Annotated in this window: 54 protein-coding genes and 2 pseudogenes (1 of these 56 cut by a window edge); 29 read left to right on the top strand and 27 right to left on the bottom strand. The window is 67.6% G+C overall.

Annotated elements, in window-relative coordinates; all coding sequences use genetic code 11:
• From tgt to HS104_16590, 4 genes and pseudogenes are all read left to right on the top strand, one after another.
• Positions 1-11 (top strand): annotated as a pseudogene (gene tgt / locus HS104_16605) (tRNA guanosine(34) transglycosylase Tgt) (it extends 1,965 nt beyond the left edge of the window).
• A 196-nt stretch (positions 12-207) separates the two neighbouring features.
• A complete protein-coding gene (locus tag HS104_16600) occupies positions 208-525 on the top strand; it encodes a J domain-containing protein (protein MBE7481587.1) in 318 nt (105 codons plus the stop codon).
• Between the two features lie 9 nt (positions 526-534).
• On the top strand, positions 535-1,125 hold the full coding sequence (locus HS104_16595) for a serine/threonine protein kinase (protein ID MBE7481586.1): 591 nt from the start codon (positions 535-537) through the stop codon (positions 1,123-1,125).
• A 134-nt stretch (positions 1,126-1,259) separates the two neighbouring features.
• Positions 1,260-2,741 carry a transposase gene (locus tag HS104_16590; GenBank protein ID MBE7481585.1) on the top strand — a complete coding sequence of 494 codons (1,482 nt, stop codon included), beginning with the start codon at positions 1,260-1,262 and terminating at the stop codon, positions 2,739-2,741.
• A gap of 322 nt (positions 2,742-3,063) precedes the next feature.
• Here the strand turns inward: HS104_16590 and HS104_16585 are convergent, their stop codons facing one another.
• The 3 genes from HS104_16585 to HS104_16575 all read right to left on the bottom strand — a co-directional run bounded on the left by HS104_16585 (position 3,064) and on the right by HS104_16575 (position 10,036).
• Complete coding sequence (locus HS104_16585) at positions 3,064-4,188, bottom strand: SUMF1/EgtB/PvdO family nonheme iron enzyme (protein MBE7481584.1); 1,125 nt, start codon at positions 4,186-4,188, stop codon at positions 3,064-3,066.
• Positions 4,172-9,064, bottom strand: a complete 4,893-nt coding sequence (locus HS104_16580; GenBank protein ID MBE7481583.1) for a hypothetical protein — start codon at positions 9,062-9,064, stop codon at positions 4,172-4,174. The genes HS104_16585 and HS104_16580 overlap by 17 nt, the downstream gene beginning before the upstream one ends.
• A 276-nt stretch (positions 9,065-9,340) precedes the next feature.
• Entirely contained in the window at positions 9,341-10,036 is a 696-nt protein-coding gene (locus tag HS104_16575; GenBank protein ID MBE7481582.1) for a hypothetical protein, read from the bottom strand.
• A gap of 47 nt (positions 10,037-10,083) precedes the next feature.
• On the opposite strand from HS104_16575, the gene HS104_16570 reads away from it, so the two are divergent.
• Together HS104_16570 and HS104_16565 are read left to right on the top strand one after the other, a co-directional pair.
• Positions 10,084-10,770, top strand: coding sequence for a DUF4336 domain-containing protein (locus HS104_16570; GenBank protein MBE7481581.1), 687 nt, complete (start codon positions 10,084-10,086; stop codon positions 10,768-10,770).
• Positions 10,752-11,183: a hypothetical protein gene (locus HS104_16565; protein ID MBE7481580.1), complete on the top strand. Its 432-nt coding sequence runs from the start codon at positions 10,752-10,754 to the stop codon at positions 11,181-11,183. Before HS104_16570 ends, HS104_16565 begins: the two co-directional genes overlap by 19 nt.
• Positions 11,184-11,191: 8 nt before the next feature.
• Here HS104_16565 and HS104_16560 read toward each other — a convergent pair whose 3' ends face one another.
• Entirely contained in the window at positions 11,192-12,385 is a 1,194-nt protein-coding gene (locus tag HS104_16560; GenBank protein MBE7481579.1) for a hypothetical protein, read from the bottom strand.
• A gap of 123 nt (positions 12,386-12,508) precedes the next feature.
• Between HS104_16560 and HS104_16555 the strand changes: the two genes are divergently transcribed.
• From HS104_16555 to HS104_16540, 4 genes are all read left to right on the top strand, one after another.
• Positions 12,509-13,225, top strand: coding sequence for an IgGFc-binding protein (locus HS104_16555; protein ID MBE7481578.1), 717 nt, complete (start codon positions 12,509-12,511; stop codon positions 13,223-13,225).
• Between the two features lie 524 nt (positions 13,226-13,749).
• On the top strand, positions 13,750-14,310 hold the full coding sequence (locus HS104_16550; GenBank protein MBE7481577.1) for a DUF559 domain-containing protein: 561 nt from the start codon (positions 13,750-13,752) through the stop codon (positions 14,308-14,310).
• 363 nt (positions 14,311-14,673) lie between these two features.
• A complete protein-coding gene (locus tag HS104_16545) occupies positions 14,674-15,282 on the top strand; it encodes a transposase (GenBank protein ID MBE7481576.1) in 609 nt (202 codons plus the stop codon).
• Between the two features lie 25 nt (positions 15,283-15,307).
• Positions 15,308-15,697, top strand: a complete 390-nt coding sequence (locus HS104_16540) for a hypothetical protein (protein ID MBE7481575.1) — start codon at positions 15,308-15,310, stop codon at positions 15,695-15,697.
• Positions 15,698-16,156: 459 nt separating this feature from the next.
• On the opposite strand, the gene HS104_16535 is transcribed toward HS104_16540, so the two are convergent.
• Complete coding sequence (locus HS104_16535; protein ID MBE7481574.1) at positions 16,157-16,348, bottom strand: hypothetical protein; 192 nt, start codon at positions 16,346-16,348, stop codon at positions 16,157-16,159.
• Positions 16,349-17,246: 898 nt separating this feature from the next.
• Between HS104_16535 and HS104_16530 the strand changes: the two genes are divergently transcribed.
• From HS104_16530 to HS104_16505, 6 genes are all read left to right on the top strand, one after another.
• Positions 17,247-18,083 carry a hypothetical protein gene (locus tag HS104_16530; GenBank protein ID MBE7481573.1) on the top strand — a complete coding sequence of 279 codons (837 nt, stop codon included), beginning with the start codon at positions 17,247-17,249 and terminating at the stop codon, positions 18,081-18,083.
• A 323-nt stretch (positions 18,084-18,406) separates the two neighbouring features.
• Complete coding sequence (locus HS104_16525) at positions 18,407-19,051, top strand: hypothetical protein (GenBank protein ID MBE7481572.1); 645 nt, start codon at positions 18,407-18,409, stop codon at positions 19,049-19,051.
• Between the two features lie 557 nt (positions 19,052-19,608).
• Positions 19,609-19,965: a DUF559 domain-containing protein gene (locus HS104_16520; protein ID MBE7481571.1), complete on the top strand. Its 357-nt coding sequence runs from the start codon at positions 19,609-19,611 to the stop codon at positions 19,963-19,965.
• A 158-nt stretch (positions 19,966-20,123) separates the two neighbouring features.
• Positions 20,124-20,480 (top strand): transposase zinc-binding domain-containing protein, encoded by a 357-nt coding sequence (locus HS104_16515; protein ID MBE7481570.1) that lies wholly within the window; start codon positions 20,124-20,126, stop codon positions 20,478-20,480.
• A complete protein-coding gene (locus HS104_16510; GenBank protein MBE7481569.1) occupies positions 20,441-21,127 on the top strand; it encodes a transposase in 687 nt (228 codons plus the stop codon). The genes HS104_16515 and HS104_16510 overlap by 40 nt, the downstream gene beginning before the upstream one ends.
• A gap of 11 nt (positions 21,128-21,138) precedes the next feature.
• Entirely contained in the window at positions 21,139-21,354 is a 216-nt protein-coding gene (locus HS104_16505; GenBank protein MBE7481568.1) for a transposase, read from the top strand.
• Between the two features lie 204 nt (positions 21,355-21,558).
• Here HS104_16505 and HS104_16500 read toward each other — a convergent pair whose 3' ends face one another.
• The 3 genes from HS104_16500 to HS104_16490 are packed head-to-tail and all read right to left on the bottom strand — an operon-like array spanning position 21,559 to position 26,659.
• The gene (locus tag HS104_16500) at positions 21,559-24,285 is read right to left on the bottom strand and encodes an efflux RND transporter permease subunit (GenBank protein ID MBE7481567.1); all 2,727 of its coding nucleotides are present in this window, start codon (positions 24,283-24,285) and stop codon (positions 21,559-21,561) included.
• Positions 24,285-25,457, bottom strand: a complete 1,173-nt coding sequence (locus tag HS104_16495; protein ID MBE7481566.1) for an efflux RND transporter periplasmic adaptor subunit — start codon at positions 25,455-25,457, stop codon at positions 24,285-24,287. Before HS104_16495 ends, HS104_16500 begins: the two co-directional genes overlap by 1 nt.
• On the bottom strand, positions 25,454-26,659 hold the full coding sequence (locus HS104_16490; GenBank protein MBE7481565.1) for a TolC family protein: 1,206 nt from the start codon (positions 26,657-26,659) through the stop codon (positions 25,454-25,456). Before HS104_16490 ends, HS104_16495 begins: the two co-directional genes overlap by 4 nt.
• Before the next feature lie 519 nt (positions 26,660-27,178).
• Between HS104_16490 and HS104_16485 the strand changes: the two genes are divergently transcribed.
• Positions 27,179-27,406: a hypothetical protein gene (locus HS104_16485; protein ID MBE7481564.1), complete on the top strand. Its 228-nt coding sequence runs from the start codon at positions 27,179-27,181 to the stop codon at positions 27,404-27,406.
• 451 nt (positions 27,407-27,857) lie between these two features.
• On the opposite strand, the gene HS104_16480 is transcribed toward HS104_16485, so the two are convergent.
• The 6 genes from HS104_16480 to HS104_16455 are packed head-to-tail and all read right to left on the bottom strand — an operon-like array spanning position 27,858 to position 33,305.
• Entirely contained in the window at positions 27,858-28,790 is a 933-nt protein-coding gene (locus HS104_16480; GenBank protein MBE7481563.1) for a cysteine synthase family protein, read from the bottom strand.
• Between the two features lie 29 nt (positions 28,791-28,819).
• Complete coding sequence (locus HS104_16475) at positions 28,820-29,977, bottom strand: NAD(P)/FAD-dependent oxidoreductase (protein MBE7481562.1); 1,158 nt, start codon at positions 29,975-29,977, stop codon at positions 28,820-28,822.
• A complete protein-coding gene (locus HS104_16470) occupies positions 29,977-30,330 on the bottom strand; it encodes a DsrE family protein (GenBank protein MBE7481561.1) in 354 nt (117 codons plus the stop codon). The genes HS104_16475 and HS104_16470 overlap by 1 nt, the downstream gene beginning before the upstream one ends.
• Positions 30,302-31,882: an MFS transporter gene (locus tag HS104_16465; GenBank protein MBE7481560.1), complete on the bottom strand. Its 1,581-nt coding sequence runs from the start codon at positions 31,880-31,882 to the stop codon at positions 30,302-30,304. The genes HS104_16470 and HS104_16465 overlap by 29 nt, the downstream gene beginning before the upstream one ends.
• Positions 31,879-32,619, bottom strand: coding sequence for an MBL fold metallo-hydrolase (locus HS104_16460; protein MBE7481559.1), 741 nt, complete (start codon positions 32,617-32,619; stop codon positions 31,879-31,881). Before HS104_16460 ends, HS104_16465 begins: the two co-directional genes overlap by 4 nt.
• A complete protein-coding gene (locus HS104_16455) occupies positions 32,616-33,305 on the bottom strand; it encodes a metalloregulator ArsR/SmtB family transcription factor (GenBank protein MBE7481558.1) in 690 nt (229 codons plus the stop codon). Before HS104_16455 ends, HS104_16460 begins: the two co-directional genes overlap by 4 nt.
• A gap of 788 nt (positions 33,306-34,093) precedes the next feature.
• On the opposite strand from HS104_16455, the gene HS104_16450 reads away from it, so the two are divergent.
• The 3 genes from HS104_16450 (at position 34,094) to HS104_16440 (ending at position 36,287) form a co-directional block, all read left to right on the top strand.
• Positions 34,094-34,585 carry a hypothetical protein gene (locus HS104_16450; GenBank protein ID MBE7481557.1) on the top strand — a complete coding sequence of 164 codons (492 nt, stop codon included), beginning with the start codon at positions 34,094-34,096 and terminating at the stop codon, positions 34,583-34,585.
• Positions 34,582-35,649 carry a hypothetical protein gene (locus HS104_16445; protein MBE7481556.1) on the top strand — a complete coding sequence of 356 codons (1,068 nt, stop codon included), beginning with the start codon at positions 34,582-34,584 and terminating at the stop codon, positions 35,647-35,649. Before HS104_16450 ends, HS104_16445 begins: the two co-directional genes overlap by 4 nt.
• Before the next feature lie 110 nt (positions 35,650-35,759).
• The gene (locus tag HS104_16440) at positions 35,760-36,287 is read left to right on the top strand and encodes a hypothetical protein (GenBank protein ID MBE7481555.1); all 528 of its coding nucleotides are present in this window, start codon (positions 35,760-35,762) and stop codon (positions 36,285-36,287) included.
• Positions 36,288-36,760: 473 nt separating this feature from the next.
• On the opposite strand, the gene HS104_16435 is transcribed toward HS104_16440, so the two are convergent.
• The 3 genes from HS104_16435 to HS104_16425 form a co-directional block, all read right to left on the bottom strand.
• Entirely contained in the window at positions 36,761-37,177 is a 417-nt protein-coding gene (locus HS104_16435; GenBank protein ID MBE7481554.1) for a TRASH domain-containing protein, read from the bottom strand.
• 208 nt (positions 37,178-37,385) lie between these two features.
• Positions 37,386-37,628, bottom strand: a complete 243-nt coding sequence (locus tag HS104_16430) for a hypothetical protein (GenBank protein MBE7481553.1) — start codon at positions 37,626-37,628, stop codon at positions 37,386-37,388.
• 30 nt (positions 37,629-37,658) lie between these two features.
• Positions 37,659-38,360, bottom strand: coding sequence for a PepSY domain-containing protein (locus tag HS104_16425; protein ID MBE7481552.1), 702 nt, complete (start codon positions 38,358-38,360; stop codon positions 37,659-37,661).
• Positions 38,361-38,451: 91 nt separating this feature from the next.
• On the opposite strand from HS104_16425, the gene HS104_16420 reads away from it, so the two are divergent.
• Positions 38,452-39,513 carry a hypothetical protein gene (locus tag HS104_16420; protein ID MBE7481551.1) on the top strand — a complete coding sequence of 354 codons (1,062 nt, stop codon included), beginning with the start codon at positions 38,452-38,454 and terminating at the stop codon, positions 39,511-39,513.
• 73 nt (positions 39,514-39,586) lie between these two features.
• On the opposite strand, the gene HS104_16415 is transcribed toward HS104_16420, so the two are convergent.
• Positions 39,587-40,339, bottom strand: a complete 753-nt coding sequence (locus HS104_16415) for a hypothetical protein (protein ID MBE7481550.1) — start codon at positions 40,337-40,339, stop codon at positions 39,587-39,589.
• A 68-nt stretch (positions 40,340-40,407) separates the two neighbouring features.
• Between HS104_16415 and HS104_16410 the strand changes: the two genes are divergently transcribed.
• From HS104_16410 to HS104_16395, 4 genes are all read left to right on the top strand, one after another.
• A complete protein-coding gene (locus HS104_16410) occupies positions 40,408-40,716 on the top strand; it encodes a DUF559 domain-containing protein (GenBank protein MBE7481549.1) in 309 nt (102 codons plus the stop codon).
• Positions 40,717-40,921: 205 nt separating this feature from the next.
• Positions 40,922-42,403: a transposase gene (locus tag HS104_16405; GenBank protein MBE7481548.1), complete on the top strand. Its 1,482-nt coding sequence runs from the start codon at positions 40,922-40,924 to the stop codon at positions 42,401-42,403.
• 253 nt (positions 42,404-42,656) lie between these two features.
• On the top strand, positions 42,657-42,815 hold the full coding sequence (locus tag HS104_16400; GenBank protein ID MBE7481547.1) for a hypothetical protein: 159 nt from the start codon (positions 42,657-42,659) through the stop codon (positions 42,813-42,815).
• Positions 42,812-43,690, top strand: coding sequence for an IS3 family transposase (locus HS104_16395; protein ID MBE7481546.1), 879 nt, complete (start codon positions 42,812-42,814; stop codon positions 43,688-43,690). Before HS104_16400 ends, HS104_16395 begins: the two co-directional genes overlap by 4 nt.
• Here HS104_16395 and HS104_16390 read toward each other — a convergent pair.
• Entirely contained in the window at positions 43,657-44,091 is a 435-nt protein-coding gene (locus HS104_16390; protein ID MBE7481545.1) for a transposase, read from the bottom strand. The genes HS104_16395 and HS104_16390 overlap by 34 nt on opposite strands.
• A 267-nt stretch (positions 44,092-44,358) precedes the next feature.
• Between HS104_16390 and tnpB the strand changes: the two genes are divergently transcribed.
• Together tnpB and HS104_16380 are read left to right on the top strand one after the other, a co-directional pair.
• The gene (gene tnpB, locus HS104_16385) at positions 44,359-44,727 is read left to right on the top strand and encodes an IS66 family insertion sequence element accessory protein TnpB (protein MBE7481544.1); all 369 of its coding nucleotides are present in this window, start codon (positions 44,359-44,361) and stop codon (positions 44,725-44,727) included.
• Positions 44,728-44,740: 13 nt separating this feature from the next.
• The gene (locus tag HS104_16380) at positions 44,741-46,246 is read left to right on the top strand and encodes an IS66 family transposase (GenBank protein ID MBE7481543.1); all 1,506 of its coding nucleotides are present in this window, start codon (positions 44,741-44,743) and stop codon (positions 46,244-46,246) included.
• Between the two features lie 232 nt (positions 46,247-46,478).
• On the opposite strand, the gene HS104_16375 is transcribed toward HS104_16380, so the two are convergent.
• From HS104_16375 to HS104_16360, 4 genes and pseudogenes are all read right to left on the bottom strand, one after another.
• Positions 46,479-47,960, bottom strand: a complete 1,482-nt coding sequence (locus tag HS104_16375; GenBank protein MBE7481542.1) for a hypothetical protein — start codon at positions 47,958-47,960, stop codon at positions 46,479-46,481.
• A 330-nt stretch (positions 47,961-48,290) separates the two neighbouring features.
• Positions 48,291-49,396 (bottom strand): annotated as a pseudogene (locus tag HS104_16370) (IS3 family transposase).
• A 19-nt stretch (positions 49,397-49,415) separates the two neighbouring features.
• Entirely contained in the window at positions 49,416-49,562 is a 147-nt protein-coding gene (locus tag HS104_16365) for a hypothetical protein (protein ID MBE7481541.1), read from the bottom strand.
• A complete protein-coding gene (locus HS104_16360; protein MBE7481540.1) occupies positions 49,526-50,962 on the bottom strand; it encodes a hypothetical protein in 1,437 nt (478 codons plus the stop codon). The genes HS104_16365 and HS104_16360 overlap by 37 nt, the downstream gene beginning before the upstream one ends.
• Positions 50,963-51,058: 96 nt before the next feature.
• Between HS104_16360 and HS104_16355 the strand changes: the two genes are divergently transcribed.
• On the top strand, positions 51,059-51,364 hold the full coding sequence (locus HS104_16355; protein ID MBE7481539.1) for a hypothetical protein: 306 nt from the start codon (positions 51,059-51,061) through the stop codon (positions 51,362-51,364).
• A 1,036-nt stretch (positions 51,365-52,400) separates the two neighbouring features.
• On the opposite strand, the gene HS104_16350 is transcribed toward HS104_16355, so the two are convergent.
• From HS104_16350 to HS104_16335, 4 genes are all read right to left on the bottom strand, one after another.
• Positions 52,401-52,805, bottom strand: a complete 405-nt coding sequence (locus HS104_16350; GenBank protein MBE7481538.1) for a hypothetical protein — start codon at positions 52,803-52,805, stop codon at positions 52,401-52,403.
• Between the two features lie 421 nt (positions 52,806-53,226).
• Entirely contained in the window at positions 53,227-54,564 is a 1,338-nt protein-coding gene (locus tag HS104_16345; protein MBE7481537.1) for an IS4 family transposase, read from the bottom strand.
• An 81-nt stretch (positions 54,565-54,645) separates the two neighbouring features.
• Complete coding sequence (locus HS104_16340; protein ID MBE7481536.1) at positions 54,646-55,557, bottom strand: hypothetical protein; 912 nt, start codon at positions 55,555-55,557, stop codon at positions 54,646-54,648.
• Between the two features lie 646 nt (positions 55,558-56,203).
• A complete protein-coding gene (locus HS104_16335) occupies positions 56,204-56,758 on the bottom strand; it encodes a hypothetical protein (protein MBE7481535.1) in 555 nt (184 codons plus the stop codon).
• A 68-nt stretch (positions 56,759-56,826) separates the two neighbouring features.
• Between HS104_16335 and HS104_16330 the strand changes: the two genes are divergently transcribed.
• Complete coding sequence (locus HS104_16330) at positions 56,827-57,135, top strand: DUF559 domain-containing protein (protein MBE7481534.1); 309 nt, start codon at positions 56,827-56,829, stop codon at positions 57,133-57,135.
• The last annotated feature ends 13 nt before the right edge of the window (positions 57,136-57,148 follow it).

Raw genomic sequence — 57,148 nt, 5'->3', positions numbered from 1 at the left:
AGTTCGCCTGACGTGCGAGGTCGATCCGCCGTGTCGTCGCTCTTCGCGCCTGCCTGCTCCATCACGAGGACGAAGCGCGGCCGCTTCTTCTGGGCCGCCTGGTGGAGCGCCCCGCCGGTGCAGGTGCCGTTCCGCAAACCGGATGCGGAGGGCGGGGCGGCGGCCACCCGCGAGGAGGCGCTGGCCGCGGCGGAGAAGAAGGCCGGCATGCGACTCGCCGAGATCGATGCGCTCTGGGCCAAGGCGTGGATGCGCATCCTGCGGGGGCAACATCCCTGGCCGAGCAAAGCGAGCCGCGAGCCGCGAGCGGCGAGGCGCGAGAAGCCGACCGACGCTCAGGTCTCGATCTGGGCGGTGCTCGGCGTCTCCCCGAGCGTCACGGACGAGGAGCTCAGGACCGCTTATCGGAAGAAGGCGCTCGAGACCCATCCCGATCGCGGGGGCGACGCAGCGGCGTTCCGCCGCGTGGTCGCGGCCTACGCGGAGGCGCGCCGGCGGCGGAAAGGCAGCCGGAAAAAACGCTAGACTCGGCCCGTGGCCTTCGAGATCCGCGCCGGCGCCGTCCTCGCGGGCAAGCTCTGCCTGCTCTACCCGCTCGGGCAGGGCGGCATGGGCGTGGTCTGGGCCGCGCGCCACGAGGGGCTCGACACCGAGGTCGCGGTGAAGCTGATCCGTCCCGAGCGGGTGGCGGCCGATCCGGCGCTGATCGCGCGCTTCGAGCTGGAAGCGCGGGCCACGGCACGCATCGCGCACCCCAACGTGGTGCAGGTGATGGACTTCGGCACTCTCGACGGCACGGTGCCGTACATCGTGATGGAGCTCCTCGAGGGCTTCTCGCTGGCGGAGTTGCTCGAGAGCGGCGGCCGGCTCAGCTTCGCGACCACCGTGCTCCTGGTGCAGCAGGTGGGCGGTGCCCTGGCCAGCGCCCACGAGCGCGGCGTCGTCCACCGCGACATCAAACCGCACAACGTGTTCATCGTGCAGAAGCGCCCGGACGACCCGCTCCTGGTGAAGGTGCTGGATTTCGGCATCGCCAAGCTGGTCGGTGACTCGCAGGTGCCGGGCGCCAGTCACTCCCTCACCGAGACCGGCACCATCGTGGGCTCCCCGCCCTACATGAGCTGAGCGAGCGAAACAGCGGGGTTTTGGGTTCACCTGGCTGGCACGCCGCTCGCTGAGGCGGCAGTGGCGTGGGCCACCCTGCACATGCGCTCGCACAGCCCGAGCGCTCGCGCTTCCGCCACCGGCCGGAGAGGACCGTGCTCTACCAGACGGTGGCGGAGCACTGGCCGGCGTTCCTCGAGCGCGCGGAGGAGCACGGCGGACTGCCGCGCTTCGTGGTGAAGGAGTTCGAGGAGTACCTTCGCTGCGGGCGTCTCGAGCACGGGTGTCTGCATCTGGTCTGTCGCGAGTGCGGCTACTCCGAGCTCGTCGCCTTCTCCTGCAAACAGCGCGGATTCTGCCCCTCCTGCCTCGGTCGGCGGATGGCGGACACCGCCGTCCACTTGGAGCAGAGCGTCCTGCCGCGCGTGCCCATTCGCCATTGGATCTGCTCACTGCCCTGGGGACTGCGAGCCTTGCTCGGCTACGACCGGAAGCTCTGCGCCGAGGTGGTGAGCGCGTTCATGGCAGAGGTGGACCGCTCACTGCGCTGGCGAGCGAAGCGCCAGCTCGGGCTAGCGAGCGTCGCAGACGCGCACACGGGCGGCGTGGCCGCGGTGCAGAGGACGGACAGCGCGCTGCGCCTGAACGTCCACTTCCACTCGCTGGTGCTCGACGGCGTTTACGTTCACGAGAACGACGACCCGCGCTCGCCGCTCGAGTTTCGCGAGCTCGACACGCCCACGCGAACCGACATCGCCGAGGTGGCCGCGCGCACCGCCGCTCGCGTCGAGAAGCTCCTCCGAGCGCACGGCAAGAGCCTCGACCCCGAGCTCGTCGAGGACACGCCACCAGAGCTCGCCCTCGACGAGCCTGGCCTGGCCGCCTGCTACGCCGCCGCCGCGCAGGGCCTCTCCGTGAGCGGCGACCGCGCTGGCCAGCCGCCGCTTCGCCTCATCGCCTCGCCCGACCCACCCGCGCGCCCCCGCGCCGTCGATGCGACCGACCAGCCCATCGCAGAGGTGCGCGGTATCAACATCCACGCCGTGCAGGTCGTGGACGGGCGGGACCGCCGTCGCGTGGAGCGGCTCTGCAAGTACATCACGCGCCCCCCCGTCGCGCAGGACCGCCTCGAGCGCCGCGCGGACGGCAAGCTCGAGCTGACGTTCAAGAAGGTGTGGCGCGACGGCACGCGAGCGCTCGTGTTCGAGCCAGCTGACCTCATCCCGCGGCTCGTCGCTGCTGTGCCCCCGCCGCGATTCCACTTGCTCCGGTACTTCGGCGTACTCTCGAGCCACTCCTCGCGCCGGCGTCTCGTCGTGCCCACGCCCGCGCTCGACGACGCGACCGCGAACAAGCCCCCGCCTGCTCGCGGCGATCAGCTCGAGCTGATCGGCGACACGGACGACGCGCCCGCACCCCGAAAGCGGTGGGCCTGGCTCCTCGCTCACGTCTTCGCCGCCGACGTGGAGACCTGCCCGCGCTGCTCGGGGCCCATGCGCTGGGCCGAGGTCGCCAACACCCGCGCCCAGATCACCCGCCTGCTCGCGGAGCATGGCCTCGGCCCGAGGGCCCCGCCTGCGACCCGTGTCGGCGTTAGCGTGCCCGAGCAGTTGATGTTGGGGTTCGGGAAGGAGTGAGACGTCGGTGAGCGCCTCGCCGAAGGCGGAGCTGTGCCCTGCGCAGCCGGCGACGCGGAGAATCTCTGCCGAGCTGCGTCGGACGCCCGCCGCGCGAGGGTTCGCGGGCAGCACTCGACCCGAGCTCCGCCGCCGCGTATCTTGGACTCGGTGGGTTTTGACAGATGGAAACTCCTACGCGCCACGGGTCGGCATCCGCGCCGGCGTCGAGCACGCAGGGCGCGCCGCCGCTCCCGGACGCCTTTTCCTCGCCGTCGCTGCACGCGCCCGTCACGAACGTGAGCGCCGCGACTGGCCAAGGCACCCGGCTCGCCATCGGGAGTCACCGCTTCGACGCGACGGGGTACGCGCAGCGAAAGCCCTGGTTGAAAATGTCGTGAGAGGCGTGATCTTGGCTCACCCGGTCGCGGAACTGAGCGCGGTAGAACACTTCCTTCGCGGAGCTGGAGCCAGCATCCAGGCCGCGCGACCCGTGCCCGTCGTCATCCCACATGTTCTTCCCGGTGGAACATCCGACGCACGGGTTCTTGCAGGGCGCCACGCATGCGGAGTAGGCATCATCAAACCACAGGTCGGCCACCCACTCACTCGCGTTGCCTCCGAGGTCGAATAGCCCGTCGGGGTTCGATTTCTTCGTGCCGACGCGGTCGGCGAGGCGAAATTCGCCTCCGGGCGATGGAACGCCGCACGCGAACAGCACTTCCTCCGCGCACGTCGGCAGCGTCATCCCGCTCGGGTAGGGTCGCGGCTTGTCCCCGAGACCCGCGGCGGCTCGCTCCCACTCTGCCTCTGTGGGCAGTCGACCACCAGCCCACTTGCAGTATTCGCCGCCGTTCTTGGCGCTGCCGCCAAGGAAGGGACGATCGAGCTGCTCGGGCGTCTCGTGCTCGGCACGATCCCACGTCTTGGAGGTGCCGGCCAGGTTCTGGAGCGTGCAGATTCCCGCGTCAAGGCAGGCGATGTAGCGGCGGTTCGTGACCTCGTAGCGATCCATGTGGATCGGCGAGACAAACACCTGATGGATCGGACTCGCGACATACGCGTATTCATGCGCATGGGGATCCGTCAGTCCCATCCCCATCCAGAACCAACCCCCCTTCAGGCACACGCGGTCGGTGAACGGCAGCCCCGGCTTCGGTGGCGGCTCCGCACAATCGCAGGCGTCGTCTTGGTCGGCGGCGCCGTCGCAGTCGTTGTCGTCACCGTCGCAGACGTCGATGGCGCCTGGATGGACGTCCTTGTTCGCGTCGTCGCAATCGTCGCCGCCGCAAGCCGCCGCGCGGTGGCCGTCGCCGTCCCCGTCGCACGGATCGGCATCCGGGCCGGCGTCGAGCACGCAGGGCGCGCCACCGCTCCCGGACGCCTTTTCCTCGCCGTCGCTGCACGCGCCTGCAAAGAGCAGGAATGCGCCGGCCGCGAGCCGGCCGACATCAGTAGTTGATCGCATGGGTGTAACGCACGTCCGCGAACAGCTTGGTCGGCGCGCGCCCTCCGAGCGAGGCCACAGGGATCTCGATGTCGAGATCTCCGATCAGAGAGAGCCCTTCCAGGTACGCCCTGCCCACCGAGCTCGGCTCCAGGTTGCTCAGCTTGCAGAGGTCGAGCTGGCCGCCGAGCGGGCTGTTCACGCCCAGGCCGTTGCACGCGAAGGCGTCCCGCTGGTAGGTCGAGGTGTCGCGCAGGAGCTGGAACAGCAGGTCCCCCGGGCTCGACGGGATGGCGTGTGCGACGTCGAAGCTCACGAACACCGGGCTCGGCTGGCCCCCGCCCTGCGGCGTGTTCTGCCCGATCCAGTACACGTCCAGGTTGGTTTCGGGGCGCCGGATGCGGATCGGAATGGCGGCGGGCGTGGGGTCGTTCGTCTCCATGAACAAGGTCACGTCGAAGAGCTTCTGCTTCCGGTGGCTGGCGCGGTAGTCGCGGTGCGCCTTCGCCAGGGTGACCTCCAGCGTCAGCGAGTACGCCGGCTGGCCCTGCGCGTCGGTGCCGAGGGTCCAGTTGCTCAGCGGGATGGTGGTGTCCTGGAGATCGAGCACGTTGACCGCGCTCTGGAGCCCGGCGGTGTAGGCCTCGAGGTAGCCCACCCGCTGATGGAAGCAGTCCAGCGTCTTCAGGTTCACGTCGAGTGAGCTCGCGTCCAGCGTGTTGGCCTGGCAGATCGGATCGTTCTTGATGAAAGCGTTCTCGTTCGCCGCGAGCACGCTGTTCCCCGTCGCCGGGTCGAGGGGCACGGCGTCCCGCTCCACCCCGCGGCGGAGCAGGAAGAAGTACTCCCCCGCATGATCAACGCGCGTGGCCGCCGCGAGCAGGGCAAGATCCGCGATCTGGTATTGCACCTCGGCCGACGGATAGGTTCCTGAGCCGATTCCCTGCACGGTGGCGAGGCTCGCCTGGAGCTGCGCCTTTCTCCGGCCCGCCTCGAGGATCTTCTGCGCCTCGAGCCGGCGCTCGGCCATCGCCTGACCCAACTTCGCGGCGGCTCGGTAGGCGTCCATGGCCTGCGCCAGCACCGCAGCGTCGAGGAGCACCTCTCCCAGCGACTGCTTGGCGGAGGCCTCGCTCTTGAGGCCCACTTCCGTGAGCCATGCCTGGATCAACGGGTCGAGCTGGTCTGCGAGCTCGGCGAGCGTCGCGTTCCCGCCCTGCTCGGCCCAGTCCTTGTCCAGCTCGGCGTCGTACTGCTGGCTGAACGTCACCTTGCCCTTGTTCGCCTTGGACACGTCTCCGGGCTTCGCGTTGACCTGGCTGTCTTGCTGCTTCGCGCTCGCCTCCTTCCCGTTGGTCCAGCCTGACTTCAGTACCCCGAGCGCGAACGCGCCTGCCGCGGGGCCTCCGAACCCGAAGGCCGCCGCGAGCCCGACGCCCATAGCGAGCTCTCCAGCATCGACCAGCCCGGACCCCTTGCTGGTCTTCACCAGCACCTTCATGCCCTGGAGCTGCTTGATGGTCAGCGCAATCTGATCGAGCTCGAGCGCAGCGTCGTGGACGCGCTGGTCCGCGAGCGCTAGGCCCAGGGTGAGTGTGCCGTTGGAATCCGTGGCATCGTTCAGGAACTGGATCTCGTTGTTGAGCTTGGTGGTCGCCTCGTTGACGCTGTTGTACTTCCCGCTGAGGATCGCCCCGTACTCGATCCAGAACTGACGCTGTTCTTTCGCCTGCGTCATCTCCGCTTTCACCAGCGTCACCAGATCCAGCTTCGCCAGCGGCTCCGAGGTCTGCATCGAGGCTGGCGGCACGTAGTTGAACGGGTAACCGTAGATGTTCTCGCGGCGCACGATGCGGTCGAGCTTGAACTGTAGCTCCTGCTCCAGCGCACAGAGCAGCTTCAGCCGATCGTTCGCCGCCTGGCCCGGATCGTCCGGGCAGACGTCGCACGGCGGGCTGTTGCAGAGCGGCACCTCGTTGTAGCGGGTGTAGGCGATGGTGGAGAGGTAGCGCGCCGCTGCCCCGAGCTCGAGGCCCCGCTTGAAGTAGGTGTTGGCGCGACCTCCCCGGCGCCGGAGCTCGAGCGGGTGGAGCTTGTGCAGCGCGTATGCCCAGGAGACCTTCGTCCACGGCCGCACCTGAGACGCTTCGGGAAGCGCTGGCACCCCGAGCGGAATCTTGGTGCCCACGGCCCCCTCCGGCGCGTCGCACTCCACGCCCCCCTCTCCACCGACCTTCGATGGGCAAACGGTGACGCCGGTGCCGGGATCGGTGTCCAAGCCGCTCGCGGTGACCAGGACCATGCTGGGATAGCCGGCCGGGCACTCCCAGGCCGCCGGGATGGTCCGCCACGGCGGGGCGATCCACTTGGGGTAGGCCCACAGGGTCCGACAGCGATCGTCGGGGCATACGAACTGCCCGAACGTCACGTCCGAACGCGTACAGTGATCGTCGATCGGCGGTCGGGAGCAGACGTAGGGCACGGTCGGGTGCCAGCCCGCGCAGCGCTTCTCCGCGCCCATCCCGCCGAACCCGGGGCTGCCGGCCTTCCCGTTCCCGAACGAGTCCGCGCCCAGGGTGGAGACCGCGGGCTCGGCGCACACATCGACGATCGTCGGCTGGACCTTGATGGGCCCGTCCAGGACCTGCACTGCGCCCGTACCGCCCTTCATGATGAAGGTCGGGCGGCCGCCTGGCGGGGGCCGAACCAGCGTGACCCGCACTGGACGCAGCGGAGCCTCCAGGGTCGTCGCGGTCGCAGCGTCCGTGCGCGTGTCTCCCGCCAGCTTGCGCGCGGCCGCGCGAACGCTGTCTCGGACGAGGAAGCGCGTGACGCGATCGACGAAGACCCACCTCAGCGAGGGGCAGTGCTCCTCGCAACCCGTCAGCGACGGGTTGGCACCGACGAGCTGGGTCCGCACCCAGCGCACGAGCTTGGCCCACTTCCAATACGCCTTGGCAAACGGGCTCTGCTTCGCCTTCTTCGCTCCGCCCGGGTCGTCCTTCCATGCGGCCGCGGCCATGATCTCGTCACCGAAGAGCACGTCGTCAGCGCTCTCGTCCGGCTCCGCCGGCAGCGGCGCGGGCTGCTCCGGCAAGGTCAGGCTCGGCCCGAAGAGCGACGGCGGCAGCACGAGCTTCGTCGAGGGCGCCCACACAGGTGTGGTTGCCACTCCCTGAACGGTCGGAACTCCGGGCGACCCCTGACCGACCGCGAGCTGGAGGTACTTGCCCTGCGTGACGTCCAGGAACGCCTTCGCGGGTGCGGTCGCCCCAGCGGCGGGTTGGACCAGCGGGTTCAACAAGTCGAGCTCCGGGTCGGGGCCCGGGCCGGGCTTGGGGACGACCTCCTTGATGGCGTCGATCAGCTTCTGAGCGTTCGGGACATCGATGAAGCTCACGGGACCGTAGGCCGCCAGGCTACCGCCGTCGTCGCAAACGCTCACGTTGGGATCCCCCCGGCAGAGATCGGCGTCGCAGTCTTCGGGCGCCCCAGCAGGCCCGTCGTCGGCTTGCCCGTTCAGGCACCGCTCATCCAACCAGTGAGCCTTGGCGGGATCGCTCAGAGTGTCCTCCGGGAAGTAGTTGCAGATCCCCGGCCGCGTGACGGCGGAGATGCGCACCACGCCGCCACGGCCTCCGGGGCCTGCTTGACCGCCCCGCTGCCCCTTCGCCAGCGCTGAAATGCCGCACGTCACCGCACAGTCGGCGCCTGGCGTCTCCGGGGCGTAGTTCACGCTGCACTGGGTCTGAGTGCATTGCTCCGCGTGGCAGACGCATTCGTCGCCTGCGTGGGGCGGCGCCCCCGGGTTGCACGGGAAGCTGTGCGGATCGCAGCCGAACGGATGGACGTGACAGTTCGGGTCGTATTGCACCGGCGGACTGCCACACTCGATGTCCTTCGGATGATCGAGGCCAACGCCGCCCTTGCCGCCAGGTTGCCCGAACGAGCGAGCGTTGACCGCAGTGGCGCGGAGCGTCAGCCCGAACCAGCTTCCGCCGTCGAGACCGGCGAGGCCGCGCGGCTCGCGCCCCTTCCAGCACGCTTCTCGATCCTGCGCCTCCGCGCATGGATCGACACCAGACCAGTCGTAGTCCGGCGCGACTTGCCGCGCGACGTCGAGCTGCCACTGCAGGTCGGAAAGCGGGTCGTTGGGAACGCTGCCGTTCGGGTCCACGTAGTACCAGGGGTTCGCGGGTCCCGGCTCGGCGCCGGGGATCGTCGCGGTCGCCGAGTCGTCGATGTTCTTGGATTCGCCGGGTGAGCCAATCAGGTCCGCAAAGATCGGGTAGCTCTGGCCGATTCCGAAGGTCGGAGCGGCGTCCTGCCGCGCCGACAGGTCGATGGTCGCGTCGCCCGAGAAGTGCAAGCTCTCGCTCATGGTGACCAGCGACATCCCCCCGGTCGCGTTCTCGCCGCGCACGATGATGGTCCGCGCCACGAGCACCAACGCGATGGCGCTGCGGTTCTGAACGTGGTCGCGGTGCAGGGAGACGCAGCGAGCACTCTTGAAGTTGTCCGGGTCGCCGCCGTTGCAGTCGACGTCGACGTTCCAGTCTTTGTCGACGTCCACGGCCGCGTCGGGCTTGGTTGGATCGGGGAGCAGCGCGAAGCCCTTGTAGATGTACACGGGTTGGTCCGAGAAGACCCGCACGACTCGCGCGGCACGACGGTTCGCATGCGCGCTGGCGGAGATCCGTTCTCGCACCGTGAGCCAGTCGAGCAGCGTGTCACCCGCGTGGAGGATGCCGCTCTTCACGTCGGTATCGAGCGCGTCGAGGCCGACGATTCGCTCATCCGACGTCAGCGGGAAGCCGGTTCGCTCTTGGAAGTCGAACGCCGTCGGCTTGCTCGAGAGATCCGCGTGCCCCCGGGACGCCATCAGAAGCAGACCCACTACCGAGAGCAAAATGCGAAGTGCGTGCGTGCGTGCGTGCGTGCGTGCGTGCGTGCGTGCGAACCTCATGCCACCCATCTGTCCCTCCGCGCCGCTACAGGCTCGGGCATGATCGCCGATCGACCGCGCGGTGTCCGGGACGAAACGCCGGCAGCCCGAACTTTCGTGGGCGAGTATGCGCGGGGGTGGGATGTGCTCCGCCATTCATTGCGTTGTCGGCTGAAGCGCGCTCGCCCTGGAGCCCGGGCAGTCGGCGCCCTCCTCCGTTCGGGCTGTTCAGCCGCCGCCGGCGGCGCTCGCGTCACCAGGTACCGCGCCTGCGTCCGCGGCCTCCGCTGCTGGCGGCGGGGCTTCCGCCGCGCGCTTCACCGGTAGCCGATCGGTCAAGATGATCTTCTTCTGGAACTCCGGCGTGCCCGGGTTCCCGCCGTGACACGACTTGCAGCGGAGCGGCTTGTCGTCGGCGGCTTGCAGGTCCTCGACCAGGTGCGTCGCCATCCACTCGGCGGCCCAGCGCGAGTTCCGCGGCTGCCCCAGGATCTTGGCGGTGCCCTTGCCGTCCACCATGTGGCAGTCGTTGCACCAGAGCTCCCCACCCTGCTTCTTCTCGAGCGCGGGGATGAGCTCGCGGGCCATCCAGTTGGCCACGTGCTTCCGGTGCGTCATCTTCGCGTAGTCGGTCTCGTCATGGCAGTACGAGCACTCGACGCCGAGGAAGTGCTTCACGCCGCCCATGATGGTGAAGACCTCGCGGTCGCAGCGCGCCTTGGCTGCCACTCCGGTGTACTGCTTCTTGAGCGGCGCCGGCGGCGGCTTGCCGGGGACCTGGGCGCAGTCGTAGCCCAGGTTGGCTCGCCGCGGCGGCGGGGTCGCACCCTCGGAGGGCGGCTCGGCCGGCAGCGGGGCGCCACCGCAGGCGGCGACCACGACTACGACGAAGCTCGCCCAGATCGAGGCCTGTCCCATGCGCATGCGAGGGCACGATACACCGGTCCGAGCATTGGGTACCATTCCGTCCCGTGCCCGACGCCCTCGTCCCGTTCGCCGAAGAGCTCTGGACCGTCGCGCGGCCGCAGCGCTTCTGGGGCGTCGAGACCGGCACGCGCACCACGGTCATCCGCCTGTCGAGCGGCGGCCTGTTCGTGCACTGCCCCGTAGCGCTCGATCCCGCGCTGCTCCGCGAGGTGGACGCGCTCGGGCCGGTGGTCGGCGTGGTGGCGCCCAGCCTGTTCCATCACTTGTACGTCGGCCAGTGGCTCGACGCCTACCCCGAGGCCGAGGTCTGGGCTTGCCCCGGGCTCGAGCGCAAGCGCTCGGATCTGGCCTGGACCGGCGTGCTCGGCGACGCCCCCGCCGACGTCTGGAAGGCCGACGTGGAGCAGGCCGCGTTCACGGCACGCTTCGAGAACGAGGTGGTGTTCTTCCACCCGAAGAGCCGCACGTTGGTGTGCGCGGACGCGCTCCTGAATCTCTCGCGTCATCCCTCGCGGATGACTCGGGTCGCAGCCTTCCTGATGGCGAATACCGGCCCCGGCAAGGGCTACCTGGAGCGCATCGCCGTGAGAGACTACCGGCTCGGGCGCCGTCAGGTGGACCGCATCGCGGAGTGGGACATCGACAAGATCACGCTGGCGCATGGCGCGCAGGTCGAGCGCGACGGACGCCGCGTGCTGCTGGAGGCCTACTCGTGGCTGCCAGGTTCCTGATCCTCTGCCTCGCCCTGCTCGGCTGCACGCGGGAGCCCGCGCCGGCATCGAAGCGGGAGCCGTCCGTGTCCGACGCGACGGCCAGCTCGAGCTCCGAATGCGAGAAGCTGTTCGAGCCCCCCGCCGGCGCCACCCTGCTCTGCGATCAGCACGATCTGGCCACCGACGCGGAGATCCACTGGCGCTCGTTCGCGCTCGGCGAAGCGCGCTCGGCGCTCGAGAAGCGCTACCGCGAGCTCGCGGGCCGCTGCGGGGCGGAGGTGACCTCGGGGCCCAACGAGCTCGGCATCGGCAAGGGACCGTTCCGCCTCTCGATTCACGACGCCGAGCCCAAGGGCTACCCGGGTTGCGAGAAGGCACCGTCGAGCGAGCACCGCACGGTGGTGTTGATCTCGAGTATGTTCCGGCGCTGAGCGGCGGGTCACTTCCCGAGCGCCGCGCCCAGGCAGGCAACCAGCACGTTCGATCCTGGTGCCGGCGTCTCGTCTCCGGCGAAGCGCACCAGCTGGCGGTGGGTGTCGGGGCAGCTCGCGACCAGCGCGGGATTGCCCAGACCACGGTCGGGCTCGACGTAACACCAGCCCGTGCCCTGGGGCTTCGGGTCGTTCTGGCACGAGGCCATGTCGGTCGCGACGCCGATCTCGCACAGGCAGAAGGCGTCGCAGGCGAGCTGGCCCGCCGAATCTGGGCCGCACTGCGCCGACGCGCGGAGCTCGCGGCGCGCCGCGCTCGCCACCGTGGCACTGACGGGGTGGCGGTTCTTCAGAGCGTCGCAGCTGCACGCGGAGGCAGGCAGCGCCTCGACGACGGCACACTGCACGGCGCCGTCGTCGGCGATGGATAGCGGCCTGGGCAGGCACTGCGTGACCAGCTTGTCGCGCAAGCTCTCGACGATGGACTCGACCGCGGGGTTGTAGCCGAAGCTCGGAGCAGCGCTGTCGCCGCTCGACAGCTTGGGGCAGATGGACGCGACGATGGCGCTGTCACCCACGCCCCTCAGCACCTCGAGCTGCCGGGTCCCGGGATAGGCCTTGGCAAAGTGCTGGGTGGTCCCGTATTGGCCCGTGGCCGGATCCTGGCACAGCGGGTTCTTGCTCGGATCGCCGGTCGTCACCTCCGTGCAGTCGCAGTCCGCGCTCGTGGTCGTGCAGTCTCGGGGCTTCGCCAGCGGGTAGATGCAAGCGTACTGCAGGTCCTCGCCGCCGGTGTTCCACTCGTGGCCGTTCACCGGATGCGTGCCAGGGCCGTCCGGGCCGACCAGCGGCACTCCGGTCGCGGGGTGGCTTCCGCTGCGCGGCAAGACGGACTCACGCATCAACGGATCGGCGGCGGGAGCCCCCGCGGAGGGCAAGAGCCACGACCAGCGGTCCTGTTCGCTCAGCTCGCGCGCGGACAGGTAGCGGATGGTGCTCGCGTCGCTCTGGCTCTCGCTGCTGGCCACGTCGTGCCAGGGCACGCCCAGAATGCCCGCCAGGAGCACCTGAGAGGGAGACCGCGCGCGCACGCCGCTCGGGGCCGAGAACAGCGGGTTTTGCACCTCCTCGCCGCGGCGGTTTCGCACCTTCGGCTGGGTGAGCCCGTCCACGTAGCGCTGCACCGGGTACAGGAAGTCCACGCCGAAGCGTCGCTTCTGCTCCCAGCAACGCAGGTTGCGGCTGTCGCTCGCTGTGTCGAAGACCGGAGACTGGCAGCCGGGGTCTTCGGCGATGGCGGCGCAGCCGGCGCCACCTGCATCAACGTGCCCGCGGACAAGGAGGCCTGCGACACCGCGCAGCAGCAGCTCCTGCCCGTGAAGCAGCTCGGCAGCGAATACGTCGCCGTGCGCCACAAGCCGCGCCGCCAGGGCTTCGATCCGGTGGACGAGGTCGTCCCCTGGCGCATCGTCGGCGCGGTGGACGGCACCACGCTGAGCTACACCCCCGCCGCCCCCGCCGGCGCGCCCACCACCTTGAAGCAAGGCGAGGTCGTCGAGTTCTGGAGCAAGGAGGCCTTCACGGTGAAGAGCCAGGACTCGAGCCACCCGTTCTACGTCGGCGCCTACATGACCGGCGGCAACGACTTCCTGGGCGAAGGCGATCCGGAGTGGGTCAACGTCGTCCCGGTCGGGCAGTATCTCGACTCTTACGTGTTCTTCACCGACCCGACCTACCCTGAGACCTCCCTGGTGGTCGTGCGCCAGAAGGATCAGTCCGGCGCGTTCCAGGACGTGGAGCTCGAGTGCCTGGGCACGCTCGGCGACTGGAAGCCCCTGGGCGACTACGAGTACACGCACACGACGCTGGTCACCGGCGCCTTCCAGGGCCAGGGCAACTGCTCGAACGGCCGCCAGTCGATGCAGAGCAAGGCGCCCTTCACCGCCACCGTCTGGGGCTGGGGCTCGGTGACCTTCGGCCCGAGCGACGTGTACACCGCGTACGTGTCGTACGCGCACCCAGCGGGATGGGGACGAAGCTGATCAATACGGTCGAGATCCCGGTGGTGAAGTAGGTGCCCCCACTCGCGGCGCTGCGCGCCGCGGTCTCCCCTTACGCGGCAGCGCGCGCCGGCTCACGTCTTGCCAAGACCACCGGCGCCCTGCCGATGGCGCGCGCTGCGCGCGTGGGGAGACGCGCCGCCTGAGACTGGCGCATCACTGTGACTCGAGGGCAGGCGACGCCCGAGCTCGTGTCCGCTCGCTTCGATGACGGCGTCGTGAGCTTCCGCGCCGCTGGCTCCTGCCGGCACCGCGGCCGGCTCTGCCCAGGTGGCGCACGAGTCGCGCCAGCCGCTGTGGCTTCACGCCGCGTTTTCCCGAGGTCGCCGCGCCGAGGCGCATCGCGAGGACCGAGGCGGCTGTCACGCCTCCTGCGCCGTGGGTGGGCAAAGCCCGCCGCGGTGCCGGACAGGAGGCGCCATGTCTTGGAAGACCACCACCTCGCAAGTCATCGAAGCTCGGGCGCGCGCCATGCGCTTTGCGCAGACGCCCACGGAGGAGGCGCTGTGGCGGGAGCTGCGTGGCGGGAAGCTGGCGCGGTCGTCCGACGTCAGTACGTCGTCGGCCGGTACATCGCGGACTTCGCCGTGCCCTCCGTGCGCGTCGTGATTGAGGTCGATGGCGCGTACCACGCCAGCCGGCGTGCGGCCGATGCGCGCCGGGACCGGGAGCTTGGTCGCCGCGGGTGGCGGGTGTTGCGGCTGCCGGCGGAGCTCGCTGCCCGGGACCTCGGGAAGCGGTCGCGCGCGTGCGCGCGGTGCTCGGCAGCGATGGGTGACGGTGGCACCCCGCCGGGTGTCACGAAGCGCGTCGATCGCCACCTGAGTTCGCCACTTCGCCACCTTGTGAGCGAGCGAAACAGCGGGTTTTGGGTTCACCTGGCTGGCACGCCGCTCGCTGAGGCGGCAGTGGCGTGGGCCACCCTGCACATGCGCTCGCACAGCCCGAGCGCTCGCGCTTCCGCCACCGGCCGGAGAGGACCGTGCTCTACCAGACGGTGGCGGAGCACTGGCCGGCGTTCCTCGAGCGCGCGGAGGAGCACGGCGGACTGCCGCGCTTCGTGGTGAAGGAGTTCGAGGAGTACCTTCGCTGCGGGCGTCTCGAGCACGGGTGTCTGCATCTGGTCTGTCGCGAGTGCGGCTACCCGAGCTCGTCGCCTTCCCTGCAAACAGCGCGGATTCTGCCCCTCCTGCCTCGGTCGGCGGATGGCGGACACCGCCGTCCACTTGGAGCAGAGCGTCCTGCCGCGCGTGCCCATTCGCCATTGGATCTGCTCACCGCCCTGGGGACTGCGAGCCTTGCTCGGCTACGACCGGAAGCTCTGCGCCGAGGTGGTGAGCGCGTTCATGGCAGAGGTGGACCGCTCACTGCGCTGGCGAGCGAAGCGCCAGCTCAGGCTAGCGAGCGTCGCAGACGCGCACACGGGCGGCGTGGCCGCGGTGCAGAGGACGGACAGCGCGCTGCGCCTGAACGTCCACTTCCACTCGCTGGTGCTCGACGGCGTTTACGTTCACGAGAACGACGACCCGCGCTCGCCGCTCGAGTTTCGCGAGCTCGACACGCCCACGCGAACCGACATCGCCGAGGTGGCTGCGCGCACCGCCGCTCGCGTCGAGAAGCTCCTCCGAGCGCACGGCAAGAGCCTCGACCCCGAGCTCGTCGAGGACACGCCACCAGAGCTCGCCCTCGACGAGCCTGGCCTGGCCGCCTGCTACGCCGCCGCCGCGCAGGGCCTCTCCGTGAGCGGCGACCGCGCTGGCCAGCCGCCGCTTCGCCTCATCGCCTCGCCCGACCCACCCGCGCGCCCCCGCGCCGTCGATGCGACCGACCAGCCCATCGCAGAGGTGCGCGGTATCAACATCCACGCCGTGCAGGTCGTGGACGGGCGGGACCGCCGTCGCGTGGAGCGGCTCTGCAAGTACATCACGCGCCCCCGTCGCGCAGGACCGCCTCGAGCGCCGCGCGGACGGCAAGCTCGAGCTGACGTTCAAGAAGGTGTGGCGCGACGGCACGCGAGCGCTCGTGTTCGAGCCAGCTGACCTCATCCCGCGGCTCGTCGCTGCTGTGCCCCCGCCGCGATTCCACTTGCTCCGGTACTGGCGTACTCTCGAGCCCTCCGCGCCGGCGTCTCGTCGTGCCCACGCCCGCGCTCGACGACGCGACCGCGAACAAGCCCCGCCTGCTCGCGGCGATCAGCTCGAGCTGATCGGCGACACGGACGACGCGCCCGCACCCCGAAAGCGGTGGGCCTGGCTCCTCGCTCACGTCTTCGCCGCCGACGTGGAGACCTGCCCGCGCTGCTCGGGGCCCATGCGCTGGGCCGAGGTCGCCAACACCCGCGCCCAGATCACCCGCCTGCTCGCGGAGCATGGCCTCGGCCCGAGGGCCCCGCCTGCGACCCGTGTCGGCGTTAGCGTGCCCGAGCAGTTGATGTTGGGGTTCGGGAAGGAGTGAGACGTCGGTGAGCGCCTCGCCGAAGGCGGAGCTGTGCCCTGCGCAGCCGGCGACGCGGAGAATCTCTGCCGAGCTGCGTCGGACGCCCGCCGCGCGAGGGTTCGCGGGCAGCACTCGACCCGAGCTCCGCCGCCGCGTATCTTGGACTCGGTGGGTTTTGACAGATGGAAACTCCTACGCGCTGCGCCCCGCAATCCGAATCCCATAACCAATAACCCGTAACCAAAACCCCGTTCCCTTTGCCTTTGCCCATTATGCACATTTCCCATTTATTATTACCAAACTCGCTTGACAATGGTATATTGAATATGCGTAGCAGGGGGTGAGAATGGCAAACTTGACATTTTCACAAAAACCTGATGAAATGCGCTATCTGCCTTTAAGTAGGGGCAGGTATGGGTCCCGACCAATCGGGATATATCCGGATAAGCCGGACAGCCGCCGAAAAGCGGTTTACCTTCACAATGACAGACAGGTTTCAAAAAACACGGAGGCAATCGTGACGAACAAGTACCAGACGACGATGAGCGCAAAAGCGCTTTGGGCCGTCGCATTCGGCTTGGTCGCCTGGGCTTGCTCTGGCGACGATCCGGCGGATGCGACGAAACCGGACGGGAGCGGCGGCATTGCCGGCACTTCCGTTGGCGGCACGGGCGGAAGCTCGGCAAGCGGCGGCACAGGGGGCGCGCAATGCACCCTGTCCAATGGCTGTGAAGCAGGCGTGGGCGGAAGTCCGAGCGGCGGGGGAAGCGGAGGCATTGCCGGCCAAGCCGGCACAAGCGCAACGGGCGGTATTGCCGGGTCGGATTCCGGCACCGGCGGCGAGCCCCCGGACGGGGGAGGTTCAGGTGGCATGTCCGGGTCGGGCGGAAGCTCGGCAACAGGAGGTACCTCTGGTTCCGGCGGCATCGCGGGACAAGATGGTGGCAGCGGTACTGGCGGCTCAGCCTGCCAAGCGCCCGGCGCTTCTTGCGGAGGTGGATTGACCTGCTGCGCACCTGCCAGTTGCATGGCTGGCGTCTGCATTGGCAGCGGCACTGGCGGAACGTCGGGTACGGGCGGAACCGGTGGTACGGGTTCGGGTGTGTGGACGCTTTGCACAAACTGCTCGAACAGCGGGAACTGCGCGGCGAACATCAGCGATCCCGAGTCGTTCTTCAACAACAAGCCCTGCAGCATTCAGGACATCCAGAGCTGCGGCTACTGCAGCCAGCAGGTGCCCGGAACGCTTTCGTGTAACGGGACTGTCTGGACGTGGACGACCACCGGTACGCCCGGCGCTCCCTGCATAAACCAGGATGGCGGTACGGGCGGCTCGTCAGGCACCGGCGGAACGTCAGGAACGGGCGGAAGCTCGGGCTCCGGCGGGACCGGCGGCAGCAGTACGGGCGGAACGTCCGGATCCGGCGGAAACACCGGAGGCACCGGTGGCGACGCTGGTGGTACAGGCGGAACGTCGGGAACGGGCGGATCCACGGGAGGCACCGGCGGATCGCCGCAGGCCCTGAATTGCTCCGGCTTTACGCGGGACAACACGTTCCCGTCGGGTATGGACCTGACGGCAGATGTGTGGGCCTCGGCGCCGAGCGACATCTACGTGGCAACCGGACTCTACGGCACGGGCGAAATCGCTCATCGTAACGGTTCCGCCTGGAGCCTCATGACGCTTCCGGCTGTGAGCGGCGAGAGCTGGTCGGCAATGCATGCCGTTTGGGGTCCATCCGCAAATGATGTGTGGGCCGGCGGCGGAACCAAAGGCCAATTCACAAACCCAAAGGCGCGCTTGCTTCGGCGGCAAAACAAAGGAGCATGGGTCGTAGACTCGAGCCTTCCTACGGCTGCCGGCGACGCCTACGTGCTCTCCATTTGGGGAGAAGATGCGAACAATGTCTTTGTCCTTGTCCGATCTTCCACCACCCTTCCGCCGTTGCTGTCGTATGCCAAGATTTTCCGCAAAAACGGGGGATCATGGGCACAAATGACCGTTCCTGCGTATCCGTCGTCAATCCTCATGCGACATATCTGGGGCAAGTCATCCTCGGACGTGTACGCGGTGGGGACACAGCTGGACTCCGGGAGCAATCCCGTAAAAGCCTTGCTGTGGCACTATGACGGAAACGGTTCGTGGAAAGACATCACGACCCTGCCCGGAGACGCGGTACAGCTTGGCGCCGTTCACGGCGCCGGGAACGAAATCATTGCGGTAGGAAGCTACTGGGATGGCTCGAAATACCGCGGCATGCGCCTGACGAGCACGGATTTGTCGAACTGGACGCGGTTTAACAGCACCGTGACCGAGGCTGACAGCGCGGTTTGGTCGCCATGGCAGGGAGCTGCTTTGCCGGCGGCTCTGCGAGTCCGCAACAGGCTGGCTCTGCCCGCCTGATTACATACAGTCCTCGGCAGCTGGGCTGAACAGACCGTTGATGGCATCGCCATGGGTACTTCCGGCTTGGCATCCTCCCGGTTCAAACCAGGTAGCGGCTGCCACGTACAGTGACATCACGGGCATGGCCGGCGTATACATCGGGACCTGTCAATAATCCTCCACGCTGTAACGAGCTTTGGGGACTCTCCTCAAAGGGCGGACATCGAAAGATGAACCGCCCTTTTTCTTATGGTATACTTTGTTTAATATGAAATCCGAGCTTTTGGTATTTTGCTGGCCGCCGTTATCGGCATTGGGTCAGCAGGGTTCAGTTATGCCGCATGGGTTGGCGCGCCTTCAAATCCGCCGTCAAGCAATACGCTTGGTCCAATATGGCTTCAACCGGGAGTGCCTGCGCAACAAACAGGAATTTTAGTATCTCAGGTGAAGGAACTTCGAATAGGTTTATTGGAACAGCTACCGGGGAGGCGATTCGTTCATATGGTGACATATCGTTTCAAAATTCGGGAAAAGCCTTAGTTGTAAACGGAAGCGGAAATACTGTACTTAACATGGGCAACTGGGGTTTCGGAGCTACGGGTTTCAGCGTTGGCGTTTACGGAAACATTGATGTTGCGGGATTCGGAGGATCAAATGGAACGCTGGCCGTTACCCAAATTTGTTTGAAGAATGATACTTGCCGCACAACGTGGCCAACCGCATCTGCCGTTTCGGATATTTGGGTGGATGTTACAGGCGATACCATGACCGGGGACTTGATTGTTCCAAATCATCAGGTCGCCGCAAAAACGCTTTGGGCGGGTTCGAATTTACAGGTTCAGCGGCCGGCATCCACGAATGTATTCCGAACGGGTAGCTGGGACGGTACATATGATAACTTCATAGAATTTCTTTCCGATCCTGCAGAAACGCAAACGCTCAAATTCTTTACGGACGCGGTTGGACCGGTATCGATGGTCGTGTAGGCCTCTGATCGTCCTCTCGTCGTACGCCGGTAAGTCCTCAAACCCCAAAGACTCCAGGAGTTCGCGGCCAATCGCCCATGCGCGTGCTTCTTCAGCGAGAATAAGGTCGATCTGGTCAGCGGTCAGTTGCTCCTTGGCGGACGAGCGAAGCCTTTCGTTGTACTCGGGTGGGGGCAGGTCATCGGGGAGTTGCGACCACGCGTCATCGCGCGCCTTCGCAGCGATGTAGTACGCTGTCCACTCATCACGTGGCGCCCTCTCGCGCCACGAGAGAAAGTGGCCGCACTCGTGAGCGAGCGTGAACGTCTCGGCGAGTAGATTCGGTGGCGGAAGATGCGCGCCGCCCGCGTTTCGGCTGCGCGTGGGCCGATTGACCGCTTCGTAGAAAGGCCGCGCGATAGTGATGGTGGGACGCTTCTCGCCACGTTCGCGCGGATCCGGGTGGAACGACCCGGACCCTTCTTCCGCCAGGCCGTCGTAACGCACCACGACACCCTGCTGCGTCGCTGTCTTGGAAGACCACTCACTCGCAAGTCATCGAAGCTCGGGCGCGCGCCATGCGCTTTGCGCAGACGCCCACGGAGGAGGCGCTGTGGCGGGAGCTGCGTGGCGGCGGGAAGCTGGGCGCGGTCGTCCGACGTCAGTACGTCGTCGGCCGGTACATCGCGGACTTCGCCGTGCCCTCCGTGCGCGTCGTGATTGAGGTCGATGGCGCGTACCACGCCAGCCGGCGTGCGGCCGATGCGCGCCGGGACCGGGAGCTTGGTCGCCGCGGGTGGCGGGTGTTGCGGCTGCCGGCGGAGCTCGCCGCCCGGGACCTCAGGAAGCGGTCGCGCGCGTGCGCGCGGTGCTCGGCAGCGATGGGTGACGGTGGCACCCGCCGGGTGTCACGAAGCGCGTCGATCGCCACCTGAGTTCGCCACTTCGCCACCTTGTGAGCGAGCGAAACAGCGGGGTTTTGGGTTCACCTGGCTGGCACGCCGCTCGCTGAGGCGGCAGTGGCGTGGGCCACCCTGCACATGCGCTCGCACAGCCCGAGCGCTCGCGCTTCCGCCACCGGCCGGAGAGGACCGTGCTCTACCAGACGGTGGCGGAGCACTGGCCGGCGTTCCTCGAGCGCGCGGAGGAGCACGGCGGACTGCCGCGCTTCGTGGTGAAGGAGTTCGAGGAGTACCTTCGCTGCGGGCGTCTCGAGCACGGGTGTCTGCATCTGGTCTGTCGCGAGTGCGGCTACTCCGAGCTCGTCGCCTTCTCCTGCAAACAGCGCGGATTCTGCCCTCCTGCCTCGGTCGGCGGATGGCGGACACCGCCGTCCACTTGGAGCAGAGCGTCCTGCCGCGCGTGCCCATTCGCCATTGGATCTGCTCACTGCCCTGGGGACTGCGAGCCTTGCTCGGCTACGACCGGAAGCTCTGCGCCGAGGTGGTGAGCGCGTTCATGGCAGAGGTGGACCGCTCACTGCGCTGGCGAGCGAAGCGCCAGCTCGGGCTAGCGAGCGTCGCAGACGCGCACACGGGCGGCGTGGCCGCGGTGCAGAGGACGGACAGCGCGCTGCGCCTGAACGTCCACTTCCACTCGCTGGTGCTCGACGGCGTTTACGTTCACGAGAACGACGACCCGCGCTCGCCGCTCGAGTTTCGCGAGCTCGACACGCCCACGCGAACCGACATCGCCGAGGTGGCCGCGCGCACCGCCGCTCGCGTCGAGAAGCTCCTCCGAGCGCACGGCAAGAGCCTCGACCCCGAGCTCGTCGAGGACACGCCACCAGAGCTCGCCCTCGACGAGCCTGGCCTGGCCGCCTGCTGCCGCCGCCGCCGCGCAGGGCCTCTCCGTGAGCGGCGACCGCGCTGGCCAGCCGCCGCTTCGCCTCATCGCCTCGCCCGACCCACCCGCGCGCCCCGCGCCGTCGATGCGACCGACCAGCCCATCGCAGAGGTGCGCGGTATCAACATCCACGCCGTGCAGGTCGTGGACGGGCGGGACCGCCGTCGCGTGGAGCGGCTCTGCAAGTACATCACGCGCCCCCCGTCGCGCAGGACCGCCTCGAGCGCCGCGCGGACGGCAAGCTCGAGCTGACGTTCAAGAAGGTGTGGCGCGACGGCACGCGAGCGCTCGTGTTCGAGCCAGCTGACCTCATCCCGCGGCTCGTCGCTGCTGTGCCCCCGCCGCGATTCCACTTGCTCCGGTACTTCGGCGTACTCTCGAGCCACTCCTCGCGCCGGCGTCTCGTCGTGCCCACGCCCGCGCTCGACGACGCGACCGCGAACAAGCCCCGCCTGCTCGCGGCGATCAGCTCGAGCTGATCGGCGACACGGACGACGCGCCCGCACCCTGAAAGCGGTGGGCCTGGCTCCTCGCTCACGTCTTCGCCGCCGACGTGGAGACCTGCCCGCGCTGCTCGGGGCCCATGCGCTGGGCCGAGGTCGCCAACACCCGCGCCCAGATCACCCGCCTGCTCGCGGAGCATGGCCTCGGCCCGAGGGCCCCGCCTGCGACCCGTGTCGGCGTTAGCGTGCCCGAGCAGTTGATGTTGGGGTTCGGGAAGGAGTGAGACGTCGGTGAGCGCCTCGCCGAAGGCGGAGCTGTGCCCTGCGCAGCCGGCGACGCGGAGAATCTCTGCCGAGCTGCGTCGGACGCCCGCCGCGCGAGGGTTCGCGGGCAGCACTCGACCCGAGCTCCGCCGCCGCGTATCTTGGACTCGGTGGGTTTTGACAGATGGAAACTCCTACGCGCCGGCCGCGTACGTTCGCCTCGACTGTCAGACGCCGTTGCACTCGCTCGCGGCTGACCTGCGCCGGGCCCTGCTCGACCTTGATCTCGGCGAGCTGCGACAGCGGCACCAGCGCCCCACCGGGCGCGGCGATCGGAATGCGACCCAGCGCATCCACGTCACTCCGCGTCTTCTCGTCGAGTCGGACCTGCAGCGTGAAGCGCTGCTGCCCCTCGAAGACCTCACCCACCGGGTGGCCGCCGAGCGCGGCGACCGCGTCGAGCACGCTCTGGGTGTCGACGCCATACCGGCCGATGCGCTTCCGGTCCACGATCACGCGCACGTACGGCTGTCCCGCGACTTGCTCGGCTTTCACGTCGGCGGCGCCGGGCACCTCGCGCAGGACACTCACGATTCGGTCGCCGATCTGTTTGAGCTCGGTCATGTCCTGGCCGTAAACGCTGATCGCGACGTCGGAGCGGAAGCCGCTGATGAGCTCGTTGGTCCGAAGCTCGATCGGCTGCGAGAACGAGTAGTTCTGCCCTGGCACCTCGTCGCGCAACACCTTCTCCATCTCCGCCACCAGGCCGGCCTGGTCCTTGGCGCGCCTCCAGCGGTCTCGGGGGTGAAGCATCACGTACACGTCCGAGACGTCCACTCCCATGGGATCGGTCGCGATCTCGGCACGTCCCGTCTTGGAAACGACCGTCGTCACCTCGTCGGGAAAGCGTTCGAGCAGGGCCTTCTCCATCCGCGCGTTCATCTCGATGGACTGCTCGAGCGACACGGAGGGCAACCGGATCGACTGGATCGCGATGGTGCCCTCGTCCAGGCGGGGCACGAACTCGGCGCCGAGGAACGGAATTGCCGCGAGCGAAGCGAGGAACGCGCCAGCGGCGAGACCGGCGGTCAAGCGTGGACGCGCGACGGCTCTTCGAAGCAGCGGCTCGTACATCAACGACAGCATGCGGACGAGCCAGGTCTCCTTTTCCGAAACCCCCTTGCGAAACACCCAGGACGCGACCGCGGGCATCCAGGTCAGCGCCAGTACCAGGGACGCAGCGAGCGCCAGCACCACCGTGATCGCCATGGGCCGGAACATCTTTCCCTCGATGCCTTCGAGCACCAGGATGGGGATGTAGACGATCATGATGATCGCCACCGCGAAGGTCACGGGGCGCACCACCTGCGTGGCCGACGCCCGAACCTCGGCGGGCACGTCTCCTCCCCGCGAGCGCCGCTCGGCCAGGTGCCGGACGGCGTTCTCGACCACCACGACCGAACCGTCCACGATCAGACCGAAGTCGAGCGCGCCGAGGCTCATCAGGTTGCCCGATACCCCAAGCGTCCGCATTCCGATGAACGCTGCGAGCATGCTGAGCGGGATCGCAGACGCGACGAGCAGGCCACCTCGGAAGTTACCCAGCAAGAGCAGGAGCACGACGATTACCAGGGCGCCGCCCTCGATCAGGTTCGTCGCGACGGTCCGGATTGTGCGATCGACGAGCTCCGTCCGGTCGTAGAACGCGTCGATCGTGACGCCCTTGGGCAGCGTGGGCCGGATCTCGTCGATTTTCGCCCGTACGGCGCCCGCGACCTCGCGGGAGTTCTCCCCGATCAGCATCATCGCGATGCCGACCACCGCTTCACCTTTGCCGTCGCGAGTGACCGCTCCCTGCCGAACTTGTGGCGCGAGATCGACGCTGCCAAGGTCCACGATCCGGATTGGGGTCCCGTCGGAACGGGTGGTCACGACGATGCCGCGGATGTCGTCGAGGTTCTGGACCAGGCCTTCACCCCGAATCAGCGCTTGCTCGCCTGCGCGAGCGATGTAGGCCCCGCCGGCGTTCGCGTTGTTCCTTTCGAGCGCGTGGAAGACCGCTTCCAACGACAGCCCGAGGGCGCTCAGTCGGTTGGGATCGACGGAGACCTGGTACGTCTTGAGCTCGCCACCGAAGGTGTTCACCTCGACGACCCCTCGCACCGCACGGAGCTGGAATGCGACGTACCAGTCGAGGATGGTGCGAAGCTCCATCGGCGAGTAGCAGTCAGGGCTGTCCGTCCCAGGCGCGCACATGGGATCGCCGCGGACGTCGAACTGATAGATCTCTCCGAGCCCGCTCGTGGTGGGCCCGAGCGCCGGGCTTCCGTAGCCTGAAGGAATCGCCTCGCGCGCGGCCGCGAGCCGCTCGGACACCAGCTGGCGCGCCCAGTAGATGTCGGTTCCTTCCTCGAGGACGACGGTCACGGCGGAGAGGCCAAAGCGAGAGACGCTGCGGATCTGCTCGACGCGGGGTAGCCCGCTCATCACGGCCTCGACCGGAAAGGTGATGAACTGCTCGACCTCGAGAGGGCCGAGCGCTGGAGCCGTGGTCAGGACCTGGACCTGGACGTTGGTGACGTCCGGAACCGCGTCGATCGGAAGCTGCTTTGCGGCGCGAACCCCGAGGGCCGCGACCAGCAAGACGCCGAAGACCACCAACAGGCGGTTCTTTATGGAAAAGGATACGATTCGCTCGAGCATCAGTGCGCGTGTCCTTCTCCGAGCTCGCCGGCGAGCACGGCGGACTTCAGCGTGAAGGCGCCTTCGACGACCAGCTTTTGCCCTTCAGCGAGCCCGCTGACGATCTCGACCCAGCCATCTGCGCGAGCGCCGATGACCACGGGCTTGGCGACGAACGCGTTGGGCTCGTCCGAGGGCACGAACACCACGGTCTTGCCCTCGAGCTCCTGGACCGCGCTCTCCGGAGCGACGACCGGAGAAACCCCGGCATCGGGAGTCCCGAGCAGGATGCTGCCGAACAGGCCTGGCTTGAGAAGGCCTTCTTCGTTCGCCAGCGTGATGCGCACCTCTGCGGAGCGGGTCGCCTCGTCCAGGACAGCAGAAACGAAGTCGACCTCCGCCGTCCATGAACGCGTCGGGTACGCCTGGAGTCTGACGGTCGCGGGCAGACCGGCTCTGACCAGTCCGACGTCCTTCTCGTAGACCCGACCGACGATCCAGACCCGTGACACGTCGCCGACGACGAAGAGCGGTCGCTCCGGCGACGCGACCTCGCCCGCGGTCGCGTGGCGTTCGATCACGGTTCCGGCCAGCGGGCTCTTCACCACCCCGCCGCCCGCTCCACCGTAGATGCTCGCGCGCGCCTGCGCCGCGGAGAGCGCCGCCTTCGCCTTGCGAAGCTCGCCCTCCGCCTCCACGTGGCTCTTCTGGGCGCCGACGCCCGCATCGAGGAGCTGTCGCTGCCTGGCCATGTTGTCCTCGGCGACCGAGACTGAGGCGCGAGCACTGCGGATGCTCGCGCTGGCCTCCCCGAGCTCGACGCTCTTCAGCACAGCGAGCGGCTGACCCTTCTTGACTTGGTCGCCGAGCTTGACCTTCACCTCCGCGATCTGACTCTGAACAATCGGGGTCACATGCGCGGTACGGTCCGGATCGAGCCTCACCTCGGCCGGGACGTGCAACACGCCCGCGAGCGCTTGGCGCTTGGCCTCGCCGACCCGAATCCGGCTCCGCTCCACGGCCGCGGCCGACAGATGAACCTCGCCCTTCTCGTGGGCGCCCTTCTCGTCCTGGTGCGCAGCCTCCTTTTCCTTGTCGGCGCCGTGGTTTCTCTCCTCCGTGTGCGCACCCTGCCGGCAACCGCCCACCGCAAGAGCTACCGCCAGCACGATTGATCGGCTGTGCAGGGTCATCGCGTCCCTTCTTCGGCCGCGTGCTGCGACGCGGACTCGAGCTCAGTGCCGACGGCACTCTCCAGCGCTCCCAGTGCGCGATGGTACTCTTCGTATGCGTTGAGCGCCGACTGCTGCGAACGCAGGAAGCGCTCGCGCGCGACGAGCACTTGCGTGATGTCGATCTCGCCGAGCTCGAAGGCCTTCTCCACGAGGGTCAGGTTCTTTTCGAGGGTCGGTATCACCTCAGCGCCGTAGATGCGCATGCGTCTTGCGGTGGATTCCACGGCCTCCGCTGCGCGACGGATCCGCGCACCCAGCGTGCGCTTGCGCGCTCCGAGCTCTGCCATGGCCACGTCGAGATCGGCCTGAGCGCGCACGGCTTCCGGCCGGCTTCCGCGCCAGAGCGGTAGCGGCGCACTCAGCGTGGCCCGCCAGATCGTGGCTCGCGCGCCCCCAGGGTCGCTCTCTTGCTCGAAAGCAACGCCCAGGCGCGGGTTCGGGAAGCCTGCGCGGCGCGCGGACGCCAGCGTCGCGCGGAAGCGGCGCACCATCGCTTCGCGCGCGCGCAGCTCGGGGTCTCTCGAATGGGCGATCCGCAGGAGCTCGGCCGTCGGGGGCGGCGCTTGCGGCGAGCCGAGCCCGCCGGACGGATCCGGAGGGCTCTCGCTCGGCCAACCTGAGGCGTCTGCCAGCTCGAGGCGCTCCGCGCGGAGGGCGGACTCGGCGGCGATGCGCGCTTGGCGAGCCTCCGCGAGGTCGGACTCCGCCAGGCGAACGGGCAGCGCGGAGGTCTCCCCGGCACTCAGCCGCTTCCCGGCAACTTCCACCAGCTTCTGGCTGAACTGCACGAGGCGGCCCGCTGCGCGAACGCGCTCTCGGGCGACGAGCGCGGCGTGAAACGCACCGTGCAGGCGCTGGTGGACACGCCAGCGCGCGGCCTCGAGTTCGGCCGCTCCTTGGTCGACGCTTGCGCGGGCGGCTCGGCGGCGCAGGCCGCGCTCGCCCGCGACCTCGATTTCTTGCTCGAGCGAGACGCCCCAGTCGACGCCCGAGCCCGCACGGTTCGAGCGCCGGCCGATGGCACCCCCAAGCACCGGGTCGGCTGGAAACAAGGGAGCCTCGGCTTCGAGCTCCGCACGACCCTTCGATAGTCCCGCCCGCGCCAGGGCGATCTCTGGTGCGTGTTTCTCTGCATGACGCAGCAGCTCTTCCAGGGTCACGCCACCGGGCGATGGGCGGACCGACGGCGCCGCTGGCGGTTGCCGCGGTCCGCTGGGCTGCGCCAGTGCCGGCGTAACGACGGCACAGAAAGTGACAGTGGCGAATGCAAGGTTCCTGATTCGGTTGAAGCTCATCGTGTCCTCGATGGAAGGGGACTTCGGCAGTGCCGGGCAGCTCATGCGCGGCAGCGCGCGCGCCGACTCCATGCTGGAAGATGCGGGTCCGCGCCGCGAAACGGGTCGGTCAAGTCGCGCTCGGCTCCGCGCGAGCGCGAGCCGTGCAACGCTGTGTTCGAGCCAATACTTTGCCGGTTCCTGGCGCAACCGGCTGCTCTGGCTTGCGCAGCCAGCGCGCCGGACGCGGGACCAGCGAGCTCAGGCGCGGCGGGGTGGGCGGAACGGCGGAGCGCGGTCGGGGCTGGGTGCTCGGAGTGACTCGGAGGGAACACGCTCGAGCTCACTCTCAGCGAGCTCAGAGTCGAACAACGCGCGACGGGCCGGAGCTACCGTGGGACTGCCATGAGTGCAGTGACACCCGGGGCAACCCGGGTCACAAGGGCGCCCGCCGCGCTCGTCGTCGCAGTCGGACTGGTGCTTGCCGTGAGCGACGACCACCTCGACGAAGTCCGCGAGGACGTGCGCAACGCCGGACAGCTCGAGCAGCGCAACGAGTGGCAAAAGCCGCGCGATCAGCGCTATTCGCCGAAAAAAACGGCCAGATCTGCGGCGAGCCGAAGGCATCGATGATTGAAGCCTAGCGCACCGGTGGGCCTGGCGGCAAGGTGGCCTTGTCGGACCGCCCAACCCAACCACTCATAGTTTCAGGCGCGATCAGGACCTCAGCTTCGAGCGCCCCGCCGAAGGCAGCCGCAGTCGTGACACGCCGGTGGCGCGTTGCACGCAGGTCAGCCCTCGGGCTTTTCCGCCGCGAGCGCGAGGAACGCGGCGCCCGGGGCATGAAGCCGCCCGGCGCGAGCAGCGAGGCCGCTCGGTGGGAAGAACACGGCAGTGCGTACGCCGACCACGCGGAGCCCGGCTCCCCGCACCAGCTACTCGAGCTCGTGTCGTGTCCAGAAGCGAGCGCGGCGCCAGGTCTCGGAGGCGCGGGCGAGTGATTCACGTCGGTGGGGTTTCTGGCACTCATTCCGAGGAGCTCGCACATGGGGCCTCCGTCAGAGCACGGGGTGGGCGACGGCGGTCACGGCGCCCACTCTCTCAGCCACGGCTGCGCGCGGTATCGATCCCAGGAGTCCGGGAGGACCGTGACCACCGGCCCTCGAAGGTCGCGCCGAGCGGCGACACGGAGCGCGGCGACCACGTTCGTGCCGGAGGAGCCGCCGACGAGGAGCCCCTCCTCGTGCACGAGTCGCTTCACCATCGCGAAGCTCTCGGCGTCGCTGACGCGTTCGGCGCCGTCCAGCACGTCGCGGTGCAGGTTCTCGGGCACCTCGCCGCCGCCGATGCCTTCCACCGCATACGACCCGTCGGCCCCCAGCACGCCCGTTTCGACCCAGTCGGCGAGCCCCGAACCGAGGGGATCGGCGAGCACCACGCGGACGTGCGGGAGCGCGCGCTTCAAGCGCCGCCCGACCCCCGTCAGCGTTCCACCGGTGCCCGCGCCGCAGACGAACGCCCCGACGTCGCCGCCGGTCTGCTCCAGGATCTCAGCGCCCGTCGTCTCCTCGTGGGCCCGGACGTTGGCCGGGTTCTTGAACTGGTCGGTCAAGAACCAGCCGCGGGCTTCCGCCATGCGCCGGGCCACGTTGCGGAAGTTGTCCGGGCTCGCCGGCGGCGCGTTCGGAGTGATCACGACCTCGGCGCCGAGCGACGCGAGCGCCACGCGCTTGTCGAGCGACATCTTCTCTGGCATCACGCACACGAGGCCGTAGCCGCGGGCGGCCGCGACGAGCGCCAGCCCGACGCCCGTGTTGCCGGCGGTCGCCTCCACCAGCGTCATTCCCGGGCGCAGCACGCCCCGGAGCTCTGCGTCATCGACGATGGCGACGGCGATGCGATCCTTGATCGAGCCGCCCGGGTTCATGTGCTCGCACTTCGCAAAGACCGGAACCCCGAGGCCCCTGCCCACGCGCCCGAGCGACACCAGCGGCGTGCGGCCGATGTGCTGCAGGATGCTCGAATGCTCCGCCGGCACGCCTCTCCTCACAGCTTCAGGTAGAGCCAGGATTTTTCGAACAGCACCTTGCCGAGGTGCCAGCGCCGCCCGGGCTGGCGCAGCGTGATGACGGGTTTCGGCTCGGCGTAGAAGTCGCCGCCGCCGAAGCCGGCCTTGCCATCGCCGATTTCGATGAAGCACTCCCCGTGGCCGTTGAAGCGCTCCCTCGGCGTGCCGCCCGTGACGGCCGCGGCGATGTTCTTCGCCACGACCTCGGCTTGGCCGTGGGCGAAGACACCCGCCTTCGGCAGCGGCTTGCCGAGCGCCAGGGGGATCGAGACGACGTCACCGATGGCGTACACGCCGGGGAAGCGCGTCTCGAGCGTGTGGCGATCGACGGAGACCCAGCCCGTCTCGCCTGCGAGGGCGCTCTCGCGCACGACCCGAGGGGCCCGGTGCGGCGGCACGTAGGCGAGAACGTCGAAGCTCGCCTCCGCCCCGTTCGCGAAATCGAGGCGCTTCGCGCTGGCGTCCACGGCGCGGATCTGGTGCTCGGGGTGGTAGGGGATGTCCTTGGCTGCCAGGAGCTGCTTCACGGCCGCCGACATCTCGGGGCCCGCGACGCCCATGGGGCCCGGCTCCGCGGCATACACCTCGACGCTGACCGCCTCACGCAGCCCGCGCTGTCGATAGAAGGCGTCGATGAGCAGCGCTGCCTCGTAGGGCGCGGCGGGGCACTTGTACGCGGGGGCCGCGGTCAGCACGACGACGCGCCCGCTCTTCAGCGAGCCGAGCGCCGCGCGGAGCGACTCCGCCCCCGCCAGTGTGTAGAAGCCGTGGCCGGCCTCCGCGAGCCCGGGGACGGTCTCGGGGGCGAGCTCCGCTCCCAGCGCGACCACCAGGTAGTCCGCCTCGAGCACCTCGCCGGACACCGTCACCTGGCGCGCCTCGGGGTCGAGCTTCTCGATCTCGCCGAACCGGAGCTCGATCCCCTTCTTCTCGAGCCGCCCGAGCGGCCGCCTTATCGCTTCGGCCTGCCGGAGCCCGACCATCAACCACAGGAGCGATGGTGCGAACAGGTGCTCGCGCTCCCGGTCGACCAGCACGACGCGGTGCGTGCGCGGCAACCGCTTGCGAAGCGCCCGGGCGGCCACCAGTCCGCCGACGCCGCCGCCGAGGATCACCACCGTCTTTGGGGCGCTCATCAGAATACCAGTGCCTTCTCGGCCCACACGGTCCAGTCCGTGAGCTGCTCGAGCGTGCTCCGCTTCGCACCTTCGCAGAGCTCGCCTTCGGAGATGCCCCGCGCGTCCATGCAGGTTCCGCAGACGCCAATCTCGGCGCCGTGGCGCGCCGGCCCTCGCAGCATGATCTCCACGTTGTAGTAGCCCTGAGGCACCTTCTGGTTGGCCTTGGCGCAGCTTGCGGCGTCGCCCATGAGGAACACCTTCACTTCTTCGCCTTCGCGCCTGGAGAGCGAGCTGGCGAGCCGCAACGCGTTGTAGCTCCGCTCGGTGCCGTAAGGGGGGTCATTGAGGATGAACAGCGTCTTTGCCATGTTCCGTTTCTCCAGCGGCCAGCCGCATCCAGGCCTGGGTCCCGCCGCAAAGGGACCGAGCCGAGGCGAATCCGAGCGCTCGAAGCTCTCCGGCGGCGCGCTCGGAGCGCCCGCCTCCCTTGCCGCAGACGGTGACGATCGCTGCTTCTTTCGGCAGCTCGGCGGCGCGCACCGCCAGCTCGTCGAGCGGGATGTTGAGCGCGCCCTCGACGTGCCCTTCCGCGAACTCCTCCGGTGAGCGCACGTCCACGACGACGCTGCCCGAAAGGCCGCCGAGATCCGCGGGCTCGACGCAGTCCACGACGGGCTGCGCGGGCGCAGGGCTCGCCCGAAGCGTCTCGCGCATCCTCACGGCGACGACGAGCCCGGACGCGAAGGTCAGTGCCGCCACGATCCACATCGCGGCGGGAAGCCCGAGCGCGTCGGCCGTCGCGCCCGCGAGCAGCGCTCCGATGGCGTAGCCGAGATCACGCCAGAGCCGGTACACTCCGACCGAAGACGCCCGCCAGGACGGATGCGCGACGTCCCCGATCGCCGCGAGCAAGGTCGGATAGACCATCGCGGTGCCGACGCCGAGCAGCGCACCGCCAGCGGCAAAGCCTGCGAAGCCTTCGGCGAGGACCACGCAGGCAATGCCTGCCGCCTGGACCCACATGCCCGACGCGATGAGCCACTTGCGCCCCACGCGGTCCGACCAGGCGCCGGTGAAGAGCTGCGCCACGCCCCAGGTCGCCGGGTAGATGGCGGCGAGCGTGCCAATCGTGGCGAGGTCCATGCGCGCGGCCGCGAAGAACAGGGGAAAGAGGCCCCAGGCCATGCCGTCGTTCAGGTTGTTCACCAGGCCTGCTTGGCTGACGCTCGACAGGTTCCGGTCGAAGAGCGTTGTGTTCCAGAAGACCTCGCGCTGCGTGGGCAGGCCGCTCGGCGGCAGCTCGCCGTGGAGTTTGGATTCGGCGGCGACGTGGTGCTTGGTCTCGCGGACGGCGAGCGCGGAGAGCAGGAGCCCGATGGCGACGAAGACCACGCCCAGGTAGAACGGCTCCGGGCGCAGTCCGTAGCGCGCCGCGACGAAGCCGGTGGCGAGCGCGCTCCCGGCCACCGCGAAGTAGCCAGCGAACTCGTTGAGCCCCATCGCCAGGCCGCGCTTGGCCGGCCCCGCCAGGTCGATCTTCATGATGACCGTGGTCGACCAGGTCAGGCCCTGGCTCACCCCGAGCAGCGCGTTGGCGAAGAGCACCCACGACCAGCTTGGCGCCCACATCAAGAGGAACGGCACGGGCGCCGCGATGAGCCAGCCTGCGATCAGCACGTGCTTGCGCCCAAACCGGTCCGAGAGGCGGCCAGCCAGGTAGTTCGTCAGCGCTTTCGTCACACCGAAGACGACGATGAATGAGAGCACCGCGGTCTTCGCGGCGAGGTGGAAGTCCTGCTCGGCGATCGGCGGCAGGATGGTGCGCTCCATGCCGACCATGGCGCCGACGAAGGCGTTGACGACCACGAGCAGCGAGAACTGCGCGAGGTTGTTGCGAATGCCCAGGCGAACGTCACTCATGATCCTGCGCCCGCGACGCCCCGGTTGACCCGCAGAATCTCTTCCATCGCCGCGGGCTTCGGCGGCACGTCGGCGAGCGCGTCGATGAATGCGTCACGGCTCAGCGACAGGAGCGGGTTCCAGCGTTTTTCGAACGCGATCGTGCTCGACGGCTTGCCGCTCATCCCAGCCCCGCAGGCCGAGCCCGCGAAGTGCGCCGGGAACACCTCGAGGTCGCCCGGCAACGTCAGGAGCTTCTGGTGGATGCTGTCATAGAGCTCGCCGGCGTTCTCGCGCGCGCGCCCGGGCAGGTCGGGGCGCCCGACGGCTCCGACGAACAGCGTGTCACCGGTGAGCACGAACCACGGGTCCGTGCCGCGCCTGAGATCGGTCACCACGAGCGAGATGCTCTCCGGCGTGTGCCCGGGCGTGTGCAAGACCGTGACGCGCGTGTTGCCGAGATCGAGCTCCTGACCGTGGTCCAGCGGCTCGAACGGCAGGGCGACAGCCGCGGAGCGGTGCAGGCAATAGGCGGCGCCGACGAGCTTCGCGAGGGCAGGTCCGCCCGAGCGATGATCGGCGTGCACGTGCGTGTCGATGACGTGCGTGATGCGCATGCCCTTCGCCTCCGCGAGCTCCGCGTATTCGCCGATGTCGCGCTCGTGCGCGTCGACGACGGCGCATTTGCCGAGGCTGCCGCAGCCGAACAAGTACGCAGCGCAGCCGGTCTCGAAGTAGTAATACGGTTTGAAGATCATCGGGCTCCCCCTTCGTGCTCGACCTCGACCTCGACGCGCCAGCCGCGGGCGCGAAAGTCGGCGACCCCTTGCTCCATGCGCCAGGCTTTGAAGCCCTTCTTGCGGAGCAGCTCGACCGCCTCGACGGCCATCACGCAGTACGGGCCGCGACAGTAGGCCACGACCTCGCGCCCTCGCGGCAGCTCCTTCAGCCGGGCCTTGAGCTCGGCGACGGGCACGGAGAGCGCGCCGGGGATGTGCCCTGCGCGATACTCCTCGACCGGGCGCACGTCGAGCACCGTCACCTCGCCGCTCTTCACGCGGCGGAGCAACTCGTCCCCTTCGAGCGCTTCCATGGCGTCGCGCTGCTCGAAGAAGGCGCGCGTGACCTGTTCGACCTCGGCGAGCCGCGACTCGGCCAGCCCCCTGAGCGCCAGGAAGAACTTGCAGACCTCGTCGTCCGCGAGACGGTACTCGACGTACAGGCCCTTCTTCTCGGACTCCACGAGGCGCGCCGCCCGGAGCACCTGCAGGTGTTGCGAGGCGTTCGCGACGGAGATGCTGGCTTCTCCGGCGAGGGACTCGACGGTGCGCCGGCCCTGGCAGAGCAGGTCGAGGAGCTCGAGCCGTTTCGGCGCCGAGATGGCCTTTCCCAGCCGGGAAAACTGCTCGTAGATGCTGTCCTTGAAGCGGCGGTTGGGCGTCATCGAGTCAAGTATTCAATTGATTGATAGAATAGTCAAGCAATCGAGGCCGCGCACAACGGGGTAGATTTGCCGGCGGCGGTACGCGGGGCGCTGCAGCAGCGGTGGGGTGTCGGATCGTCCTCGAGGCTCACGGTGCGCGCTTCACCGCACGTCGCGCACGTATCGTCGACACCGAACTCAATCGCGATTGGGCGCCGCATGAGCACGCGGAACGCCGGCCGCCGCGGACGGCAAGCACAAAGATGCCGAGGTCACGCCGGGCGAGAACTTGATGCAGGGGCACGACATCCTCGAACGCCTCCTTCTCGTCTATGACGAGGGCGCTCGCCGCATCGAGCACAGCGAACCGCTCGCTTCGTCGAGCCCCGGTGCCCTGTGTGACCTCGGGCGTCACACCGCGACGCTTGGGCCTGCCCCTGGCCGGCACGCACGTTGCTAGAAGTTGGCTTCGTGGGGGAGCGGCCGCTCTCGTCCGGCCTCCCGGGACCTCCCCAACCGGTGGACGCTCCTCTGCACCAACTCGATACTCGCACACCAAGGACGGAAGGCATGACTCGAGCAGCTTGGATTCTAGCTCTGCTGGTTGCTTCGCTAGCAGCGGGTTGCAACAACGCGCCCGCCAGCGCAACGCCGCGTGAGGCGCCGCCAGTCGCGAGCGCGGCGAGCCCGGCGCCCGCCACCGGCTACGCGTGTCCGATGCATCCGGAGGTGACCGACACGAAGGCGTCCGATTGCCCCAAGTGTGGCATGAGGCTCGTGCCTGCCCCTGCCGGCGGTGGTTCGGCACATTGAGGCGCGGCTCACTCACCGTCGCGGCCGCGCTGACTCTCACGAGCGCCTGCAAGGATCCGGTGCTCGAAGCGCGGGTCGAAGCGCTCGGGCCCGACACCGGCCCCTACCCAGCCGGTCCCAATCACCGCGCCGGAGCCCCGTGCACGCTGTGCCACATGGAGGGCAGCGCCGCGAGCTCGCCCTTCGACCTCGGCGGCACGGTGTACGCCCGCGTGAGCACCAAGGAGGGCCTCGGAGGCGTGAAGGTTCGGCTCTTCGACAACGACGGCGATGAGCTCGGCGTCGTGACGAACGAGGTCGGCAACTTCTTTCTCCGGGAGGGTGAGCTCGGTCCCATCGACTTCCCGATCTGGGTCGAGCTCGCGCACCAGGGAGAAGTCACCGCCATGCAGGCACCCATCTTCCGCGAGCGGTCGTGCGCGACCTGCCACGCGGATCCGGCGGGCCCGTCCAGCCCCGGTCACGTCTATCTCCGGGAGGAGCCATGAGGCGCGTCGCGGTCGCCGTCGCCGTCGTCGCCGCGGCCTGCACGGTCTCGAGCGCACAGAAGTCATTCGATGTGCCTAGCTCGGAGGGCTTCAGGTACGTGAGCGAGATGCTGGGCGCGCGCTGCGGGAGCCTCGATTGTCATGGTCAGGCCGGGCGCAATCTTCGAATCTACTCGAGGTTTGGCCTGCGCCTGTCCAGCGCCGACGTGCCCGGCCGGGGTCAGACCACCTCGGCCGAGCACGAAGCGAACTACGCGTCCGTGGTGATGGGCGAGCCCGAGCTCCTGTCGCAAGTGCTCGGCGACGGAGGGCGCGATCCACAACGACTGACGCTGGTACGCAAGGCGCGCTACCAGGAGAGCCACAAGGGCGGTCGCGCCGTCGACGCGTACGGGGACCGCTGCATCGTCTCTTGGCTCGAAGGAGAAATCGACAAGAAGGCGTGCTTCACCGCCTCCATCCTCCAGAAGCCACCGGGATTCGGCACGGCCGGCGGAAGCGGCGGCGCGAGCACGGGCGGTGCCGGCGGACAGGGGGGGCTCGCAGGGTCGCCCTCCGCCGGCGGTACGGGTGGCGTCGCTGTCGGTGGCACCGGCGGTACCCTGGCTAGCGGGGGCACGACCGGCAGCGGCGGTTATACGTGCGGCTTGGAGTTCTGGCCGTGTGCCCTCGACGTCTACGCCGAATGCTCCGCCGCCAAGCCGTCCCCGCCGGGCCACCAGGTCTACGCAAAGGCCGACTGTCAGAGCTGCCACGGCCCTCTCGGGCCCGGGCAGGAGTTCGTGTTCAGCGGCGTGGTGTGGTCGCACGACACGAAGGCCGGCGCGGAGCATGTGCAGGTTGCAGTGAAGAGTGGAGCCGAATTTTTCCTCACGTGCAGCGACCAGCTAGGCTTCTTCTTCGTTCCGACAGCGGGGCAGCCCGCGCCGAACTGGCCGAAGGCGGAGACCCATATCCGGGCCGTGCTCGGCGAGAAGATCATGCCGGCGGACAAGGAACACAAACCTTCGTGCAACTCGTCGGACTGTCACGCGCATGTCGAGCATACGTTGTGGGCGCCCTGACGCGCGCGTGATCGCTGCGGTCACAGCGCACGAACTGCGCGGGTGCGCTCCTTGCATGACGGGAAGCTCCAAGCCTGGATCGCGTAGCAGCGAGCAGAGAGGAGCTTCACATGCCGTGGCGACTTGCACTGATCTCGATCTCGTTCGCGTTGTTCGGGGGCTGCATGATGAATCACGAATGCGGAGGGAAAGGAGGAATGTGCGGAGGCGGAGCAGACACTGTGGGAGCTTGCAGCTCGGATCACGACTGCCCAAACGGGACCCGCTGCGGCTCGAGCTCGACCTGCATTTCCGATGACGCGCCAAGCGGATGCAGCGACGACGGTCAGTGTGCGACGGACGGCTACTGCGACGCGAGCGAGGGATTGTGCCGCCAAGGCACGGCGTGCCAGGGAGAAGGCGACTGCGAAGCGGGGTTCAACTGCGACCCGACCCGCGCGCTGTGCTTGCCAGCCGCCGACCCCACCTGCGCCGAGCTGAAAGCGGAGGCAGAGTGCGCCGCACGCGCGGACTGTCTCCCCGTATACGCGGGCATCGAGTGTTCTTGCGGCGCGGACTGCACCTGCCAAGGTGGAGAGCCCGGCTGTGTCTGCAAGAGCTTCGAGTTCTTCCGCTGCGCGGACGCGTCATCGGGTTGAGCTTCCTGCTGCCGTGCGGAGCCGGCGTGCAGCCGCCGCGGTGGCACGGCGCCCCCTGAGCTTCTTAGTCTGTCGTGACGGTGTTGGTCACGTCGCGCGGCCCGCGGCGGCGAGCTTCTCCGCGAAAATCGGTCCTCGCGCGGCCGGCACGTGGTTTGCTGCTGAGGCATGCCGTACTTGCCCTCGCGTGCGCGTGCGGTCCGTTCCACCTCGGGTCGCGCCGTACGCGAGGGCGAGACACCCATGTGCGCTTGCGCGGCAAAGGCAACGCGACGGTCGTGGCTCCCGCGTCCTCCCCGCTGACAAGGTCACGAGTGGAGAACCGGCGGAGCGAGGATGGCCCCAGAGAACGGCGCCCCAGCTTCGTGACCAGACGCTTTGTTCGGCACGCCGAACAGAGCGGTCGCGCCAATGAACATTACGACGAAAGCCGCCATCCCGTGCTCTCGTGCCGTCGTGATTGCCACGTTGCCTCAGCGTCGGGCGTCGCTCAGCTTCTCCCCTTTGTAGGCCGCGAAGGTTTCGTCGCTTTCGAAGTAGAGAACCTTCTTGCTGTTCCCGGTTCTGCGCTTGCCGATCACTGCGCTTGCTTTGTCGACTGGGTGCCCGCTGACAGGGTCGATAGCGCTACGGGTCGCCGGCTCGTCGTTCAACCGCTTCTCGCACATGGGGCAACAGCCGTAGTAGGTCTTGTTTTCCACCACGACGGCGCTTTGGTCTTGGCCCATGTAGCGGTTGTTGACCATGCATACCTTCTTGGATTCGACGCGTTCGAGCACGGTCTGGACGGTCGTGCCCGGCCCGGAGCCGCTCGTGTCAGAGTCGCTACCGGGTCGCTGGCAACTCGCCACGGCCACCGCTGCAAGGAAGACCATCAACGGCTTGGTCATGCTTGGCTGCGCTGCAACCACCATGCCGGCATGCCGGGTCGACGTGAGCCCTTCGTGGCGAGGCACTCGAGATCGGGCTAGCGCGACGACCCGTGATCAACACACACCGGCGTGATCCGCGCGGTCACGGGGCGCTCGGTGACACCAAAGCGCTCGGCCTGACGCCGGCCCGCCAGGAGCACTACCTCCGCCCCACCTCTGACGAACGTCACTCGGGAACGTGGGCGTGCGCGCCCGCTTCCGGCTCGTCGTGATGATCCGCGGCGGCACGGCAGTGGTGCTTGTCTTCGCCGGGAAGCGCGCCGCAGCCTTCCTTGGCGGCGCAATGGTGCTTCGCCGCGCTCGCTTCCGGAGCGGCCGCGGGCGCCGGCTGTGCCCCGGCGCAGCCGGCCAGCGCCCCGGCGACGAGGCCGCCGCTCGCGAGCCGCGCCAACATGCGTGTCCGTGCCATCTTGCTCAGTAGCGCACCCCGCAACCTCCTTCAAGCCCGCTCTCTCCACCATCGCCTGGCGCGAAGCACCCACAGCACGAGACCGCTGAATACGGTGAGCACGGCGAGCACCGACGCGCCTCGGATCAGCAAGTGGTTGAAGCTCTCTCGCTCGCGGTAGTCCATGATGTGGAGCGACCAGAGGAAGTCGAAGGCGCGCCATAGGTCGCTGCGCCGCGCCGTCACCTCTCCCGAGGTGGCGTCGACGTAGACGACGGTGTGCGCTGCGTCGTCCAACTCGACTTGCCATGCAGGGACCGGCTTCCCTCGAAGCTCGACGGGTGCCGCTTCGATCCGGCGCGCTTCGCGCACGGCCGGCGATGCGGGTTGATCGCGGCGCGCGGTCGCTTCGGCCTCTTCGCGCGTGACCGGGGCAGCTTGCCCGCTCTCGGCGGAGAGGCGTATCGCGCGATTCTTGGCACGAACCAGCCAAAATCCGCCTGCCGGTGAGGCGCGGAGCTCGAGGCTAATCGGCGCGTCGAGGCCGAGCGCTGCTGCGCGGCCGAGAGCCACTCTCGGCGCGACGACCTCGCCAGCCTCCAGCAGAAGGACGTTGGCGTCCTGGACGAAGGGGCCACGCACGGTCTCGATTGGGACCATGGCGAAGAACGCGCCGCTGAGTGTCCAGATCGCGAGCTGCAAGAACGCCGCTGCCGAGAGCCAGCGATGCAGCGCGTAGAGTCGCCGGTTCATCGGCGCCGTTCTAGCGCGGTTCGATTCGGCGTCGCGTGATCGATTTGGTCACAGGTGACGCTCCCCGTGTCGCGTGCCAAGCTCTGCCGGGATGCGCGGCGGGTCGGGCGTGGGACTGCTGTTCGTTGCGGGCATGGCCCTGGCCTGCGGAAGCGAGGCAGAGGGCGTGGCCAAGGAGCAGCCGAAGCTCCCCGACGCGGCGCTCGTGGACGCGTTCAACGATGGAGCCGGGACTGCCGACGCTGGCAAGGACGCCGGGGTGCCGTTCGCGGGGCCGTCGAGCCTGTCCGAGACCGGCATCTTCAGCGACATGCAGAGCCGGACCCTCGCGCCGGGAGTCCTGGCCTACGACGTACGCTTTCCGCTTTGGTCGGACGGAGCCGAGAAGCAGCGCTTCGTGAGCGTGCCGAGCGGCACCCAGGTGGACACGTCTTACATGGACGTTTGGAAGTTTCCCATCGGCACCAAAGCGTGGAAGGAGTTCCGCGTCGCTGGCAAGCTGATCGAGACGCGCTTCTTGTGGAAGCAAGCGGAGGGTGTCGACGGCTGGCTCAAGGTCGCGTACGTCTGGGACGAGGCTGGAATGGACGCCTACCCCAAGCCCGACGGCGTGCCCGACGCGGCCGGCACCAAGCACGACGTGCCCAGCGTCGAGCAGTGTGAGCAGTGTCACAACGGCGCCGGGGACGTGCTGATCGGCGTGGGCGCGATCCAGCTCAGCAAGGAGGCCGGCGGAGGAGCGCTGACGGCTTTCGTCTCGAAGGGCTGGCTGTCACAGCCACCCGCGGCGGAGTTTCCGGTGCCCGGCGACGGCGTGGTCGAAAACACGATCGGGTACCTGCACGGCAACTGTGGCCACTGCCACAACGACGAGAGCTTCCTGGCTCAGAAGCGCGCCCTGCGCCTGAAGCTCCTCACTTCCGCCAAGACGCCCGAAGAGACGCCGCTCTACAAGACGGCTCTCGGCGCGCCGGCCTTCCACGACCTCTACGGCACTCAGGTCATCGTCACCCCGGGCGCCCCGCAGACGAGCCAGCTCCATCAGCGGATGAAGGTCCGCAACCTGGATCAGATGCCGCCACTGGGGACCGAGCTCGCCGACGCCGCCGCGCTCGCGATAATAGCGGAGTGGATCACCGGGCTCCCGCCGTGAGCTCGCTCTACCTCATCCACTGGCCCGACCACGCGAGCGCCACGTCGTCCCCGAGCGGCATGTGCGGCGTCGTCTACGTGGTGCCGTGACCCAGGGCGCGGGCGCCCTGGGTGATCCCGAACGATCTCAGGTTGGCGATGAGGCGCCCCAGGCACACGTCCTCACAATCGTCCAGGGCGCACGCGTAGTCACTGCGATGCCGCACTTCGATCACCAGCTCGACCTCGCCAGGCGCGTCCGGTGAGGCGGAGTAGTGGAGTGAGTGGTCGAACGGGCGCACGGCGAAACGCGTTCGCCATTCCGGGCGCGGCAGCGCTGCGTGGGCCAGGGCGCCGAGGTCGATCCACATCGCCTGGCATTTCGTGCACCCCGGGTTCACTAGCTTCTCCGTGTCGGGATGGCGGCCGATCAGCGCCACATCGTAGCCCACCGTGCGCAGCCCACCGATCTGGTCAGCGGTCAGTTGCTCCTTGGCGGACGAGCGAAGCCTTTCGTTGTACTCGGGTGGGGGCAGGTCATCGGGGAGTTGCGACCACGCGTCATCGCGCGCCTTCGCAGCGATGTAGTACGCTGTCCACTCATCACGTGGCGCCCTCTCGCGCCACGAGAGAAAGTGGCCGCACTCGTGAGCGAGCGTGAACGTCTCGGCGAGTAGATTCGGTGGCGGAAGATGCGCGCCGCCCGCGTTTCGGCTGCGCGTGGGCCGATTGACCGCTTCGTAGAAAGGCCGCGCGATAGTGATGGTGGGACGCTTCTCGCCACGTTCGCGCGGATCCGGGTGGAACGACCCGGACCCTTCTTCCGCCAGGCCGTCGTAACGCACCACGACACCCTGCTGCGTCGCTGTCTTGGAAGACCACTCACTCGCAAGTCATCGAAGCTCGGGCGCGCGCCATGCGCTTTGCGCAGACGCCCACGGAGGAGGCGCTGTGGCGGGAGCTGCGTGGCGGGAAGCTGGGCGCGGTCGTCCGACGTCAGTACGTCGTCGGCCGGTACATCGCGGACTTCGCCGTGCCCTCCGTGCGCGTCGTGATTGAGGTCGATGGCGCGTACCACGCCAGCCGGCGTGCGGCCGATGCGCGCCGGGACCGGGAGCTTGGTCGCCGCGGGTGGCGGGTGTTGCGGCTGCCGGCGGAGCTCGTTGCCCGGGACCTCGGGGAAGCGGTCGCGCGCGTGCGCGCGGTGCTCGGCAGCGATGGGTGACGGTGGCACCCCGCCGGGTGTCACGAAGCGCGTCGATCGCCACCTGAGTTCGCCACTTCGCCACCTTGTGAGCGAGCGAAACAGCGGGGTTTTGGGTTCACCTGGCTGGCACGCCGCTCGCTGAGGCGGCAGTGGCGTGGGCCACCCTGCACATGCGCTCGCACAGCCCGAGCGCTCGCGCTTCCGCCACCGGCCGGAGAGGACCGTGCTCTACCAGACGGTGGCGGAGCACTGGCCGGCGTTCCTCGAGCGCGCGGAGGAGCACGGCGGACTGCCGCGCTTCGTGGTGAAGGAGTTCGAGGAGTACCTTCGCTGCGGGCGTCTCGAGCACGGGTGTCTGCATCTGGTCTGTCGCGAGTGCGGCTACTCCGAGCTCGTCGCCTTCTCCTGCAAACAGCGCGGATTCTGCCCCTCCTGCCTCGGTCGGCGGATGGCGGACACCGCCGTCCACTTGGAGCAGAGCGTCCTGCCGCGCGTGCCCATTCGCCATTGGATCTGCTCACTGCCCTGGGGACTGCGAGCCTTGCTCGGCTACGACCGGAAGCTCTGCGCCGAGGTGGTGAGCGCGTTCATGGCAGAGGTGGACCGCTCACTGCGCTGGCGAGCGAAGCGCCAGCTCGGGCTAGCGAGCGTCGCAGACGCGCACACGGGCGGCGTGGCCGCGGTGCAGAGGACGGACAGCGCGCTGCGCCTGAACGTCCACTTCCACTCGCTGGTGCTCGACGGCGTTTACGTTCACGAGAACGACGACCCGCGCTCGCCGCTCGAGTTTCGCGAGCTCGACACGCCCACGCGAACCGACATCGCCGAGGTGGCCGCGCGCACCGCCGCTCGCGTCGAGAAGCTCCTCCGAGCGCACGGCAAGAGCCTCGACCCCGAGCTCGTCGAGGACACGCCACCAGAGCTCGCCCTCGACGAGCCTGGCCTGGCCGCCTGCTACGCCGCCGCCGCGCAGGGCCTCTCCGTGAGCGGCGACCGCGCTGGCCAGCCGCCGCTTCGCCTCATCGCCTCGCCCGACCCACCCGCGCGCCCCCGCGCCGTCGATGCGACCGACCAGCCCATCGCAGAGGTGCGCGGTATCAACATCCACGCCGTGCAGGTCGTGGACGGGCGGGACCGCCGTCGCGTGGAGCGGCTCTGCAAGTACATCACGCGCCCCCCCGTCGCGCAGGACCGCCTCGAGCGCCGCGCGGACGGCAAGCTCGAGCTGACGTTCAAGAAGGTGTGGCGCGACGGCACGCGAGCGCTCGTGTTCGAGCCAGCTGACCTCATCCCGCGGCTCGTCGCTGCTGTGCCCCCGCCGCGATTCCACTTGCTCCGGTACTTCGGCGTACTCTCGAGCCACTCCTCGCGCCGGCGTCTCGTCGTGCCCACGCCCGCGCTCGACGACGCGACCGCGAACAAGCCCCCGCCTGCTCGCGGCGATCAGCTCGAGCTGATCGGCGACACGGACGACGCGCCCGCACCCCGAAAGCGGTGGGCCTGGCTCCTCGCTCACGTCTTCGCCGCCGACGTGGAGACCTGCCCGCGCTGCTCGGGGCCCATGCGCTGGGCCGAGGTCGCCAACACCCGCGCCCAGATCACCCGCCTGCTCGCGGAGCATGGCCTCGGCCCGAGGGCCCCGCCTGCGACCCGTGTCGGCGTTAGCGTGCCCGAGCAGTTGATGTTGGGGTTCGGGAAGGAGTGAGACGTCGGTGAGCGCCTCGCCGAAGGCGGAGCTGTGCCCTGCGCAGCCGGCGACGCGGAGAATCTCTGCCGAGCTGCGTCGGACGCCCGCCGCGCGAGGGTTCGCGGGCAGCACTCGACCCGAGCTCCGCCGCCGCGTATCTTGGACTCGGTGGGTTTTGACAGATGGAAACTCCTACGCGCTGTCGTGCAGGCGACCGGACCATCGCGCAGGTGGCACAGGACCTTGACCTCACCGAGACCGCGCTTCGTGATTGGGTGAAGCGAGCTGGGCCTTCGAGCAGCCAGAGGGCGCTGTCACCGAGGACGAACGCGCCGAGCTGCAACGACTTCGACGCGAGAACAAGCGCCTGCAGATGGAGCGCGAGATCCTAAAAAAAGCCACGGCCTTCTTCGCGAAGGAGAATTCGTGAGATTCGAATTCATCCGCGAGGAGAAGGCCAGCTTCCCCGTGAGCCTCATGTGTCACGTTCTCGAGGTGTCTCGGAGCGGCTTCTACGCCTGGCTGAAACGGCCACGGTCGAAGCGCTCCGTCGAGGACGAGCGGCTCGCGCTGGAGGCGGCGGCCATTCACCAGGAGAGCCGCGGAACGTACGGCAGTCCGCGCGTGCATGCCGAGCTCGTCGCCCGAGGGCACGACGTTGGCGTCAAGCGCGTCGAACGAGTGATGCGAGAAAACAGCATCAAAGTCACGCTTCGGCGTCGATTTCGAACCACGACGAATTCCGATCACGCACTCCCCGTTGCGCCGAACCTCCTGGAGCGCGACATCAGCGCCGACGCTCCGAACAAGGTGTGGGTCACGGGCATCACGTACATCGCGACCGAGGAGGGGTGGCTCTTCCTCGCGGCGATTCTCGACCTCTACTCCCGCCGAGTCGTTGGCTGGGCGATGGGCGAGCGGCTGACGCGGCAGCTCACCCTGGACGCGCTGGACATGGCGCTCACGCACCGCCGGCCGGAGGCTGGGCTGCTTCACCACTCGGACCGCGGTTGCCAGTACGCCAGCGCTGACTACCAACGAGCTCTTCGTCAGCGCGGCCTCGTGTGCAGCATGAGCCGCAAAGGCGATTGCTGGGACAACGCTGTGGCCGAGAGCTTCTTCGCCACGCTGAAGGTTGAGCTCGTGCATCGCGAGAACTTCGCAACGCGCTCGCAGGCGAAGGCGGCCGTCTTCGAGTACGTCGAGGCCTTCTACAATCGCCATCGCCGCCATTCGACTCTCGGCTACCTCAGCCCAATCGACTTCGAGAATCAGGCAACACAACCCACTGCACTTGCGGCATAGTCATGCTGTCCACGGAACCGGGGGAATTCCACCTCGACGCCGCACATCTCGTGCAGGTGCCCCTTGATGTCCCAGACGCTCATCCCGCGGGCGTAGAGGGCCAGGATGCGGTCGTCGAAGCCGGTCAGCCGGCGCTCCCGCTTGCGGACCAGCTGGGGCTCGAAGCTGCCCTCGCGGTCCCGAGGCACGTCCACCCTGACTTCCCCTTGGTCGGTGGGCAGTGACCCATCAGCGACACCGGGATGATTTCCGCGGACGTGGCCGCCAGGCTCGGCTTCGACGCGGAGGTCATCAGTGGCAAATGGACGGAAGATCGAGGACGAGGCGGAGGCGCGGCGGTGCCTGCTCGCGGCGAAGCGGAAGGGCCTGAGCGCCGGGGAGTGGGCGCGGGCGCACGACATCGACGGGCGGTCTCTGAACGCGTGGCGGGTGAATCTCGAACGGCGGGGAGCGAGCGCTCAGCCGCGACGGCGAAAGTCGAAGGCGGCAGCGACGGCGCACGCGTTGGTCGAGCTTGTTCCCGCTTCGCCGAGCATCGCCGTGGCCGGGAGGGGCCGGTACGTTCTCGAGGTTGCCAGGGCTCGGGTGGAGTTCGGTGACGACGTTTCGGTCGAGACGCTGCACCGGGTACTCGAGGCTTTGCGCTCGTGCTGAGCCTACCTCCGACGGTGCGCGTGTTCGTGGCGGTGGCCCCACTCGACATGCGCGGCTCCTTCGACGCCCTCGCCGGCGCTGTGCGCGGCCTGGGGCTCGATCCAGTCGATGGCCACCTGTATCTCTTCCTCAACAAGCGCAGGCGGATCGCGAAGGCTCTGTGGTTCGACGGGTCGGGCTGGTGTGTTCTCGCCAAGCGCCTCGAGGCTGGGAGCTTTCAGCTTCCGCTGCTGGACGGCGACAAGCCGCAGGTGGTGATCGACGGCTCGGCGTTCGCCTCGCTGCTGGCTGGGATCGACTTCACAGCGGCGCGGCGCGGCTGGTACCGGCGGCCTCGATTCGAAAAAGCACGCAAGGGGATCGACACGGATCTCCAAGTATGATCTCTACTCGTCTGTGGACGGGCTGGAAGCGCTGCGCAAGGAGAACGCCGAGCTCCGTGCGCAAGTCGCGCAGCTCCTCACCGAGCTGGCACGGCTCAACGATCGCGTCTCGGAGCTGCTCGCGGTAGCGCAGCGCAAGCAGCGAAAGGCTCCTGCTCCCGGCGCTGCAGCGCCAGCCGCTGCCCCGCCCGTCGTCGAGGGAGAAGCCCAGCGTGCTTTCGAGGAGCGGCCCAAGGCCCCGGACAAGCCTGCCGCCGAGCCTCCGCCGAAGAAGAAGGCGAGGCCAACGGGGCGCAAGCCGATCCCCAGCCACCTCGAAGCCGAAGAGCACGAGCTCCGCCCCGATGCGTGCGGCGAGTGCGGCGGAGCTGCCCTGGACGTCGTCGACGAGCTCGTCGAGGAGAAGCTCCACGTCGTCAAGGAACACCAGCGCCGGCGCGTCGTTCGTCGCTACACGTGTCGCTGTCGCGAGTGTGGCGAGCGCACGACGCTGCGCTCTCTGCCTGCCCCTTACGAGCGCTCCAAGGTCACCTGCGAGTGGCTCGCGTGGCTCGTGTACCAGAAGTTCTGGCTGCTCACGCCGCTCGACCGCATCCGGCGCGACCTCGCCGAGCGCGGAGTCCCGATCGCGATGAGCACGCTGGTGACCTTCATCGAGCGCGCTGCCGACCTGCTGTCGGGCATCGACGGTTTGCACTGGAAGCAGCTGCTCGCCGGCTCCTGGATGGCTACCGACGGCACCGGGTTGAAGGTCATCATCAAGAAGCTTCCCGCTGCGCACAACGGTTACGTGGAGCTCTACCGCAACCACGACGTCGCGGTCTTTCAGTACGAGCCCGACAAGAGCGGCGAGGTCGTCGCCGCGAAGCTCAGACCCTTCCGAGGTACCCTCACCGCCGATGCCGAGCATCGCTTCAACGACGTCTTCGCTTCAGGCCGCGTGCTCGAGGCCGGGTGCAACGCCCACGGCCGTCGCAAGTTCCGTGACGCAGAAGACACCCAGCCGGTGCTCGCTCTCGAAGGCGGCGCCTTCCTGGGCGCGATCTACGGCGAAGAGGGAGAGGCGCAGAAGCTCGGCCTGGTCGGAGAGGCGCTCAGAGAACATCGCCAGCGGTGCATTCGCCCCATCGTCCAGGACTTCGAGCGCTGGCGCGACGCCGTCGAGCCGACGCTCTTGCCCTCCGAGCCGCTGGCGGCGGCGATTCGGTACTACAAGAACCATCGGGACGCGCTCTTCCGTTTCGTCGACGACCCGCTGGTCCCCATCGACAACTCTCCCACCGAGCGCGAGTTTCAGAACGTCGCCAAGCTGCGCCTCAACATGCTCTTCGCCGGCAGCACGGAAGGCGCCCACCGTGCTTGCGTGCTCCTCGGCATCATCGCCACCTGTCGAGCTCTAGGTGTCCCTGCGCAGGCCTATCTCACCTGGGCCTTCGAGCGCCTCGGGACCCACCGCGATGTCTTCGCGCTGCCGCTCGAGGCCCTGACCCCCGCCGCGTTCAAGAAGACCCTCGGCTGAGCCCCACGCACGATTCCACCCGCCGCGCATCCCGGCGTCGCTGATCGGTCACGGTGGGCAGCGTCTTGCTGGAGTAGCCGTTCCGACCATTGCTGGCCCCTCCGGCCGCGCATGACCGGCGTCGCACCCGAGGTGGCTGAAACGCCTTCTCGACCAGGCGGGCCGTGAGCTGCCAGAGAAGACCCCCTTCGCCGAGCGGGTCCTCCGGGTTCTTCCTCCCTGGCGGCGGAGCCTACGGGCGGTCGTTCCGCAAGTAGAGGCGCACTGATCCGTTGTGGGCGGCCAGACGGTACTCCGTCTCGAGCATACCAAGCACCTCAGGGCAGAATCGCGCCACCTCCTGCAGACCATCAGGGCCCGACTCGGGCAGTTCATCCATGAACACCATGGCCGCCGGATGACTCGCGCGGAGACGCCGGCAAGCATCGTCTTGGACCACCTTCTGGAGCGCGATGATTTCCGCGCGCTGTTGAGGACTCACTTGCGTGTACGCGCCGCCCGGCTCGAGTGCACCGCGGTAATTGAGCAACCATGCAACCTCGTATGGCGTCGCTGGGAGCCGCTGAGCGAGGAACCCCAGGATGATGTCCCGGCCGTAGAAGAAGAGGCGGTCGTCCGCTCTCGTCTTGCTGCGCAGCACCTCCGCAATGCGCCGGGGATCATTGATCTCGGGTAGTGCTTTGAGCTGCTTGTCCTCCTTCAACCAGTAGCTCCTCTGCACCATTTCGAACGCCCGGGTACCGACAAAGAGAAGCAACCCGACGGCACCTAGCTTTCGAGCGGCGCTCCACCTGGTCGAAGCGCGCGGCTCATCCCACACTGCTGCTAGCGCCACCGTGAAGAAGACGACCGCGCTGCCGACCACGATGGAGAATTGATAGCTCCAGCCCTTGGCTTGGATGACGGCAAGCGCGAATTGGAGCGACGGCGCGACGGCGAAAGGAAGCACGTCGCGGCGGACTAGCTGCACCCCGACTGCGGCGCCTCCGCCCACGAGCAGCGTCACCGCGGTGAGTCCGAAGTCCGATCTGGCCGCGAGCACTTCGCTGAGTTGGACCGCGAACCAATGCCGATACACCGTAAAAGCGTAGCGGAAATACCAGAACCAGAATCCGGAGAGACTTCCGAAGATGGCGATGAAGAGCAGCACCAAGACTAGCGCCGACAGCACTCCGATCCCGAAGTAGAACACGCGTCGCTTGCGTGTAAATCCTGGGCTGTCGCTCTGCAGCAGGAGAATGGACAAGCCGAGGGCCGGGTAGAGCACACCCGAATGCTTGCCAAACATCTGAAGGGCGGTCAGGAAGCCGCCCCCCAGAAGCATGATGGTAGCAGCGCCCGTGGACTTGTCCGCACACCGGAAAAGGAGCGCGAGGCCCGCCATGCCGAGCAGGACGTAGTACTCCTCGCGCTGTACCGACCCGCCGAAATCGAAGCTGAAGAGGAAAGCGAGCCAGACAGAAGCGTGAAACAGCCCCCAGACCACAGGCGCGGTCCAGCGCACGAGCGCGCCGCGCGGGGAGAGCAGTGCTCCGGTGCCAAACGCAACGACGAGATGAAAAATCAAATCCGCTTTGCGAAAAGCCTTCTCGCTCGTTTTCGCGAAGAGCTGCAGCGTTGCGTGAATCATATAGATCAGCGGGCCATCCGGTGTCGCGATGGTGTCGTAGATACGCTCGCCCTTTCGCATGCACCACGCCACGTACTGGAACATGGCAGGGTCCCGGAACAGAAACGTGTCTGTGTAGTTCCCCCATGCGACACAGAACCAGGGCAGGAGGGTCAATGGCACAAGAACTGGAAGGCAATCGCGCCAGAACCGAGGCGTGCGAACGGTGAGTACAGTGGACACTGAAGGATAACACCATGGAACGACCTTGCAGAAAGTGTCAACAAGTGGGAGACGCATGGACCCTTGCGTACGTGCTTCGATATGCCGGCGGCGTACCGGCGCGGACACGCTCCGGACTCGTCACATCGTCGAGCCGCCGATGCACCAAAGCGCAGTTGTCGTACGCCGCCGCCTTTGACGTGCCCCCCGACTCTAGGCCACTCGTAGTGTGAGTCCGGTTCGGGTGTTCAATGCGAACTCCTTCGGCGTCAAGTTGCCGAGTGAGCTGTGTGGTCTCTCCGTGTTGTATTCGTTCCTCCAATTCTCGATCTTCATCCGAGCGTCTTCGATGCCCGTGAACCAGTGCTGGTTGAGGCACTCGTCTCGAAGGCGGCCGTTGAAGCTCTCGGCGAAGGCGTTCTCGATGGGCTTCCCCGGACGGATGAAGTGAATGCGCACTCCGCGCCGGTACGCCCAGCGGTCGAGTTCCGGACCCGCGAACTCCGGCCCGTTGTCGACGATGATGGTCTTCGGCAGGCCGCGCGTTCGGCCAGGCGCTCGAGCACGCGGGCCACGCGGAAGCTAGGCAGGGAGAAGTCGACCTCGATGGCGATGGACTCCCGGGTGCAGTTGTCGACGATGGCGAGTGCTCGGAAGCGACGCCCGTCGGCGAGCTGGTCGTGCACGAAGTCCATCGACCAAGTCTGGTTGGGCGAGCGAGGCGTCTCGATGGGCACGCGCTGCCCGGCGGCGAACCGCTTGCGCTTGCGCTTCCTGACGGCCAGGCCCTCCTCGCGGTAGAGCCGGTACACGCGCTTGTGGTTGACCTGGTGGCCCTCGCGGCCGAGGCGCCAGTGCAGCCGCCGGTAGCCGTAGCGCGGCAACTCTGCTGCGAGCTGTCTGAGCTTCTCCACGAGCTTTGTCGGCCGAACGCGGCGCGCCGTGTACAGACACGTCGAGCGCGAAAGCCCGAGCGCACGACAGGCGCGTCGCACGCTCACTTTTGGAGCGCTCTGTCATGTAGCGCACGGCGCAGCGCTTTGCCGCGGGCCTCACCATTTTTTTGTAGAGACGTCGCGCAACATCTCGATGTCGAGGGCTTGCTCAGCCACCATCTTCTTCAGGCGCCGATTCTCGTCCTCGAGCTCGCGAAGCCGTTTTGCGTCGCTGACCGTCATGCCCGCGTACTTCGCCTTCCAGCGGTAGAAAGTCTGCTCGGTCACACCGAGCTTGCGCACGACCGTCCCGACCTTCGCGCCGGCGTCGACCTGCTTCAGTGCTGCGATGATTTGCTGCTCCGAAAACTTGCTCTTCCTCATGATGTCCTTCAATAAGGACTCACGAATCAACTGGTCCAGTTTTCGGGGGGCACGTCACAACCTCGAACACCCTCGAATGAGCCGGGCCGTCTAGGTCAAGAAGGTCGGGGTCATGGAGGCGCGGGATGATCAGCACGTGGCCGGGACGTATCGGCCGGGCGTCCATGAACGCGACCACGTCACACCAGCGTCGGAGATCATACGCATGGCGTACTCCTCTGGAGTACCGTCGTGCGCCCGCAGCCCAGCCTCGCCTTCGCTCGCAATTCGCTCGACAATACGATGAAGCAAGTTCTCCAGGTACTCGTTGTGGTACGCCGCGAACTGCGCCTGCCCCTCTTCGACGGGCTGCTTCCGAGCCCAGGCAGCGAACCGCCGCTGGACAGCATCCAACCGTGTCCTGCGGATATCCGCGATCCGATCAAGATAGTCCACCGCCGTCTCAGCGATCATTGTGACCTGCGGTGCGAGGTGGAGCAGCGAACTTGGGATTGAGCCCATGCCGGGATCGATGACCTGGATCGTCCGATGCGGCCCCCGCTCAAGCCATTCGCGGACAACGGTGTTGATGTGCAGGTCTCCGAAGCTGTAGCCGATTGCGATGAGTTCGGTAAGTCGGTTCAGGTTGTAGCGGAAATGGTCGAGAACAGGTTTTGGGAGAACTTGGTCGCGATGAGGGTCGAACTTGTAGGCCCCGGAGAGAAGCGTACGTCGCAGGAACTGCATCTCGCCGACCTCGTCCGCGTAGGCGATCTCGTTCGTCGGCTTCACACTCCCGTTGACGTACGAGTCCGCGTACAGCAACTCAGTGTTCGCCACCTGAAGGGCCTCGAACACCGCGGCGACGCTCGGATCGCTGGGTAGGACGCGGAGCAGATTTTTGCCGTCCCGAAAAGCGAACACATCGAGCGAACCGTGGACCTTCAAGAGGTTAATCCCGGGCTTGCCGAGTTCGATGAAGCCGCGCTGACCTTGGTCGATGTGATCTTGCAGCACGACCTCGGCAAGCAGGTCGCCGATCCTACGCCCATGCCGATCGCGTCGAGGTAGGTGGATGACGCCGTCGGGAAAGCCACAGTTCAGGGCGAGCTGATGTCTGGCACACAACGCTTCGACGATCAGGTCGTGGTTCAGTGAAAAGATCCAAAGCGGGGTATTCTGCTCGGCCAAGACGGCGATCCCGTCGAGAACCCGGATCCATTCGGCTATCTTGCTGACGTTGTTGACGTGTCTCAGGTGGAGCACGTGGTAGACGATCTCCACGAGCCACGAGTAGGCGTGGTGGTACTCCCGCTGCATGGGAAGCGGACCGGGCCGTTGATGCTGGGCCTCCAGGTAGCCGAGTATGGCCTCGTAGTGCATGTCCGGCCGTGTGAGAACGCGGCAGATGTCGTTCGTCACGGCTTCCGTGTGGCCGTTGCCTTGGGTTTTCCAGCGCTCGTTGAACGACCTGAACTTCTCGGGGGTGAGCCAACGGCGAAGCTCATCGGTCAGCTCCCACACGAGCGGCATCCCAGCCTCGCACGAAAAGCCAGCACCAAGAAGTAAGCCGGTGAGTGCGCTCATCCTCGTGGATGGTTCAAGGCGATCGGCGGAACGTCAAGGCGTCTCCGCACGCAAAGGGCGGGTCGAGCTCCCACGCCGATCGTGACGAGCGGGCTCTTGAACTATTCCATCCGCGCGGCGATGAACTTGCTCGCGGGCGTGTTCGGCAACACGAGCGCACGAACGCGCCCCTCCGTCCCTGGGTTGGTCGTAGAACCACCCGAGGTGGGTAAGGGGGTTACGATCGGCGCAGACCAGGACTGCGTGCTCGCCTTCCTGTTCACGCGCGGCGGTACACCCGAATCGACGCGCGGCGGTACACCCGAATCGATCAGCGCAGCGCAGGGATCGAGCAGACGCGCCTTTGAGCCCGCGGCACCGCAAGGGCTTTTGGCGCATCTGCTCGGTCTTCAATCAGCTTAGCCTAAACGCCCGCAGACCGTAGTCGCGGGCGTACAGCCGGCGTCCGGTTTTCGGGTGGGTGACCGTCAACGAGTACATCGCGTTTTGGGCGTGCGCTATCTGCTTGCCCACCGCGGAGTACGCCGCGTGCGATGTTTGCCGAGCCGAGAAGTGCTGCCCGGAGTGGTCCTCGCTGTTTCAGAGTCCCGAGTTCAAGACCTTGATGGAGTGCGAGCAGCCGTGTGACTCGATTGCATGCGAGGGCGCGTGTCTTGGCAAGCTGGGAAAGGCTGACGAAGCGCTCAACGCCTGCGCGACTTCGGCCTGCGCGAACGAGTGCTAACGAGGGTCGCCTCGCGTGGCTCTGACTGCATAACGGCACACGCGTTGACCCGCGAGCGCCGTGGCCCATCGTATCAGACAGCAAGGCGTGAACGCACGCGGGCGCGTGCCGCATCAGTGTGTCGCCCGCGGGCGCGGGACGGACGGTGATGGAGCCAAGGCCGGCGCTCGGCGGGTCAAACGCGAGTTAGACGGCAGTCTCGGAGCAGACGCGCTAGCAACAAGGTCCGCCGTCAGGAAAGAAGTTCCCGCATGTCACGTGCCAGTAGTTGTCGGACTGGCAAGTGACCTTGACCCAGCAGCTCAAAGATCCAACGTCGCAGACCAGACCGGGGGTCGCGCATGGCGCGCCATCTTTCGGGGGTGGCTCCATCGGCGAGGGACAACCCGTCGAGGAGTCCTTTGCGTCGAGCCCAGCGTCGCTCGCAGCATCGCTCGGCGCACCGTCGTCGGTGGAACTCGAACACGCGCCAAACGCGAGCGCGCCAAGGAATGCGATCGCGAAACTGTCCCGAAGTCTCATGGAGCTGGCCGTATAACGGGAGTGGCGTTCACCCGCGAACGCCGGAGATCATCGTAGCAGAGCGCGAGGCGCTGCAGAGGCGGGCGAGTGCCGAAGACAGAGTGGTCGCCCGCGGGCGCGGAACGGACGGTGAAGCTCGCGTGGCCGGCGTTCGGCGGGTGCAACGTCCAGTTATGCGGGACGCGGAGCGGGTCAGTTCGCAGTCGCACGCGCGCGCTGGCGCCGTTGGCGAACAGTATCGGTCACCACGACCACAAGACGCGGGAACAGATACCAAAAGACGGCGTTGGCTAAGACCGCCACCATCGTCTGGGTCCCAACGTAGTCGCGACCCTGGTCGTCGAAGTACGCGGCCATGAAGGGGATGCCGGCGACGTGGCCGGGTCTGCCGTTTGCGCCGGCGTAGGGGTACGCCATGAAACCGGTCAGGGGCCATGACGCAACAGCAAGGGCTAGGCCGATCCAGCGCGCAATCCTCCACCACCTTGTGAACGCGCTTGAGGGGTCCGCGGCACTCCGCGACCTGCCGACCCGCGAAGCTACGAACCCGCCGACAATTCCAAGCAGTCCGACGATGGCGAGAGCAACGATGGGCATGTCGCTCGTCTCCGGATAACGAGACACACGTTCACCCGCGAACGCCGAGCGTCAAGTCGTCAGTCGGCAAGGCGGGACAGACGCGGGCGAGTGCCGCATCAGAGTGGTCGCCCGCGGAGGCGGAACGGACGGTGAAGTCGGCAAGACCGGCGTTCGGCGGGTGCAACGTGAGTTAGCCAGCTGCTCAACGATGCATGAGATGTTCTGACTGCTGTAGGAACGACCAAATCCTGACCGCGAAAGCGAAGACTCCTTCAACGAGGAGCGCGTCAACGATTGAGCAGGCACGCGAGTCGCGCAGCCGTGCCAATCGAGCGGGGTCGTATCGGACCACGTTCCCAAGGTGAAAAAACGCAAGGAAGATTGGGATTTCCTCCGGCAAGAGAAGCGTGGAATTGCTGACGGGAGCATCGGTGATCGCTTAGGCCGCTGCACGACGTGAACTCGCTGAGTTTCCGGGGGCTCGATAGGCATGTGCACGGCGCTCGACGGACTGAAGCAGGTGAAGGCGACGACGGTTCGGGTCTGGGGCCTCGTGGAGCAGCAGGTCGAGCAAGACTGGGTCGTCGCGGCCTTCGATGACGACGGCGAGCAGGTCGGTTGCGTGCTGGCTCATGAGCACGCTCCAGCGTCGTGCCGGGAGAAGGAATCCCGGGCGGACCGCGCTGCGCAAGGCGTGAAGGAGCGCTCGGCTCGCGGCCAGCGAGAGAAGAGCGGCGTAGAGCATGGCCTCTACGACGGCGCGCTTTCGGCTCGGGATCTGGTCGAGCCGGTAGTGCGACTTCAGCTCCTTGAAGAGCAACTCGACTTCCCAGCGGACGGCGTACACGCGGGCGATATCGGCCGGCTGGAGCGCCTCGACGCCGATGTTGGTGATGTACAGGTGGTACTCGCCGGAGGCTTCGTCCCGCACGCCGACGACACGGAAGGTGCGGACCTCGCTGGAGCAGCGCCCGGCGTAGACGCGATGGCGGGAGCGAACCTGTACGGTGACGTCGAGTTCCTCGCGCTGCAGGCGGTCGACGACATCCCAGATGCACTGCCCGACGACGGCGACCGACCGGCCGCGCCAGCGTCGATTCTGAGCAACGATGACCGGGTTGGAGCTGCGCTTGAGCCGGGACACGAAGTAGCCACGGATCTCGTCGAGCCGGCGGAAGAGGCGGAAGTCGAAGTAGCCGAGGTCGAAGAGCAACAACTTGCCGCGAGCCCACGGGCCGAGGACGAGGGCACGGCGATCATGGCGGCGCTCGGCGGTCACCTTGACGGTCTGCTTGCCAGCCCCCGCCACGCACATCACCACATGCACCTTCGCGGCAGCCCGGGTGTGGTTGGTGCGGCAGGCCGGAAACGCCTTGGCCAGCAGCTCGTGCAGGCGGATGACCGTCGAGTCCGCGATCAGGATGTCGCGGAACTGATTGAGCCGCCCAGATGCGGGCCGGCTCAGCCCCCAGGACTGCTGGAGCACGCCGTCGAGCAGCTGCCGGAGCAGCCTCACCAGCGCCGGCGTGAACCGGCAGTAGAAGCTGCTCTCCTCCAGCGTGGTCCGCGAGACCCTCTCGTAGACGCGACGCAGGCCCGCGATGGTCCGGACTTTCCCGGCGGAAAAGCCGAGGATAAGGCTCCAGACCAGGGCGTAGGCGTCGACCTTCCGGACGCGCTGGAACGCGCCCGTCGCCCGAGCGCTCGCTTCGACGAGCGACGGCGGAAGGAACTTGCGGAGCGTGCGGTGAATCGGTACCGATGGCGAGCGGGGCATGCGTCCTCCGAGCTGTGTCGCAACCGCGAGGTCGCACGCTTGCCCCGTTTCCACAACTCCGCGCACCGCGCGAACGGTGGATCACGCGCGCAAGCGATCGGAATGATCCAGGATTCCGCTTACCCGAACACCCATGCTGACGGGAGTGAGGAAGGCGGCAAAGTCGACGGTCGGCTGCATCGGCAGCGTCGAGGACACGCGGGGTGCGAAGCCACCGAGGGGAGCGCGGCCGGCATGCGGGTAGAGCAGATAGCGGCGCTGAATGCGCTGCGCCGCACGAAGAAGGAGCTCATCAGAGGACGATCCGGTGACCAATTCGGAAACGTAGGTCGTATCGCTTTCCTTCTTCAATCCGGCGAGAAGCTTGAAGTGGTTCCTGCCATGCGTGGCCGGTGAGGGCTGCCCATAGAAGGTGAGGCGCGCACGGCCGACGTTCTTCCCGGTGGGCTGAAACTCGGAGGCAAGCGGCGCGAGTCGTTGCACGCCGTAGACTTGGGCGTACTCGAAAGAGACGCACTGAATGTACGGGTAGACGTCTCGCATGGCGAGTCTGCGGGACTTGCGGTTCGGCGTCGTCCAGCGCTTCCCGGTGAGCGCCTTGTAGAACAGCGCTCCGGCACCCCGACCTTGGAGTGTGATGTGATCTGTCTGCAGGTCCTGCACTGCGGTCTGGATGCCGCTCCAGGACATGCCGTGCCATTTCTCCTTTTGAAGTTCCGCGAGCCCACCCGAGGCCACAATCACGATTTTAGCAAGGTCGAGGAGGCCGTAATACGCGGCAATGTAGGAAACATGCGCCGGCCCCGAAAGCGCTTGTTCAATGAGTGCGACGGCCACTTCCGCGTGTGCGGCCATGGCTCTTGCCGCATCGGTCGTCACGGTAGACCCGACGAACCCGTGACGCTCTTTCAGGAGGTCAGAGCAAAGCCCCACGCTGCGCAGTCCGCGGATCCAGTTGAGCGCAGCCGCCAACGGGTCGAGCGGCGTGGACACCGTGTCGATCCGGTCGTAACGCGAGAGAGGCATTGTGTCGTCGAAGGCTGGCTAACGAACGGCGTTCACCCGCGAACGCCGGAGATCATGGTAGCAGAGCGCGGGGCGCTGCAGAGGCGGGCGAGTGCCGAAGACAGAGTGGTCGCCCGCCGGCGCGGAACGGACGGTGAAACTCGGCATGGCCGGCGTTCGGTGGGTGCAACGTCGAGTTAGACAGCGTTGAAAATCGGCGGTGAAGTTCTGTGCATTGTCGGTTCCTGACGGTGATTCTGGCGAAAGCGCCGTGGACCGCGAGCAGCGCCGGTTCGCTGCCGGTGGCGCCGCTTCCAGCGGCACGAGCTCCGGGGTGCGCGGGACGCGTGGGAACGCGTGAGTGACTTTCGGACTTTAACCGTCAGCGAGGCGCCGTGGTCTTGGCGGCGCTGCAACAGCGCGCAAAAGTGCGGCTGTATAACGAGACACACGTTCACCCGCGAACGCCGAGCGTCAAGTCGTCAGTCGGCAAGGCGCCACTCACGCGGGCGAGTGCCGTATCAGAATGTTCGCCCGCGGAAGCGGAACGGACGGTGAAGTCGGCAAGACTGGCGTTCGGCGGGTGCAACGTGAGTTATCCCGTGGTCCCATCGGCACGGTCGCCGGGTTCGACCTAATCGAAACGAAGGTCGTCGTCCCAAAGCTCGTCGAGACCAAGTCGGTATCGATGGTCGTGTAGGCCTCTGATCGTCCTCTCGTCGTACGCCGGTAAGTCCTCAAACCCCAAAGACTCCAGGAGTTCGCGGCCAATCGCCCATGCGCGTGCTTCTTCAGCGAGAATAAGGTCGATCTGGTCAGCGGTCAGTTGCTCCTTGGCGGACGAGCGAAGCCTTTCGTTGTACTCGGGTGGGGGCAGGTCATCGGGGAGTTGCGACCACGCGTCATCGCGCGCCTTCGCAGCGATGTAGTACGCTGTCCACTCATCACGTGGCGCCCTCTCGCGCCACGAGAGAAAGTGGCCGCACTCGTGAGCGAGCGTGAACGTCTCGGCGAGTAGATTCGGTGGCGGAAGATGCGCGCCGCCCGCGTTTCGGCTGCGCGTGGGCCGATTGACCGCTTCGTAGAAAGGCCGCGCGATAGTGATGGTGGGACGCTTCTCGCCACGTTCGCGCGGATCCGGGTGGAACGACCCGGACCCTTCTTCCGCCAGGCCGTCGTAACGCACCACGACACCCTGCTGCGTCGCTGTCTTGGAAGACCACTCACTCGCAAGTCATCGAAGCTCGGGCGCGCGCCATGCGCTTTGCGCAGACGCCCACGGAGGAGGCGCTGTGGCGGGAGCTGCGTGGCGGGAAGCTGGGCGCGGTCGTCCGACGTCAGTACGTCGTCGGCCGGTACATCGCGGACTTCGCCGTGCCCTCCGTGCGCGTCGTGATTGAGGTCGATGGCGCGTACCACGCCAGCCGGCGTGCGGCCGATGCGCGCCGGGACCGGGAGCTTGGTCGCCGCGGGTGGCGGGTGTTGCGGCTGCCGGCGGAGCTCGTTGCCCGGGACCTCGGGGAAGCGGTCGCGCGCGTGCGCGCGGTGCTCGGCAGCGATGGGTGACGGTGGCACCCCG

Source organism: Polyangiaceae bacterium, from assembly GCA_015075635.1.
In the GTDB taxonomy this organism is placed as follows: domain Bacteria; phylum Myxococcota_A; class Polyangia; order Polyangiales; family Polyangiaceae; genus JADJKB01.
This window is presented reverse-complemented; position numbering and strand designations above follow the sequence as displayed.

Coding starts and splice junctions, on each gene's coding strand:
- HS104_16470 (MBE7481561.1), bottom strand. CDS start 30,330: ATGGCAAAGACGCTGTTCATCCTCAATGACCCCCCTTACGGCACCGAG.
- HS104_16600 (MBE7481587.1), top strand. CDS start 208: ATGCGACTCGCCGAGATCGATGCGCTCTGGGCCAAGGCGTGGATGCGC.
- HS104_16575 (MBE7481582.1), bottom strand. CDS start 10,036: ATGCGCATGGGACAGGCCTCGATCTGGGCGAGCTTCGTCGTAGTCGTG.
- HS104_16410 (MBE7481549.1), top strand. CDS start 40,408: ATGCGCTTTGCGCAGACGCCCACGGAGGAGGCGCTGTGGCGGGAGCTG.
- HS104_16475 (MBE7481562.1), bottom strand. CDS start 29,977: ATGAGCGCCCCAAAGACGGTGGTGATCCTCGGCGGCGGCGTCGGCGGA.
- HS104_16585 (MBE7481584.1), bottom strand. CDS start 4,188: ATGCGATCAACTACTGATGTCGGCCGGCTCGCGGCCGGCGCATTCCTG.
- HS104_16530 (MBE7481573.1), top strand. CDS start 17,247: ATGGACCTGACGGCAGATGTGTGGGCCTCGGCGCCGAGCGACATCTAC.
- HS104_16485 (MBE7481564.1), top strand. CDS start 27,179: ATGAGTGCAGTGACACCCGGGGCAACCCGGGTCACAAGGGCGCCCGCC.
- HS104_16500 (MBE7481567.1), bottom strand. CDS start 24,285: ATGCTCGAGCGAATCGTATCCTTTTCCATAAAGAACCGCCTGTTGGTG.
- HS104_16430 (MBE7481553.1), bottom strand. CDS start 37,628: ATGGCACGGACACGCATGTTGGCGCGGCTCGCGAGCGGCGGCCTCGTC.
- HS104_16375 (MBE7481542.1), bottom strand. CDS start 47,960: ATGTTCCAGTACGTGGCGTGGTGCATGCGAAAGGGCGAGCGTATCTAC.
- HS104_16330 (MBE7481534.1), top strand. CDS start 56,827: ATGCGCTTTGCGCAGACGCCCACGGAGGAGGCGCTGTGGCGGGAGCTG.
- HS104_16390 (MBE7481545.1), bottom strand. CDS start 44,091: ATGTCGTGCGCCCGCGCCCACTCCCCGGCGCTCAGGCCCTTCCGCTTC.
- HS104_16445 (MBE7481556.1), top strand. CDS start 34,582: ATGAGGCGCGTCGCGGTCGCCGTCGCCGTCGTCGCCGCGGCCTGCACG.
- HS104_16350 (MBE7481538.1), bottom strand. CDS start 52,805: ATGCCCATCGTTGCTCTCGCCATCGTCGGACTGCTTGGAATTGTCGGC.
- HS104_16440 (MBE7481555.1), top strand. CDS start 35,760: ATGCCGTGGCGACTTGCACTGATCTCGATCTCGTTCGCGTTGTTCGGG.
- HS104_16345 (MBE7481537.1), bottom strand. CDS start 54,564: ATGCCCCGCTCGCCATCGGTACCGATTCACCGCACGCTCCGCAAGTTC.
- HS104_16425 (MBE7481552.1), bottom strand. CDS start 38,360: ATGAACCGGCGACTCTACGCGCTGCATCGCTGGCTCTCGGCAGCGGCG.
- HS104_16460 (MBE7481559.1), bottom strand. CDS start 32,619: ATGATCTTCAAACCGTATTACTACTTCGAGACCGGCTGCGCTGCGTAC.
- HS104_16455 (MBE7481558.1), bottom strand. CDS start 33,305: ATGACGCCCAACCGCCGCTTCAAGGACAGCATCTACGAGCAGTTTTCC.
- HS104_16520 (MBE7481571.1), top strand. CDS start 19,609: ATGCGCTTTGCGCAGACGCCCACGGAGGAGGCGCTGTGGCGGGAGCTG.
- HS104_16420 (MBE7481551.1), top strand. CDS start 38,452: ATGCGCGGCGGGTCGGGCGTGGGACTGCTGTTCGTTGCGGGCATGGCC.
- HS104_16360 (MBE7481540.1), bottom strand. CDS start 50,962: ATGAGCGCACTCACCGGCTTACTTCTTGGTGCTGGCTTTTCGTGCGAG.
- HS104_16525 (MBE7481572.1), top strand. CDS start 18,407: ATGGGTTGGCGCGCCTTCAAATCCGCCGTCAAGCAATACGCTTGGTCC.
- HS104_16435 (MBE7481554.1), bottom strand. CDS start 37,177: ATGACCAAGCCGTTGATGGTCTTCCTTGCAGCGGTGGCCGTGGCGAGT.
- HS104_16365 (MBE7481541.1), bottom strand. CDS start 49,562: ATGGACGCCCGGCCGATACGTCCCGGCCACGTGCTGATCATCCCGCGC.
- HS104_16465 (MBE7481560.1), bottom strand. CDS start 31,882: ATGAGTGACGTTCGCCTGGGCATTCGCAACAACCTCGCGCAGTTCTCG.
- HS104_16495 (MBE7481566.1), bottom strand. CDS start 25,457: ATGACCCTGCACAGCCGATCAATCGTGCTGGCGGTAGCTCTTGCGGTG.